Here is a 55,122-nt window from a genome sequence, read left to right on the forward strand (position 1 = left end):
CATGATGCCCTGGTAGCCCTTGGCGAAGGCCTCACCGACAACGCGGTATTTGCCGGGCTCCTGCGTCTGCGCATAAGGCAGCGTCTCGCTGCCCTGCACGGCGGCGTCGATGCGGCCCTGCTTGAGCTGGTTGCGGACGTCGATCGAGTTCTCGCCCGGCACGTACTGGATCGCCGGCTTGCCGGCCGCCTCGCAATTCTGCTTGCTCCACTTCTCGATCTCGACCGGGAAGCTGGTGCTGCGGGTGGTGCCGACCTTCTTGCCGCAGAGATCGGTCGCCGCCTTCGCCTCGCTGTCCGCCATCACGAAGAACTGCGGGCCGGTCTGGAGGTAATCGACGAAATCGGCGGTCTCGCGCCGCGAGGCGCGGTCCGAGATGCCGGAGATGATGAAATCGGCGCGCTTGGTCTGGAGCGATGGGATCAACTCGGCGAACGGCGTCTCGCTCCAGACGATCTTGAGGCCGCCGAGCCGCTTGGCGAGCTCGTTCGCAAGATCGATGTCGAGCCCGACCAGCTCGTTGGTCGCAGGGTCGCGATATTCCATCGGCGCGTAGGTGGAGTTGACCGTGAGCTTCAACGCGCCCGCCTGCTTGATCTCCGCCGGAAGCTCGGCCGCCTGCGCCGACGTCACGGCAGCCAAGGCTGCTAGGCTGAGAAAATGCGAGAGGCGTGTCATGTCAGCTCCTTTGCTAACGCCGTGCCATTTGGTCAGTCCGCATCGAGAACGGCCGGCTCGATGACGCCGGCGCGTTCGGTGATCACCCTGTATTGCTCCGGCCGCCGGTGGGCGGCGAAATTGAACATCTTGTCCTTGCCCTGGCGGCAGAGGTCGAGATCGATGTCGGCGACGACCACCTCGTCCGCCAGCGTCTGGGCCTGCGCGACGATGCGACCATTGGGATCGACGATGCAGGAGCCGCCGATCAGCCCGGAGCCGTCCTCCTCGCCCGCCTTCGCCACCGAGATCGCCCAGGTCGCGTTCATGTAGGCATTGGCCTGCGTCACCAGCGTCGAATGGAAGGTGCGCAAGGCACCGTCTTCGGTGGCGCCACCATTCGGATCGTAGGCAGCGGAATTGTAGCCGATGCAGACGAGCTCGACGCCCTGCAGGCCGAGCACGCGCCAGGATTCCGGCCAGCGGCGATCGTTGCAGATCATCATGCCCATGATGGCGTGGGCCCAGGCCGAACCGGCCCGGAAGGCGGGAAAACCGAGATCGCCATATTCGAAATAGCGCTTCTCCAGCTGCTGGTAGCGCGCACCCGGCCGCGGCTCGACCGAGCCCGGCAGATGCACCTTGCGATAGCGGCCGAGAATCTCGCCGTCACGATCGACCAGGATGGCGCAATTGTAGCGGCGGCCGTCCGGCGTCAGCTCGGCATAGCCGACATAAAAACCGACACGGAGCGCACGTGCGCGGTCGAACAGCTTGGCCACCGCCGGGTTGGGCATGCCGCGCTCGAAATATTGGTCGAGCGCCTCGCCCTCCAGCAGCCAGCGCGGAAAGAACGTGGTGAAGGCAAGCTCCGGGAACACCACGAGGCTGGCGCCGCGGCCGGCGGCCTCCTCCAGCAGCGCGAGCATGCGCGAGAGCGTATGCTCACGCGAGTCTGCTTTCTGCGTCGGGCCCATCTGGGCGGCGGCGGCGCGAAGGACACGAACCAAGATTGCCTCCAATCTGTGCGCAGTGCCGCCTCAATGGGCGAATGAACCCCTTGATGCGACGTGCAAATCCGCCGCCATTACGCGGAAGCGGGGCTGCAAAATCAATTCGTTCTGCTATGATGTTTTGGCCCTGAGTATAATCGGCAGTGATATGAACCTGCGTCAGCTCGAGATCCTGCGCGCCGTCATCCGCCACCGCACCACCGTGGCGGCGGCGGACGAGCTGGCTCTGTCGCAGCCCGCGGTCAGCAACGCGCTGAAGACCATGGAGGCGCAGGCGGGTTTCGCGCTGTTCGAGCGCGTCAACAACCGGCTGTTTCCGACCGCCGAAGCGATGGCGCTCTACAAGGAGAGCGAGGCGATCTTCGCGCTGCACGCAAAACTCGAGAACCGCGTGCGCGATCTGCGCGAGAACCGGTCCGGGCATCTCGCCATCGTGGCGACGCCGCCGCTTGCCTACAGCATCATCCCGTCCGCGCTGTCGGGCTTCCTGCGCCGCCGCCCGGAGACGCGCGTCTTCTTCGACGTGCGGCGCTACGAGGGCATCATCGAGGGCGTGCTCAGCCGTGTCGCCGAGCTCGGCTTCGCGCTCGGGCTGACGCATCATCCCGGCATCGCACACGAGGTGGTGCACACTGGCGAGATGGTCTGCGTGCTGCCGCCGCAGCATCCGCTCGCCGACAGGCCCGTGATCTCGGCCGCCGATCTGTCCGGCCTGCCCTTCATCGGGCTCGAACGCGGCACGCGCCTCGGCGAGGCCGTGCGCGACAGTTTTGCGCGGGCCGGCGCGCCATTCCGGCCGACCGTCGAGGTGCGCTACTGCAACACCGCCTGCGTGCTCGCCGCCGCCGGCGTCGGCGCCGCGGTGGTCGATCCGTTCTCGCCGCGGCAGAACGGCGGCAGTGGCCTCGTCGTCCGGCCGTTCACGCCGACCACCCATGCGGTCGCCTACATGCTCTGGTCGGAAGCCGAGCCGCTGTCACGCCTCGCCAAGGCCTTTCTGAGCGAGGTGCGGAAGCAGAGCGCGCTGCTGGAGGGCCCAGCGCCACACCAGCAACATGGGGCAGAAAGCGACTGAGTATCGCAACCTTTTGACCTTGTCCTTTTGACCTTGGGGGGCACATGGCACGCATCACCATCATCGAGACCGGGCAGGTCCCGCAAGAATATCGCGAGCAGCACGGCTCGTTTCCCGACATGTTCGCGCGCATGGTCCGCGCCGAGGATCCGACGGCCACGGTCGACGTGGTCAGCATCCCGAATGGCGATGCACTTCCCGATCCAGGCAAGCTCGAAGCCGTGCTGATCACCGGCGCGGCCGCCGGCGTCTATGACGGGCTCGACTGGATCGCGTCGCTGGAAGATTTCGTGCGTACGGCTTACGCCAACAAGACGCCGATGGTCGGCGTGTGCTTCGGCCATCAATTGATCGCGCAGGCCCTGGGCGGCACCGTGCGCAAGTCGGAGAAAGGCTGGGGCATCGGCCGGCACGTCTATCAGGTGCTGCCCGAGAACGGCGTCGTCGAAGGCGAAGCGGTCGCGATCGCCGCCTCACATCAGGACCAGGTGATCGAGCCGCCGGCCGACGCGCTGACGATCCTCTCGTCCGAGTTCACCCCGCATGCCGGCCTGCTCTACGCCAACGGCGCGACGCTGACCGTGCAGCCGCATCCGGAGTTCGACGTGGAGTTCGCGCAAGTGTGCTGCGAGCTGCGCGACGGCAAGGCGCCGGATGACGTCGTCGCCACGGCGCGCGCGTCGCTGGCGCAGCCGCTGGACAACGCGAAGCTCGGTGGGGCGATTACGCGGTTTCTGGCGAGGCGGTGAGACTTCACCTCGCCCCGCTTGCGGGGAGAGGTCGGATTGCATCGAAGATGCAATCCGGGTGAGGGGGACTCTCCGCGAGTCCGTCTGCCATCGAATTTGCTGAAGCAGCCCCTCACCCCGACCCTCTCAGCGCGAGCGAATCTCGTCGCGGCCCCGTAAGAACGGGGAGAGGAGAGGAAGCGCTTCAGAACGGATCCGTCCCCAACCCCGCCACATCCGCCGGCCGCGGCCCCGGCGCGGGCCAATGAAACCGGCGGTCCTTCTCTGCAATCATGATGTCGTTGATCGACGCCTCGCGCCGCTTCATCAGGCCGTGCTCGTCGAACTCCCATTGCTCGTTGCCGTAGGAGCGATACCACTGGCCGCTCGCGTCGTGCCATTCGTACTGGAAGCGCACCGCGATGCGGTTGCCGTCGAAGGCCCAGAGGTCCTTGATCAGGCGGTAGTCGTGCTCCTTCTCCCATTTGCGGGTGAGGAAGGCGACGATGGCCTCGCGGCCCTGGAACACCTCGGAGCGGTTACGCCAGCGGCTGTCCTCGGTATAGGCGAGCGAGACACGTACCGGATCGCGCGAATTCCAGGCGTCCTCGGCCATGCGGGCCTTTTGCGCAGCGGTCTCGCGGGTAAAGGGGGGAAGCGGCGGACGCGACATGGTGGCCTCATCGGTTGGTCGGGGCCGCAAATCTATCGCCGCAGCCGGCGGAGTCGAGTGGCCATCACCAATCGGGCGATCACGAAATCAGATCAGCCTTCATCAGCGTGCGGATCGACTTCGGGATCGGCTGGGCACGGCCGCCGCTGATGAAGGCGACGCGCACTTCGGCCTTGACCAGCACGTCCTCGCCGCGCCGGACCTCCTGTGCGAGCATGATGGAGGCGCCTTTCACCGCGATCGGCCAGGTCACGACGTCGAGCACGTCGTCCATCCGCGCGGGCTTGAGGAAATCCAGGTGCATCGAGCGCACCACGAAGGCGAAGCCGGAATCCTCCGTTTCGGGCTGCTCGAACAGCGCCTGCTGCTCGGCGCCCATCAGCCGCAGATGATTGGTGCGCCCACGCTCCATGAAGCGCAGATAATTGGCGTGATAGACGATGCCGGAAAACTCTGACTTGACGATATCGCAACAAAAGGCCAACGCATTGATTTCATTGGGTCGCTGGAGCGTTAAAGCGTGAACGAAAGGCAGATTTATCTGTGCTCTTCCATAGCAAGCCTCAGAGCCTTTGGGATGCGCTGCGCTTTTCCGCCTGAGATAAACGCGACCCGTACACGCGCCGAGACCAAGAGATCACCCCCGCGCCTGCACTCCTGCAGCAAGGCAATCGACGCGCCTCTCACCTCTTGCGGGACCGTGACAATGTCAAGCAGGTCGTCCAAGACTGCCGGTTTTAGAAAATCGATTGTCATCGAACGGACAACGAAGGCGAAGCCCGGCGCATCGTTCCGCGTTTCCTCGAGCAGCGCTTGCTGATTGGTGCCGAGCAGGCGCAAGTAATTCGTTCTGCCACGTTCCATGAAACGCAAAAAATTCGCGTGATAAACAATCTGGCCGGAATCGGTATCTTCGAAATAGACGCGGACCTGCATGTAATGCCGTCCGTCTCGAATTTCGCCGTCAAGAGAGAGTGTCACAGCGCGGTTTCCTCTTATTGCGCGTACAGGGACCCATGGTCTTGCACAGAGGCGGTTTTCTGAGCAATCGTCTTGAGCTTGGCTCCTGCTGCCGGAAGCTGAGGCAACCGCCTGAATGCGGCAGGCGTCGCGCTGCTGCCATCGACTTCGGATGAATATGTCGGAGATCTATCGTCAACGCGTACCCGGCTTGAGGACGACGTTCATGAATGCGCCTCCGGCTCATGAACCTAGGCGAGCCAGTCCTTCGCCGCAATCGCTGAACGAAAAATCGCCGAGGCCGGCGAGGCCGTAAATGGCCTTGCCCTTGGCGATGGCCTCGTGCTCGCTGCTGGCGAGCACGAGGGTTTCGTATGTCATCCAGCTTTTGAAGCCGACGTCGTAGCCCCGCGTGGCGGCTGGGCTCATTGCCCCGCCTCCGCGTCGGCCTTGGGTTCGCGAACCACGAGGCGGCCGTTCAATGGCAGGCAGCTCAACTGGATGTTGAAGCCCTTGCCGTCCTGTTGCCAGGCCGCGCGCCGATCTTGGTCCAGAAGGGTCTACAAGGCGACAAAAGCAGAAGAGCGCCTCAACTCGTCTCAAGTTCATTTCGAGCTCTGGACCAGCGGCGGCTTCACAGATGCCGCAATCGCTGTTCTTGAAGCTGCTCGATCCACGACCAAGCGTTACAACATAGGCTGGAAATCCGGCAAGGAGGTCCGCGCCGAGCTCGCTCGCACAAGCTCAAGAGTACTTTGCCGCTACGGCGATCAAGGAGGCCGATCTCACGTTGAGCGAAGTAAAGCTCGGGCCGGCCAGCTACGGGATGGGAGACCTTATCCTGAGCGGGACTGTAGCGAACGACCAACGACGCCTTGGCCACCATCTTTTTCCAAGTAATCCTCACGGACTGTCGGGAAGCCACTTGTCGCGTTGTCGGTCAGAAGGACGCCTCGGCATCAGTTTCAGTCCCGCCCAAGCAGTTACGTTCCTTCAGCTCGTATGCGATACGCTTTGAAAATCTCCCCCCTGTCTCCGCGGCGAAGCGCTCCTGGACGTATCGGATCACTGGCCTGCGGGCCGGGTAACTCCGACTCTATGTCAGGCTATCGATCGTTGCTTCAAGGAGCTCACCCAAGTCGCTGATGACGCCGAGACTCCAGCACGGGCCTCGATCCACGGCTCTTCTCGGTGTGTCATTTCCTCGAGTTGGTCGCCGGAAAGCGGGGCGTAGACCTCGAGCACGGAGTTGATAAAGGCGCGGTCAGCCTCAGTCAGGCCCATCGGATCAAAACCTTGCCGGACATCAGGAAGCCCGACCGACGAATACATCGCCTTCGTCTGAACGAACCGGTCATAGACGGCGCGGCTTAGGGGCCCATGAACCCAGGCCTGAAAACTGTTTTGAGGAAACAGCGGACCACGACCAAAGGCCAGGCTCCAAGCCTGGCAGTAGTAAAGCAATTTGTGCAACTTCAGGACGTTCAGAAATCCGCCGTCCTCCGTAAGCCTCACAATGATGTAGTCGCAAGCATCCTGAATGTTCATCTTGGCCTCTATGACGAAGACCATATCATATCGCGACTCGGCGGTCACGGAATCTAAAGTCGTGCTTTGTCAAGACGTTCAATTGGAGCTGCGGCACGGCAACGCAAAGACTGATTCGCGGCCGCCTCAAGTCGGGGGGCCGGCGCCGGGGCGCGTTAACCTTTTGGTAGATGTTTCATTTTCTGGCCTATTTGAGCGAAACTAGCTCTGACGCCAATTCCGCGCGTAGGCTTCTCAGGCATTGCCGGGGAGAGGGCATCGCTAGAAATCCGACTGACCTCGCCGGCTGCTCACGATCCGCAGGAGGTGGCTGGCGATTATCAACATCTCGGCCGCCCTTTCGGATTCGACAAGTCAACGTTCCTATGGCTTCTTGGGTTCTTAAAGACGCTGACTGCGACCCCGCTGGCCGGATTAGTCGCCCGTGAAGAATTCGGAAGCGATTGATCTGTCGCAGTGATTTGACGCGAGCAAGTATTCGATTTTGCAAGAAAGCCGTGGGTAGGTCCTGGTTTTCTTGCGTTTTTGGATTCCGGATTGGGCGGCTTCGTGATTCCTTTGACGGCGAGATTCGCTGTTGGGGAGAACCCATGAGCCATCCGCGCGACGATCGTCAGGACGATCTGTTTCGTCCATCTCTGGAGAAGATCATCAACCTTCGCCATCCGTTGGTGCGTCTGGCGGCGGAGATCGATTGGGACTTCCTGGCGGGACGCTTCAGTTCGGTCTGTCGCCTCGGTCCGGGGCAGCCACCGTTGCCGACACGATTGGTAGCCGGACTATTCATCCTCAAGCACATGCACAATCTCTCTGACGAGGCGCTGTGCGGGGGTCGAGAACCCGTATTTTCAGTATTTCTGCGGCGAGGTGGTGTTCCGGCACGACTTGCCATTCGATCGCTCGTCGCTGACCCGCTGGCGCCAGCGGCTGGGTGAGGAGCAGATCGCCGCGCTGTTGCAAGAAAGCCTCTCGGTGGCGCATCGAACTGGGGCAATCGAGACCAAAGATCTCGAGCGGCTCGTTGTGGATACCACCGTACAGGAGAAGTCGATCGCGCATCCGAGCGATGCGCGGCTCATGCACCGGGCGATCGAGAAGCTGGTCGGTTTGGCCAAACGCGAGAGCGTCGAACTGCGCCAAAGCTATCTGCGCGTGGCCAGGCGCGCCGCCATCATGGTGGGACGCTACACGCATGCCCACCAGTTCAAGCGTGCCCGGCGAGAGCTCAAATTCCTGCGCACCCGGCTTGGCCGCATCATCCGTGACATCAGACGCAAGATCGAGGGCGACCCTGCGCTTGAGGATCGCTTTGGTCCGCTGCTCGATCTCGCCCACCGGGTTCGCCATCAAGAGCAGCGTCAGCGCGGTCCCAAGGTCTACTCGTTGCACGCCCCCGAGGTGGAGTGCATCGGCAAAGGCAAGGCCCGGGCACCTTACGAATTTGGCTGCAAAGTCTCGATTGCCACGCCTGCCACCGCGCCCAAAGGCGGGCAGTTCGTACTGCATGCCAAGGCCCTGCACGGCAATCCCTATGACGGCCACACGCTCGGTCCCGTCATCGCCGACCTCGAAAAGCTCACTGGTGTTGCAGCGCGCCGCATCCACGGCGACAAGGGCTACCGCGGCCACAACTATCCTGACCGATTCAAGGTCTGGATCAGCGGCCAGGTTCGCCGTGTCACCAAAGCCATCCGCCGCGAGATGCGGCGTCGCGCCGCCGTCGAGCCTGTGATCGGCCATCTCAAGGACGACCACCGAATGCGCCGTAACCATCTCAAGGGTCGCGACGGCGACCGCACCAACGCCGTGCTCGCCGCCGCCGGCTACAACTTCAGCCTGCTCCGCCGCTGGCTCACCGAACTTTTATGCGGCCTGTTATGGATACTCTGTCGCCACCTATCGCAACCACACCTTGCGTAAAACGGTGCTCAGGGACGTTCTTCACGAACGACGGATTAGCTGTCAAAGTCACCGACGGCTTTTTCCTCGTCGGACTGTCAAACGTCGATGCCGACCGCTCCCGGAACTACAGCTGCTGAACGACCGCTCTTGGTTCGACATGCCGCTCCAATACAAGACGCAGCGCCGTGCCATTTTAGCGATCGAGAAGGGACCGTCAGGCGCGGACGTCTTTGCATCCGCCTTTTCGGCATGGGGTCAACCGGTAACCCCTGTCGAGAGCAAGCCGCCGGCCGCACCCCCGGTCAGCCCACAAACGTTCCGCTCACCGGTCGTCTTCCCAAAGGACGTTTCGCCCAGCTACTCGTCGGAGGAACCCGGACAAGCTCGAATGCTGACTTGTCGCGATCAGTATGTGGCCAACAAGGCTACCGGTTCGAATGGAGGCATGCTGTGGATCCAAGACAACGGTGGCTACTACGCGGAATGCAATAAACGCTAGAAGGGTTGCCCCCTCAGTAGCGTGGCGTGCGTGTGCCGAAGGTGCCATTGGCCATACAACCATGAGGTCAGGCCGATGTCGAATCCAAGAGTGAGTTAAAACATTGAACCTTGGTCAATATCGTCTTGGCGCACCACTCCGTTGATGAGCCATGTGTCTTGATGGAGTGAGTGGGTACCCATCGCCAAGAGCATTCCTTTCTCCGGATACTCTTTCCCGAACACTCGCTCCATGTCGGAAAGCGCTCGCTGATCACCATAGTCGCGCGACCAATTATGATACGTGGCCTCGATTTCCCAATCCTGACACGTACCTTCGCGAATACCGTCGTCAGTTCGGTAGCGATATTTGAAATTATACGGACAGGGATTGTAGTTGTTGGTCACTTGCTTCGCGAAAAGGTCATCTTGCGCGCGGATTGAATCGAATAGCTCTTTTTCCACTTTGACTTCTGCTGCATCCTTTTTTTCGATCTTGAATGCAATGATCTCGGGCCTGAGAAGCGCAAAGCTTCTGCCGGCCTCGCGTTCCCGCGCCAAGCTTGTCACGACGGCCTTTGCAAGAAACGCCGCTCGCTCCGATTTCTTCAGCTTGCCGACAATCTCGATTGACTGCTGATCCACTCGGCGGCTCTCGACCCGCCTATCATCGTTAGGCAGTCGCCAGTTGAACCTTATTCGATCCCAGCGGCCAAATTTTTTCGACTGCTCGAGCGTTCGAAAGGACACCGGATACAATCTGAGCCAATTGCCGTATAGATCGATCCCAGCACAGCAGACCGTTTCACCATGACGTCGGCCGACCTGCGGCGCCGCCTTCACCATCACTATTGCCTCGGTGCTACCCCATGTGGGCGGGTGTCCTGTCATCGGAGGAAATTCGGCCCCTCGGCACTTTGTGACCGGCTAACGGTGCTGCGCTCAAATGAACAAGCTTAAACTTACCGCGCCTCACCATCGAATCAGCGACGATGCAGCGGTGGCAATTGGTGTGATCCTGTTCAAAGCAAAGCAAACATGCAACGGATTTCGAGGCGGCCGAGAGAGCATCAGTTAAAGCTTGCTGCGCCGCAGTAGTCATCATGTGTGCCGCGAATATTCGGCGGAAATCAGAAAACCGGCCCTCCCGGGCGGCCGTCCGCCCGGGCTTCGGATCGCCAAGCCCCTTAAGGTGCAGATATTGGATACCGGCTTTATCCAATCCCTGCGCAAGGGCAGTTTTCGAGAAGCCCGGTTTGCGCGAAATCGGCACGTCTCGGACGTCGATCAGCAGCTTGACGCCATTTTTCTGAAGGCTCGCGAACAGGTCGGATGGCTTGCAACCTTCGTATCCAACGGTGAAAAGTGTCGTCATGTGCGTGCTCTCCTACAGTGCTTCCACCATGTTCGCCAAAGGTTGACAACCCGTGAGGATGATTGCCGCATGCCCATAGATGCCATGCTGGTCGACATCAATGCAGGGACGGCCCTTCGGCGGCTCGGCAGTGCTGCTCCTGCCATTCTTCGACAGTGAGAGGGTGGCGCCTCCCGCCATCGTAGAGCACCGCGTGCCCTCTAAATGCGACATGCGCGAGGCCGTCCCTCAACCAACCCTGGACGGTTTCCGCGGTCGGTGGCTGTTCGCTCCCTGGTATGGGGCAGGTGGCTACAATGACGTGGGGAGTACCGGGGCGGACGTGCTCACCCTCGAGCTGCTGGAGAGGAGCAACAGTATAGCGGCGCCGAAGGCGGGATGCGGGGCCGAGTGCCGTCCGCAAGGAACATCTCGCAATCGCAGAAAACGCTTGGGAGAGATATAGCCAGGAAAAAGATTGTTTATAGAGAGATATACAACCGGTCTCCCATAGAGCAAAATTGGCCTCACTCGCATTGATCGTCCGGGAATTCCGGGTCTCTCAAAAATCGCTTCGAGGCCATCATGATCAAGTGCCGTATTCCGGTTTTAGCCGTATTGAGTTTTTTTTACCTCGTGTGTTCACCGGCATGGCCGCAGGCGCCCGCGCCTCTGGCCCTTGCGACCCAAGGAAGTCAAAGTCCCGACTTGGGTGCAGCAGATCCTGTGCAGGTTGCAACGGATATCTTCTTGGCCTTTGGATCCAATGACTTAACTGCTTTCAGGCCGGTTCTTGAGTCAAAGATATTCGAGCATCTGTCGGTGAATGGCGACAAGCTTTCCGAACAAGTCCAAGACTTGTCCTTGCCCCGAAAAGCCTCAGTCATTGCCAGCGGGTACGTGAAACCAAGGTACTTTTTTGAAGTAGAGCTGACTCATGACCTGCTGCGCGGTGATCCGGGCGCAGTTGTCGCCGCTGGAGGCCAACGGAGCTATTATCTCATCGGCTACAATACGGAGGTCGGCCTGATAGACGCCTTCGCTTTCCGAATCGACTTTCGAATCTTCGAAAGTAACCGACCAAATCTCGCATTTGGGAGTAATCTGCGGGAAGAGCCAATGGTTAGTGCAGGTGCCGCGTTAGCGACAGGCCCAGATCCTGATCCGCGCATGATCGACTTTTTGTTTGCGACGACGAGAGCACGTGAGCAGAAGTCGTTTAGCGAAAAGCGAGGCACAACCATCACATTCGGCGGTCTTCGTGTTAGGATTCCGGACGACCACAAGATGGGGAACGTACGGGTCCCGAAAATCCGCGAGGCACTCATCGGAACTTATGAAGAGAAACTCGATCCTGGAAAGCACTTTGTAATTTCTAGGCAAGGCGTTATCGGAAAGCCTACGTGGTCTGATACGGCTAAGGCGGCGCGCACTACCGAAGCGCTCGTGTTTGTACACGGCTTCAACAACACTTTTGACGATGCCGTATATAGAGCCGCTCAGGTCTTCTGGGATCTCCAGTACAAGGGCTTGCCTGTTTTGTACTCGTGGCCTTCTTGGGGTAACGCGAGAAACCCGCTCGATTTGGCGCGGTCTTATCTCTACGATCGAGATAGCGCCCTGACTGACAGCGATAGCTTTCTAGAGCTTCTCCGATTGCTTCGTGATGAGCTTGGGATAAGGCGGGTAAATATTGTGGCCCACAGTATGGGCAACTATCTTGTGCTGAATGCGCTTCGAGGCCAAGCGTCCTCTCAGGACAGTAAGAAGTTCGGTGAATGGATTCTGGCCGCGCCGGACGTCGATAAGGACCAGTTTATGCGGTTCGTTCCAGGCGTTCAGGGGCTGCTCACTGGTGTGACGTTGTATGCATCGGCTTCAGACAAGACACTTCTGGCATCTATGAAGGCGGCAAGAAACGTGCCGCGAGCGGGATATGTGTATGGTAAGCCGCTAACGTTGCCGGGAATTGATTCAATCGACGTCACCAGAATGGGCGACGAGTTGTTTGGACTGAACCATGACACGTTCGCCACCAACAGGTCATTGATCGATGACATGGGATTGCTGCTCGATGGTGTACGGCCACCAAACAAGCGGCTTCGGCAGATCATACCGGTACCGGCCAACCCGCCGCCGCCCAAATACTGGGAGTTCGCTCCGTAGTGGGAAAGCGGCCATGCGCATATTCTCGTGGAATCTGCTTCGTGGCTTCGTTGTTGGTAGTCTGCTGATCACGTCCGCGGTGGTCAGAGCCGCGACAATAGACGTCACATTTCCGGATCGAGCGCCCGACGCAGTGGGCGCGATCACCATCTCTTTGACCGGCTTTATCGAGACGGAAGATGGAGACATCTTCCTGAAAAAACTGGCAGCGGCAAAAAAAGCCCTGTTCGAGAAAGACAATCCGGATCTTATTTACGAGATATCAGGTCCCAGCTATTTGCAGATTCGGCTCGAATTGGACAGCAAGAACGGAGGCGAACTCTCTGCGGCCTTAAAGATCGCCGCGGCTGTTAGAGAGGATGGGATAGCGACGGTGGTCAAGAAGGGAAGCTCCTGTGTGTCCGCATGCGCGTTTATCTTCCTGGCAGGCGAGAGCCGCGTTCCATATTCGGACGTGACCAACCACCGAATTCTGCAGCCTGGAGGATTTGTCTTTTTTCATTCTCCGCATCCCCAACGGCGGCGACCGGGAACGTTTGCCGAAGGCAGAAAAGCAGTTCGAGAAATGCTGCGTGTTCTTGGTCCTCGGCTTCCGCCTCACCTTGCCGTTGAGATCCTCCTGAAAGAGCCCCATGAGTTCCTATCAATCGATACCGTTGCGGACGCAATCAAATGGAACGTCGATCTCGAAAAGATTCGCGTTCCCTGGCCGCGGCGATCCGGCTTTCTTCAAGCCTGCAGAAATTATCTTGTGTTCAAGAAAGGCAGACCGATCGACGATCTGACTGTCGGGGTCAAGGAGCCAGAGAAGCCGTCAACACCAGACTTCGGCCTTCAAGATGACAGGCCGCTTCGCGCTGATGACAGAGATCCCCTGACGAAGCTGGAAGCCTCCTTGTTACCAGAGGAGAGTCCTGAGCTTCAGCAGGCCAGGATTGAATTCCGGGCTCCAATGTTGATGCGCATGGTTTATATCGGAGAAGGAGAAATGGCTTCGCAGTTTGTCTTCGACGCGGGAGATATAAGGGGCGCCATTCCATGCACCATATGGAGCGGAAACTATGATCTCCATGTGAGTGAAAGACTTGTTCCGCTAACTAAAGAAAGTCTTGAACAAGAGATGGGGGATGGTCGATCAGCTCCCATACCCTACTGGTACCAATATCCACCGGACACGGAGCTTAGCTCTATAGCGGGAGATTACTAGAACTCGGCCATCTTGAACAAGCGCCCATCGGCCCCATCGTCGTGTAAGCGGAGCACGACCTCGTCCTCTGCGAACGTCGGTGGGGATTTCTCATCAATACGCGGGAGGTCCGAAGCGATCAGCGTCATTATATACTGGATCTTCATCGTACTAGTTTGCTCGCGTACGACCTCCAACAGTGCGAGTTTTTTTCGATCATCAAGAGCTTCAAAGATACCGTCATGGTACACGAAGTGGAAGAAACCAACGTCCTCATAAACCTTTAGCAGCGCCAAGTCGAAAAGTGCGCAAACCAGCTTTTTGTAGCTGGTCCCCTCTCCCTGGCTGGACGTCTTCCCGGTTTGCCCTGGGGTCCCGAGACCGATGGTGTAATCGAAATTACCGTTTGAGTTTACATGGAAGTAGAAAATGCCCTCGTGACTAAGCACTCGCTGACAGTAAGCGTTGAAGACGCGGCTGAAGTTTTCATAGATCGGCGTCGGCCTAGCAACCATCGCCTTGATTTCATCGACTACTCTGCCCCGCTCCCGCTCGCTCTCACGCACCTGCAGCGCGGTGGCCGCCACCACTTCAAGCTTCTTGCGTTGCTCATCGAGATAGACAAGTTGCGCTTTCTGCTCGGAGAGTTCGCGCTGCAAGGTTTTGAACTTATCAAACGTGTCTGTGCTGCGCAGAACTCGAAGTTGCTGCTCGCGCCGTTGATCCAAGCTGGTCTTGCGAGACTCTAGCTCCACCCGCTCCTTGTCGAGCGTTGTCCTGCGGGTTCTCAAGGCGGCGTTTCGTTCGCGAGTGACCTTCTTATTGAAGTCCACCAGGTCTTCGTATTGCTTCTTCACCTGACCGGCGAACAAAATATTGGATTCGGAGAATATGGTTGCGACCTCGTCCAGATCGAACCGGTCCTTATGCTCCATCGCCACATCAATCTGCCTAACATCGTAGTTGATGTTGTAGAGGCGCTCGTTGATATCTGAGATTTCACCCTCAACCTCATCGACGAGGTTTTTCATGATACGGCGCTCTTCAGCGTCGAACTCAAAGGCGTCAAGCTGAGCCTCAAGTTCTTCCACCTGCTGCCGCAAGACAGAGATTTGCGCCTGGAGCTTTGGAAGGTCCTCTTCCCGGTACTGGACTTCTGCCGCCTGTTCAGCCTGGCGCTGCTTCAGCGCGCCGATGGAGTCGTCAAGCTCGTACTTGCGCTGCACCGGCGATTCACTAAAGCCGAAGAGGTGAGCAACGAACGGCTTCCAGTGTGCGTCCTTACCCATTTGGAACTTCTGTAACTGAAGCTCATCGCTGAAATCACCTTGGGCCCTCAAGAAATACGTGATGGCCATTCGGTAGTCGTATGGCTTTAGGACCTTCAAGTCGAGCCAGCCGTCCAGCAGCTTGACGGCCTCCTCGCGACTCAGCTCGGCGTGATCCCATTGGTCGTCAGGCAGGTCAACCAACCGCCTGCCGCTCTCGGCGTGCTTTGTCAGAGCAACTTTGTTGGGGTTGTCCGCACCCCGTCGAATGGTAGCAAACTCACCTGAGTTTAGGGCTACCTCGATAAAAAACTGATAGCCAGCAAAGCGGTCTTGATGCTTGACCAGAAACTGCTCCGGAGCGGTGCCCTTGAGCATTAGAAATTCGATAAGATGAAGAAGGGTGGTCTTGCCGAGGTTGTGGGAGTCGCGCTTCTTGTCCTTAGGCTTCTTAACATCGCCAAAAATGACATTGAGACGATCAGCATGCTTGCCGAAATTGAAATCTATCGGATGAAAGAGGTCATCCTTATTGGAGTAAATGCGACTGATCTGCATGTCAGTTCGCCCTGTACTCTATGACGTCGTTTTTTGCGTGATATTCAATCTTGCCCATCAGGTATAGGAAGCTTAGTGCAGGCAAAAATGTGATTTCTCCATCCCCGCCGACGCGCCTGATGACAATGCCCCGCAGACGCTCGAACTCCATCACGCCGCGCTTCTTAAGCTCACGGAGCATGATGGCCGCGATTCGCAGCACGGAGACATCCAAGTTGAGGTGTTTTCTAGGCGTGAGCATTGTCGGTCATCGGTGTTGTTGGAAGTTTTTTCGATCCGATGTCGCAGTTGGCATACATGTAGTGAAGCATCACGCTGATCATACGCCGCTTGCCCTTCAAAGCGACACGTTTCTTTTGAATCTCCTCAATTAGAAAAGCAAAGACGCTATCAAAGGTTTCAAACTGCGGGCGCGCGGCCAAAATCTTTTGCTTCAGCTCGTCAGCGCTATCGTGATAGAGAGCGGCAATCTCCGTATTCCGTGGATTGCTCAAGAAATGGTCTATCCGCGAAAAGTGCGGGAATGAGTTATTCACGATGACCTGGTTATAGTAGTCATCTGAAAGTCCGTTGATCTTGTTTTTCTCTTCTCGCAGCTTGAGCTTCTCAAAGTCGCGCGCGCTGTTGAAGGCGCTCATCACCGAGCCATCAGCATAGTCGTGAACGGCACCGATAACCTCAATGAGGTCGTCAGGCTCAAACCGGAATGGGATTGTGTCCTTCCTGTTCGGCAGCCACTCTCGGAGTTGCTGCATATCATCCAGCGCAGTATTCAAGCGTTCGATCCCGATGATATGAGCACTCTTCACGCCAAGCGCCATAAGACCAGCTATCAGCTTCTCGTCGGCGCCGCCGGTATAGCGGCGGTTGGTGAAGACCATGTAGTGGTCACACAATCCTTTCTTCCCCAGCCGTTTGATTTTGGCATGCTCCTTTTTCAGGAGCCGCTCAAAGTCCTTATCCGAGCACGACTTGTCGAATACGGCGACGTGCTTCGCCTGGAGTACGACATCCCCCTCCAAAGGCTGCGTGGTACTGGGAAAGCACTCAGCCTTGCCATTGAATTTTCCGTCACGACCTCCGTCGCGGCCTGGCGCGAACGGTGTGACGCCTTCCCCGAGCCACTTCACGCAGATCTTGACGACAAGCTCTTCAAATTCGCTCTCGCTAAGTTCGTAAAGGCGGTAATCGCGGCGCATATATAACCTTGTTCCAAATAGAATTGAGTGACCAGCAACGTGACGCGAATTTGGGCTCCAGTGCTGCCCACGCGTACCAGTAGGGAATCAATGTGGATAACGCAGTGGTTGCAATACTGACGTAATATCGCCTTCAAGATCAAGGGGAGAGCGCCTGCGCGCCAAAGGCGAACCGCTAAACGGGTTCGTAAGAAAGATCGGGCCCTTCGGCCCAGTAAGAATTTAGAGCCTCCACCAGCGGTTTCGGCGCTTCTTTATGTTGATTTAGGTTCAGACAAAATCCTGCGCCTCAGGATCAACCGGCGCTTGGTAGACCTCACTCAACTGCCTGCGAGGAGCGGGCTTGGCCTGACGCACATTGATGGCGGAAGCATCGAGCCTGTTCTTGATGTGCGCCGCATAGAACTTCTCGATCATCTCCACTGAGGTTCGGCAGTTCTTCGCTATCTAGTAGCTGTCCGCCCCTTCCATCAGGCGCATGCAGATGTAGGTATGCCGCAGGCTGTATGCGGTCCGCCGATTGCCATCCCGATCCAGCTTCAACTCGCTCCTATCAAGCAGGGCATTGAACATCTTGATGTGATTGCCCGGAAACACGTGGTCGGTCGGCTTGGGCAACTGCGGCGGCTCGTTAGAGGGCGGCAGCTTCGCCCGCACCCGCGCTCTGCCCTGCTTCACGTATTTCGCGCGGCCTAGCAGCCGCTCATAGGGTCGCACCGCGCTCGGCATGCTCTTGCAGTAGCCGACGCCCCGCTTGCCGCGCACCTCGATTTCCAGGATGCGCTCGCCGCTACGTTCGTCCTCAACAATGGTCACGTCGCGATGCTGGAGGTTCTTGGCCTCATCCGGCCGCAAGCCGGTGTTGGCCAAGAACAGGACGTAATCATGCAATTGCTCGGCACTCCAACGGTGGTGGATCTGGCTGGCCTTCGCGTGCGCCCGCGTGGTTTCGTAGAGCTGCTTGTATTCCTCGGGGCTGAACCACGGCCGATGCACCACCTTCCCCGAAGTCTTATAAGGAGGAGAGAAGTCCGGCAGGTGCGCGAGCCATTCATGGCGAATGGCAGTCTTCAACACCTGCCGCAACGTCACGACCTCGTCGTGGATAGTGCTGCGCGCGGGCGCCTTGCCGGTCTTAGACGTTGCGATCCGGTGCAGGCGATATTCCTGCACCTTGCCTGAAGAACGGCAACAGGTGCAGGCGAAGCCTGATCTCGTAACCCTGGACCCAGCGCTCGCTGCGCTGGCCCTCGGTGATCACCTCATACTCTTTCAGGAATTGGTCAGCGGCTTGGCGAAAGGTCTTCTCATTCACCAACAGCCCCGCCCGCGCCTTCCCACGAAGACCGATAAACGAGTCCTCCGCAAACTGCTTGGCGAGGGAGAGATCTTCCTCTCCGGTCGTGCTGCGGTGTTGGCGGCCGTCGATGGAGGCCGAACAGTGCCAATACCGGCCGTTTCGCCGGTATACCTGAATCAGACCACCTAGAAGCTCGTGCCTGGCCATCATGCACCTCCACGTGCATTTTAGCGCAGGCAACCAAAAAGTCGAATTTTGTGCTAGGCGCGTGCTAGGCCATTTACGAAAAATTAAAGGGTTAGGCTTTCGCCCAACCCGTTGTATTACATCAGAAATTTGGTTGCGGGGATAGATTTGAACCTATGACCTTCAGGTTATGAGGCCGAAGGTCTGCCGGGCTGGAACCGGTTCGTCCTATTTGTACGCCACAGCTACCCAGCAACCATACCTGCGCACTTGGTTTCTTTCTTGCCGGAGCAGCCTACGATCTTATTGCCCAGACCGATCATGGTTCGGGGCGGAGGCATGCGCGGCAAAGACGAAAAGATTGGGATCGAGGCATTTGGGTCGGCAGGTTCCAGCAAAATACCGCGGGCGAATCGCCGTCGCAAGAACCGTGGCATGCCGCCGCCCGCGACGTTCGATATCGATACGCTGCCGGGCAGCTCTAATTTGACGGCATTTGAGGCGGCCGCGGTCATCCGGCGTACGCCCGGCGCGTTGGAGCAGTGGCGGCGCAATCCGAGCCACCCGCTGAAATGGCGCTACGTCGATGGCCGCCCCCTCTATCGTGTCGATGCGGTACGCGACTATCTGGCCAAGTGCGATAAGACCACTAAGATGCCTCAGCCGCATAATGCTCACGGAGACGGCCGAGGAGCTCGGCCTTGATCGGGTCAAGCGGATTCGTCCGCTGCAGGCGCACGATTTTGCCGACCCGTTTCGCGCCGACCAACTCCGCAATGTAGTCGTGAGCCGCTTCGAACGCCATTTTGCGGATGATCCACTGTTCGTCGTGATTGTAGACCTGATCGATTCCGCTTGGCCTTTGCCCGACACACAGCCGCTGGATTTCGTTGTCGTAGCCGCAGCGAGACATGACGGTTCGTAAGCTGCGCCTTAGGTCATGCATGGTAAACTTGGCAACACCCGCTTCCTTGACCAGGCGGTTGACCATCTTGGTGAACCCGGACATCTGGCCGCCGGTCTTTGGTGACGGGAAGACATAGTCGGACGTTGCGCGCTGGAAGTGTTTGGCGGCCGCGAGCACCTCGTTTGCGAGGTGGGTGCGCGGCACGTCGTGGTGCAGGCCCATCTTGGTCCACGCCGCATCGAAGGTGATACGGTCATCCATGATGTGCTTTCGCCACTCGATCATGGTAGGCTCGCTGCGGCGCGGGCCACCGAGCAGGCACATGCGAGCCAGGAGACCAAAAGCCCCGAGCTTGCCGGATGCATCCCAGACTTTGATGATTTCCTCATCGGTCAGCGCGCGGCCCTTCGTTCGGCGTCCGACCCTTTGCGCGCGGGTTTCCTTGGGCGCGCGATAGCCGGCGAGCACGTTGTGCTCGACATAGCCCTCACCGACGCACCATTCGAGCAAAGTATGCACGTGCTTGCGCAAGTCCTTGGCTGCACCACGCTTGCCGGTCTTGGCAATCTTATCGACCGCAGCCATGATCTGCCGTCGCGTCAGGTCCCCCACGCCGCTCTCGGCGTGATCCTTGAGCCCGCGCCGCAGCGCCGACATTGCTGGCTTCCAGTTGACGACTTGACGTTCGGTCATAGACGTCTGGTAAGGACCATCTTCAACAATGAGGGTCGCGAGCGTGGTGCGCTGCTTCTCGGCTGCCTGTTGCCGCCTCGCCTCGCGCTTCGCGTCGTTCGGGTCCAAGCCCTTGACGACTTCGCCTGCGGCGATGGTGGCGGCCTTGCGGGCGGCCTTCTCATTATATTTGGGCCACGCGCCGAGGGTCTTGCGCTGGGTCCCCCTCACCCCCGGCTTGGTGAAGAGGTAGACCCAGGTCCGGCCGCCGGTGGCGCGCATGCGCAAGGCGAGGCCGGGCAGCTTGTCGTCGTGGAGATAATGCTGCGCCTTACCCGGCGGCAGCGTTGCGTTGCGGATCACCGCATCGGTGAGTGTCAGCTGGTTGGCCGGCTCCGTCATGATTCCTTCCCTCTCTCTGTGCCCCAGTGTGCCCCGCAAGAAGGGCGGTGAGCCTCGAACAGAACCGGGTCTCAGACCTCCCCCGTTTGTGTGCCCCAAGGGAATATCCGCGGCGGGCACAACGGGGGCATACAAAATGTAGTAAGGTCAGGTATGGGCTCTTATAGCCGCAGTAGGCCATAACTCTCATTAATTTAAGGAGTTTTTACACCTCAACTATGGCCGGATTTGGTTAGCTCGGGTCTACGGATTGTGGTTCACACGGGAGAGGTCCAAGGTTCGATCCCTTGTGCGCCCACCATCCATCCTCCTGAACCCTGCCGGTTGCTGACGATCCCCGACGCCTGGCGGCTATCGTCACCCGCCCAAATCAAAAATGTCGAAAACAACCCCATGCACAGTAGCCGACATCAGTCGGATCAATGGATTACGCCTTTTCCGAATCGACTTGCTCCGTCGGGCAAGACAGGGGCATGATGGCAGCATTCGAGGAGAGAGTTCCTGAGCCCGTCATTGCGAGCGCAGCGAAGCAATTCCAATATCCCTCCGCGGAAAGACTCTGGATTGCTTCGCTGCGCTCGCAATGACGGAGCAAGGGACGAGACCGCGCCGGTTCACGCGCACGCAAGCTTCAAGCGGCCCGAGCCGGCCGCAAGGCCGCGTAGAGGCCTACGAGGGTCCCGATGGCGACCAGCGCTGCCGCCAGCAGCAGCTGCAATTCGCCATCATCGGTGGCGCCTACCGACGATACAAGTCTGGTCACGACGACGAACAGAACGCCCACGGAGGCCGCTGCACCCACGCAAAGATGGACGATCTCTCGCGTCAGGTTACGGCCGAGCAGTCCGAGTGCCGTGAAATACATCGCGCACGCGTTGGGGTGAACGAACAAGGCAACGCGCGCGTAGGGACCGTAGGCGTCGAGCAGGGACTCACACCGGCGCAGTGCCGCTTTTGAGGCAACCCGCTGCAACAGCGGTCTGAAAAAACGAGCCTGTCCGTAACTCAGGACGGCACCCACGATGATGGCCAGCCACGCCACGATAAAGACGGAGACATCCGCAGGCTTCGGATTGAGCGCCACGGACATCAGGATGAGGGCGGTCCCGGGAAAATAGCCAAAATACGGGAAGACCGACTCCAGCAGCACGCAGACGAACATGAAGACCGGAAACCACGGTGACCCGGTCGCATCCTGGACAATGGCGTTCAAGTCGAAGAGATCAGTCTTGTACAGGACGAGGTACATGCACATGGCTAGTCCAGCCAGCGCGTAGAACGGCAACGCTCCCGACAGAAACCGTCTCATCCAACCATCGGGCTTTGTTGCGCGGGCACAGCACAGACCATCGATATCAGCACGATCCGATCGACAGAATCTCGATCTCCTGCGTGCCCGCTCCCACGACGTCTCCCACCGCCTTCCCGATCAGCGACCTCGCGACCGGCGAGACGAACGAGATCGAGCCGGCCTTCGGATCGGCTTCGTCCTCGCCGACGATGCGATAGGTCTGTACGCGGCCATCAGGGCGGCTGAAGGTGACCGTGCTGCCGAAGGCGACGGTGTCGGTCGAGGCCGGGGTGGGAATGACCTGCGCGGTGCGCAGCCGTTCCGTCAGATAGCGCGCGTCGCGCAGGGGGACCGCGGACTGCCGGCGCTTCTCGTTGACGTCGTCGATGGCTTGCGCGGCCTCATAGGCCTCGCGCGCCTCTTGAAGCTGCGTCTGCAAGGCCTGCAAGCCCGCTTCGGTCACGAGGTTCGGATGAGGCGAGATCGGCCGATCCGGCAACAGCGTCTCGGACGCGGTTTCGGCGCTTTCTTCCTTGGTAAAGGCGACGCTCAATTCGTAAATCCTGTCGTACTGCTTTGGCTAACGGCGGTGCGTTCGCGCCGCAATCCCCGGGGATCGCGCGTCCGCACCTCACGGGCGATTGCCCGGACTATATCTCAAGCTGGACGAAACGGCGCAGCTTGAAGACGAGGTCCGGCATGGCCTGGCGGAACCGCGTCGCGTTCTGGAACGTGGTCGAGAATGGCGCGAAGGTGATCATCGCGTTCCAATGCCGGTAGCCGTAGACCGTGACCGAGACGCCGGACGCGGGAAAGTCGTCCAGCTTGCGCAGCTCGCCGAGCACGAGATCGGCAATCGCTTCCGCGGGCAGCAATCGCTTGCCATCCGGCGTCGTGGCGACCTTCGCGGGCGGTTCGGCCGGCTTGGCGCCCGCAGGCTCGGCATTGGACGCATTGTCGGGCTTGGCCGGTGCCGCTTCGGGGATGGACGCCTCGACCGGCTCAAATCCATCCGTCGGCGCTGTCGGTGGACCCTCGGTGAGCGGCGGCGGTGCGACGACGTCTGCGCGCTTGTTGCCTCCCAGGATGCTGCTGATCATGGCCACAAGGCCAGCATCCTTCACGTCGTCACTCATTACGTCCCCCGGCTTTGGCCTACTCTAGCACTGCTCCGGCAGATCGCCACAACGTATGTGTGGTCCGCCTCCCGCTGGCCAGGGCCGCCTCCGTGTTGCACCGGCGGCGCGCGCGTCCAATTGCGCCGCGCTGCCGTGCGATCCGTCACTGCTTCTCGAACGGAATATATTGCTGGTACTGCCTGGGCACCGAGCTGCGATAGCGCGCGGGCACCGTGCCGGTGTCGACCGAATGATCGATCTCCTGCTGCCGCGTCATCTTCTTCTTCGCCGGCTTCTTCGATGCGCTCTTCTTGGAGTCGGACGGCTGGCCTGGCGTGTCGGTGGTCGCGCTCGGCGTTGTCGTCGACGCGGCCGGGGCGGCGGTCGTCGCCGCAGGCGCCGGGGTCCCGCCGGCGGCTGGAGCGCTCTGCGCCAGCGCGAGCGGCGTTTGCATGAGAAGCGCCAGCGCTGCTGTCGCAGCCAGCAAATATGACCTTTGCATCAGAACCTCCAAAATAACTGACCCGAATGAGGCAAAGCGTAGGCCTTCGGGAGCAACGTGGGCACGTCCGCCGACGGTAGGCCGGAACCCGGCCGCGAACTGTGGCCGAGATCACATTACTCGCCGCGGCTTGCCTCATCATAGACGCACGTCGAACGCAGCGCCCACTGCGGACACCAAGACAAGCACGACAAAGTGTCGGGCAAGTCCCGGAACACGCGGTTCGAGCTGGTGTTCCACATCCAACCGTTCCCAAAGGGAGACTGAAATGCGTCGCACCATCCTCACTCTCGCATCGTTCGCGGCCTTGATTGCCGCGACATTCCCGGCGGCCCAGGCCCACGCCGCCAACGACAGATATTGCCTGCAAGGCCGCATCTGGGGCTATCCCGGCAACTGCCAGTTCGCGACCTATCAGCAGTGCCAGGCCACCGCCTCCGGCACGTCGGCCTATTGCGGCGTCAACCCGCGCTACGCGTTCTCGCAGCAGCGCTATTACTGACGAATTTGCGGCGTGCGCGCATGACGCGCGCGCCGCCACAATTTTACGAGAAGACGGTCCACTGCGCCGATGGCCCGGCGAACCGACGCTGCGCCAAGCAGCTTGCGCCCGTCGATGACGAGAATGTTATCCGTCATCGTTTTGGGAAAAATTTGCAAAGCCCTGCCGCAGCTTGTCCGCAACGCTCCCTCCCCCCAGAAATCGTCGATGCCTGACAATTGTGATCTATCTCGCTTTCGGCGGGCGTGGTCTAGCCTAGCCTGCATATTCCAGCGCGAACAACTTCAGCTCGATCTGTTTCCATCGCGATTTTCCAGGGAGGTCATTTATGAGCAGCCGCCACAGCATCACTCCGCGCGGCCTGAACGCAACGCGTTCGTCGCTTTCGCAAGGCCGCTTCGGCCGCATGTTCCGCAAGCTCGCCCCGGCGAAATTCGGCCACAACGACGCCGACAATGTCGCGAACCTTTCGGCGCTGGCCGACAAGATGGTCGCCGATTTCGATGGGCCGAAGGACGGACCGGACGCGGAGGAGAGCGGCATTCCCGCGCTCTACACCTATTTCGGCCAGTTCATCGACCACGACATCACGTTCGATCCCGTCAGTTCGCTGACCAAGCAGCAGGATCCCGACGGGCTCGTCGACTTCCGCACGCCGGCGCTCGATCTGGACAATCTCTACGGCCGCGGTCCGAACGACCAGCCCTACATGTACGACGGCATCAAGTTCCGCCTCGGCGAGAAGCTGACCGGCGCGGGCGTGCCCGATGCCAGCGACCTGCCGCGCTTCAAGGGCCGCGCGCTGATCGGCGATCCCCGCAACGACGAGAACAGCATCGTCTCGCAGTTCCAGGCGCTGATGCTGCGCTTTCACAACCGCATGGTCGACGACAATGACAGCCTGTCGTTCGAAGAGGTGCAGCAGCGCGTCCGCTTCCACTATCAGTACGTCGTGCTGAACGACTTCCTGCCGCGCATCGTCAAGGCCGACGTGCTGGATGAGCTGAAGACCGCGGGCCAATACGACCGCAGCAAGCTCGCCCACTATCGCTGGAAGACCTATCCGTTCATGCCGGTCGAGTTCTCGGTTGCGGCCTACCGTCTCGGCCACTCCATGATCCGCCCCGGCTATCGGCTGAACGATGCGGGCAATATGCTGTTGCAGATCTTCCCCGACCCCCACAATCCCGACAAGAACGCGCTGACCGGCTTCCGCGCCATGGGCCCGGGCCGCGCCATGGACTGGGGCCGCTTCATCGATCTGGACACGCGCCCCTATGGCGTCGAGGACGACGACACCAATCCCGACAACAAGAAGCGACTTCAGTTCGCCTATCGCATCGATGCCTCGCTGGTGGATCCGCTGCGCAAATTGCCGCCGGAAGTCGCGTCCAATCCGTCGTCGCTGGCGCTGCGCAATCTCGAACGCAGCTGGCGGCTCGGCCTGCCCTCGGGCCAGGCGGTCGCCAGGGCGATGAATTTGACGCCGCTGACGGACGATCAGATCATCATCGGCAAGGCCGTGGACGAGCCCGGCGCAGGCGATCCACAAACCGGGATCGCAACCATCGCGAACGGCGTGTTCGCCGGCAACTGTCCGCTCTGGACCTACATCCTGGCCGAGGCGCGGCAGTCCCCAGCCGACGTCCCGATCCCCGTCACGGGCGGCCCCGGCACCGTCAAGACGCCACAGCTCGGTCCCGTCGGCGGCCGCATCGTCGCCGAGGTCTTCCTGGGCATGATGTTCGGCGACAATTCCTCCGTGCTGTCGCAGGACCCGCAATGGACGCCGGTGACCGGCTCCGGCTTCGCGCTGAAGGACCTCGTGGCCTACGCACTCGGCCAGGGCGATCCGCTGCACTGAGCTTGCCACGGACAATGACGCGAGGGCCGCCCGCATCACGCGAGCGGCCTTTTGTCATCGCACGCGACGGGGAGAAGCGACCGGATTCCTAACGCGCATAGAGTGAGCTGAAGATCAGTCAGCTCTCGGGCGTGTCCTCATAAACTCGTCACGTCCGGTTTGCTCTCAGAAGGCGACATCGAGACCGACACGCCACCAGTTCGGCCTTGGGCCAATTCCGGACTTATGCACCGCAGCGAGCTACGCTTTGTTTGATCACCTCGTCGGCAGTGGAAACCACCTTTCTTGGGCGGCACTTGGATGCCGAACCACGGGTACGATTGTTTCTTGCGGTTCGTCAGCGAATGGCACAGGTTTTCGCCAAGAAAGGAGCTCGCGCATGACCATGAACAGCACCGGTATCCCCGAAGGTTTCGAACCGCACTTCCGTAAGAGCCCTTTCACCGATCCTTGGGAACCGCTCTATTCGAAGCAGACGGACAAAGCCGTGATCATCGGATTACGGCTGGCCAAGCCGCACACCAATGCACGTGGCAACGTTCATGGCGGGCTGATCTCCGCGCTAGCTGACAACGCGATGGGCTATAGCTGCGCGCAGGCGATTGGCTGGGCATCGTCGCTGGCGACGATCACTCTTGTGGTCGACTTCACCGGCATCGCGCAGATCGGGCAATGGCTCACCGTGGACAGTGAGGTGATCAAAACCGGCAGAACGATCTGCTTCGCGCAAAGTCTAATCAAGGCCGACGACAGTGTAATCGCTCGGGCGAACGCCACGTTTCGCGCAGTGCCGAAGCATAAGGGTGACACTCATCCCCGTTAGCCGTTAATGCTCGCACCACACAACCGGCCTGAAAGAGCTTTCAGATCGATCTAGGTCCGCAACGGGTCAAAAGCAGCGGGGGACGCCAAGTAAGATCGGCGTCCGGTTTGCCCCCGACATCCGACATGACACGCGCTCAATCGACCTTCGGCTAAGGGCCACTTTCGGACTCATGCGCCGCAACAAAAAGCGCCTTCAATATCGCCCCTCGATCATCAATATCCGGGATATATTCGGGGGATACTGACCGCTTTGTGAGAGATGATCCAATGGAGCCCATCAGTGCAGATCTTTCCACGATACTAAACCGCATCCTTGATACGGCGGCAGATAATCTCAGGATTGCAAAGATTCTCGTTCAAATGGGGCTTGATCCCAACAACATCACCTACGACGCACTGTTTGATCGGCTGCTGGAAATTGTGTTGGCCAACATCACGCTCGCCAACATGTTTGCCTTGGTCGGCGCAATCTTCTTTGTCGCTACCTTGCTGATGCAGAGAATGGTGCCGCTGCGGGTCGCGAATATGGTCGGCTGTGCATTCTTCGCAACCTTTGGCGCGCTTTCCGGAAGCGTCGCCACCTTTCTGCTTTATCTGCTGTTGCTGCCGGTCAATGCCCTTCGTCTCCGTCAACTGCTCAGGCTCGTTAAGAAGGCACGTAACGCGACGCAAGGTGACATGTCGATGGAATGGCTCAAACCGTTCATGACCGAACGCAGATATCGCCATGGCGACCGATTATTTAGGAAGGGTGATGCGGCGGCCGAAATGTTTCTCACCGTCACCGGGAAGTTTCTCGTCAAAGAAATCGGCGTCGAGCTTCCCCCAGGGCGTCTCATGGGAGAACTTGGCTTCCTTGCGCCCGATAAGCGACGAACCGGAACGGTCGAGTGCATAGAAGACGGACAAGTCCTGACTATAACTTATGAAAGGTTGCTTGAAATCTACTTTCAAAGTAATCAGCAATTCGGCTACTACATCCTCCTCCTCACCAGTCAGCGTCTGCTGGAAAACAACCAGCGCCTCCAGGAAAACATCTCGCGGCTGGAAGCAACTCTCGCGCAGGAGAAAGCGGCGCGACAGACCCCAGCCGCGGATGGCACGGCTTAAAACTTGGCTCTTGATTGCTCCACTATTGGTGACAGAACTGTCGCGACGCGGTGCAGGTCTCGCGAGGCAACGACGTCCGCTCGGGGTCAAAAGCGGCCGTCGGGGCCGAGTGCTGCAAAGCGTCCGCTATCGGTCCAGAAGCTGACTAAAAAGCGGCGACTTGAATTGCCTCCCTGTCTTCAGTTGCAGACCGAGGACGGAGGACTGAGTTACTGAGCTTCGGCGATCTTCGGTCCGGATGACAGCATCTGCGCGTTGGCTGCCGAGGGCCGGTTCGACGGCGATGCCGGGTCCGGCGATCGGGAAGCGGCGTCGGGCGACGCTCCCTGCGATGGCCGACGGGCAGCGGTTGCCGGAAGCACGATCACTTTCGCTCCGACTTTCACCCGCTCATAGAGGTCCACGACGTCCTCGTTGGTCAGCCGGATACAGCCGGACGAAACCCGCTTCCCGATCGTATCGGGCTTGTTGGTGCCGTGAATTCGATACTCCGTCTCGCCCAGATACATCGCCCGGGCGCCGAGTGGGTTGCCGGGACCGCCGGCCATGAACCGCGGCAGATAAGGCTGACGCGAGACCATCTCCGCAGGCGGGTGCCAATCCGGCCATTCTGCTTTGCGAGCCACAGTCTGCTCACCGGACCATGCGAAACCTTCGCGGCCAACACCGATGCCGTAGCGCATCGCCTGCCTGTCGTTCAGAACGAAATAGAGGAATGTGTTTTGGGTATCGATGATCACAGTGCCCGGTGTCTGGTGGCTGGCGTAGTCAACCACCTGCCGGACAAGTGCGCCGGGACCGTCAGCGGCTTTTGGCGGTTCGACCAGAGGCGCTGGGGCCGAAATCGGAGCCGGAGCTGGCGCCGATGCATGAACCGGAGTTGCCACGTAAACCGGGGATGACGATGCCATGGCTTGGGGTGCGGACGGCTTCCCTATCGGTTGCACGCTCGCCGGGCGAGACAGCAAACCGTACCCCAACGCGGCGACGGCCACGACGCCAACTGCAACTCTCGCGGCCATCGGTAGTGCGAACGTCTTCGCCTTTCCACGTTTGGCCCGCTTGCTCATGTCTTTCCCCAGGTCACCATGCCCAAGAGAGGTACCCGGCAACATTTAAGAAACTTCGAAGCGATCCCGCTCAGACTGGAACCCGTTGACGGTGGTTAACGCGGGACTCTTGTGACGCGAAGCGGACACGCTCCGCTGTTTCGTTAACAACGGCTTCGGGTCACAAGCCGTCGCTGTTGGCCAAGCGGACCCTAGCGCGAAGCCCCGAGGCCGAGCTCCGCAAGGCGCGTCGCGAACCAGCGCGACAGCGGCTCATCGACGAGGCCGCCGACATAGACCTCCGACATCGTCACATGGTGCTTGTCCAGCACCAGTAGCACGCCGATCCAACAGGCGAACCAGACATGCGGATCGGTCAGCGCCCGCAGCTTGTGCTGGTCGTGCGTCACCGACGTGTGATTACTCGCCTTGCGGATCTCGACGCTAAGCAAATTGTTCGGGATCTCGCGCTGATGCACGACGACATCGGGATAGATCGACTTGTCCAGATGGTCGTCGGTCGAGACGATGGTGCCGTGCGGCAGATGCAGCGTGCGCTCGCCGAGCCGGTCGTAGTTGCAATCGACTGACCAGCCGGCGAACTGCTTCTCCAGATGCACGGCGAAGCGATGCGTGATCGCGCGCTCGCCGATGTCCTTTTCGAACAGGAATCCCTCGTGGGCGTAGAAGTCCCGGAGCGCCGCGATCACCTTGTTCAGCTCGGTCTGCATCGTGCCCCCCGGCCCTCGGCGCTCCGTATGATACGCCCTACATCTGAACTTCGATCAGCCGCGGCCCGGGCTCGGCGACGGCTTCGGCCAGTGCCTTGTTGAACTCGTCCGCGTTGGTGACGGCGCGGCCGGGCACGCCCATGCCCTTGGCCAGCGCCACGAAATCCAGCGTCGGACGGTCGAGCCGCAGCATATCGTTGGCGCGCTGGCCGGGCTCGCCGGCGCCGACATTGTCGAACTCGCCGCGCAGGATCTGGTAGATGCGGTTGGCGAACACGATGGTGACGATGTTGAGGTTCTCGCGCGCCTGGGTCCACAGCGACTGGATCGTGTACATCGCGCTGCCGTCGCCGACCATGGTGATCACCTTGCGGTCCGGGCAGGCGATCGCGGCGCCGATCGAGAGCGGCGTCGAGAAGCCGATCGAGCCGCCCATGTTCTGCAGCCAGTCGTGCGGCGCGGCGGCGGCCGTCGGCGGGAAGAAGGCGCGGCCGGTGGTCAGCGACTCATCGACCAGGATCGCATTCTCGGGGATCGCATAGGCGATCGACTGCGCGATCGACGCGTGGGTCAGCGCGCCGGTCGGCTTGACCAGCTCCTGCACTGCCTGCGGCTTGACGTCCTTGGCACCGGCCTTCACCGCGCCGGCGAGCGCTTCCAGCGCCGCGACCGAATTCTCGCCCCAGGAGGTCATGCGATGGACGTCGCAGCCTTCGGGCCTCAGCACGCTCGGCTTGTTCGGATAGGCGAAGAACGCCACGGGATCGTCGGACTCGACCAGCACGATATGGCGGAACTTCGCCAGCATCGGCAGCGCGTTCTCGATCACGTAGTGGATGCGATCGATCGAGAAGCGGCCGCGGCCGCGCGCCATCTTGGGACGGAAGGTCGGGCCCATCACGGTGCAGCCGGTCTTGGCCGCGATGCGCTCGGCCAGCGCGAGGCCCTGCTCGGAAAGCGCGCTGCCGGTCATCAGCAGCAGCGTGCCCTCGCCGTCGCCGTGCAGGATTTTTGCGGCCTGCTCGACCGCCTGCGGCGAATAGCTCGCGCGCTGCTGCTCGGCCGGGACCTCGGCGATGCCGTCGGCCTCGTTCCAGGCGGTGTCGGCGGGCAGGATCAGGGTCGCGATCTGCGGCGGCGCGCTTTTGGCGGCGGCAATCGCCGCGGCGCCGTCAGCGGCAACCGATTTGGAATCCGGCGAGGTGCGGACCCAGGACGACATCGGCCGGGCGAGGCCCTCGATGTCGGAGGTCAGCGGCGCGTTGTAGCCGATATGGTAGACCGCGTGCTGGCCGACGATGTTGACGATGCCGGAATTCGCCTTCTTGGCGTTGTGCAGATTGGCAAGGCCGTTGGCAAGGCCCGGGCCGAGATGCAGCAGGGTCGAGGCCGGGGTGCCCTTCATGCGGAAATAGCCGTCGGCAGCGCCCGTCACCACGCCTTCGAACAGGCCGAGCACGCAGCGCATGCCCGGCACGCGGTCGAGCGCTGCGACAAAATGCATCTCGGAGGTGCCCGGGTTGGTGAAGCAGACGTCGACCCCACCCTTGACCATCGTCCGCACCAGGCTTTCCGCACCGTTCATTCTTTTTGCTCCCACAACCGGCGATTTCGAGTGATCCATCTGACCAATCATTGTTCGCGGCATCCGTCAAAGCAATAGGGGGCATCGCGGCCCTGCCCCGCGCCGCGACGCGCTGGTTTGGCTAACGCTTTTTGGCAAACTGGCCCGGTTGCCGATTTGGTAACGCCATTCGTTAAGGTTGGCTTGTTCGGAAAGGACTTGCCTCACGGGGCCGTGGCTTGCGAAATGCCGGCAAATATGGCCTGTGGCCTTCGTTGAATCGATTTTTTTGCTGGGGGAAACAATGATCCGGTTTTTTGCCGCGCCGATTGCCGCCATTGCACTGCTGACGGCCACCGCCGGCGGTGCCTTTGCCGAAGAGTTCGACTCGCGCGACATCATGGGCGGCGGCCCGAACTTCTTCCGCGGCGGCTCGAGCCCGATCCCCCGCACCACCGTCAACTACTCCGGCAACTATGCCCCCGGCACGATCGTGGTGAACACCTCCGAGCGGCGGCTCTATCTGGTGCTCCAGAACGGCCAGGCGCTGCGCTACGGCATCGGCGTCGGCCGCGACGGCTTCCGCTGGGGCGGGGTGCACAGGATCACCGCCAAGAAGGAGTGGCCGGACTGGACGCCGCCGTCGCAGATGCTGGCCCGCCGGCCCGACCTGCCGCGCCACATGAAGGGCGGCATCGAGAACCCGCTCGGCGCGCGCGCGATGTATCTCGGCTCGACGCTGTACCGCATCCACGGCTCCAACGAGCCGGAGACGATCGGCCAGGCGGTCTCCTCGGGCTGCTTCCGCATGACCAACGACGACGTCAGCGACCTCTATAGCCGCGTCTCGGTCGGCACCACCGTGGTCGTGCTGAACAACTGAAGCGCAATTGCCTCCACGCACGTGGTGTGCTCCCTCTCCCGCTTGCGGGAGAGGGTTGGGGAGAGGGTCTCACCGCAACGGGACAATCCTCCAGAGGAGAGAGCCCTCACCCGCCGCTACGCGGCGACCTCTCCCGCAAGCGGGAGAGGTTGAGGGAGCCGCGGCTTCGGCTGAATCACACGAAGTCTGTCACGCTTTTGCTACAGATGATTGGCGGGAACCCGCAGGGCGCGTGAATTTGCGGTCTTGTGCGCGCGACGCGAATACGGCAGCGTCGGGTGACGATGAGCGCATTGAATCCGCCCTCGCTTTCCCTCCGCATCGCCCTCCTGGCGCTCGCAGCGCTCACCGGTGTGCCTGACACCGCTACCATGGCCGCCGCGGGCGAATTGCCCGCGATCGCCTCGCGCCAGCGCGCCGAGAAGAAGAGCTTTACCGACAGCGAGATCGTCGAGGGTTTTCTCAAGACGGCTTTCGGCGCCGAATACCACCTCGCCGGCCGCGTCGACCGCATCCGCAAGTTCGACGGGCCGGTGCGCGTGTTCGCCGAGAGCGACCGCGCCGATCGCAAGACCCAGCTCGCCAAGGTCGTCGCCGACATCGGCACGCGCGTGCAGCATCTCGACATCGCCATGGCCGGCAGCAGCGAGGCGGCGAACGTGCGGGTGAAGCTCGTGCGCGACCGCGATCTGTTCCGCACCATCTCGAGCTTCTACGGCGCGGAGAAGGCGCGCGAGATCCGCACCTCGCTCGATCCGCAATGCCTGTCCGGCTTCCGCAAGAACGACAATTTCGAGATCGAGCATTCCGACGTCATCCTCACCGTCGACAACGGCGACTTCACCTTCCTCGACTGCGCCTATGAGGAGCTGCTGCAGTCGCTCGGTCCGATCAACGACACCACGAGCGTGCCCTGGACCATGTTCAACGACAACGTCTCGATGGGCTATTTCGACGTCTACGACCAATACATCCTCAACCTGCTCTACGACCCCCGCATCAAGCCCGGCATGACCGTGCTGGAGGTCAAGGCGGTGCTGCCCGCCGTGCTCACCGACGTGCGCGCCTGGGTGAAGCGGGTGAACGATCTGAAGGAGTGAGGGATTCTTACCTCTCGCCGCCTCACACCTTCCTTGCCTTCGTCATCAGGAACTGCTGGCGCATCACGTTGTGGCCGGCGTCGAAATACTCCGAGATCAGCGCCTCGAACTCGGCACGGAAGCTCTTGAGCTTGTCCGGCTCGTCCTTGTACTGGGCGACGAGCTTGATCAAGGGCCCGATCGTCGATTCCATGGTGCGGCGGAAATGCTGCGGGCTGAGTGCCGACGGCGTCATCATGTCCATCTCGAAAGAGAGATCCTTCGCTTTCCCTGCGAGACGCTCGGCGACGATCTTCGGATCGCCCCACAACACCGGTGATGCCACGCCCTCGGGCGGCGGCAGATGGCGGCCGATCATCGCGAACATCCGTCCGACATACAGATGCGGCGGCCAGGTGGAGAACGCGATCGTGCCGCCAGGCTTCAGCACGCGCAGCATCTCGCCGATGGCAACGTCCGGGCGCGGCGCGAACATGTGGCCGAACTGGCTGAGCACCACGTCGAACTCGTTGTCGCCATAGGGCAGGCTTTCCGCGTCGCCGTCGACGAAGTCGACATCGAGGTTCACCAGTTGCGCATGCTCGCGGGCGCGCTCGATCAGAACCGGCGACAGGTCGAGACCCCTCACCTTTGCCCCGCGACGCGCCGCCGTGATCGCGACGACGCCGGTGCCGCATCCGACGTCGAGCAGCCTTTGACCGGCGGCAACGCCGGCAAAACCGACGAGCTTGGCGGCGGTCGGTGTCGTGAAAACCTCCATCGGCGTGAACAGCGACCAGGCTTCCTTCTGGACAGCCTTGAAACTTGCAAACGGATCCTGCGCGGTCATGGAACTCTCCCATCGCTCGAGGTCGATCTCCATGAGGCGGGCGACGGACGCGGAAGGTTCAACGCGGGCTGATGGTCGCAACGGCACTGCGTTCCGGCTGGCGGACCGCCTCACCTCGCATCGGCATACACCGTGGCGCGCGACACGCCGAGATGGGCGGCGATGATGTCGGAGGCGCGGCGCACCTGCATGCCGCCGGCATCGCGCAATTCGCGCAGCAGGGTGCGGCGGTCTTCCGTGGAAAGCGCGCGGGGCGTGGTGGCGCGGCGCGCGGCGAACCGGTCGATATGGGCGCGGATGGCGTCAGCGCCGACGGGGTTGAGGGATTCGCGCGGATTGTTTTGCGCATCGACGCTGACGAACTGGCCGATCGCGCTCTGCAAACCCTGGAACAGCGTCAGGTCGACGTTGAGGCAGAGGGCGGCGACGTATGAACCGTCCGCGCCCTTGATGCCGATCGAGGTGCTCTTGGCCTGCCGTCCGTCGGCGAAGCTGTTGGCGTAGTTCGAGATCACCTGCGCGTAGTTGGGATCGGCGATGCGGGCGAGGCCAAGCTCGGTCGCGCCCTGGCCGACCTTGCGGCCCGACAGGTTGTTGTGAATGGCGACGATCGCGTTCGTGGGATCGGTGAGATCGTGCAGCACGACCTCGCAGAACGGCGCAAAGGTCTCCCCCAGCCCCTGCGCAATCTGCTGCAGCTGGTCGAACAGCAGCTTTCGTTCGGCCGTGGCCCTGCCCGATGCGGCGGACGCGGATTTGCTGCGGCTCATCGCCCGGCCCTACTGCACGAGATCGGCGACGATTGTGGCGGCCTTCAGCCCCGTGCCGGTGAGCACCGCGACCGTGGTCTCGTTCGCCTTGATGGCGCCAGCGGCGGAGAGCTTGTCCAGCGCGGCGGCTGCGCTGGCACTGGTCGGCTCGGCGAACAGGCCTTGCCGTGCAAGTCGTCGCAGGGCGGCGACGATCTCGTCCTCGGCGAGCGCAACGGTGCCGCCGCCGCTCTCGCGCAAGGCGGCGATGATCTCGCGCAGACGCAGGGGATTCTTGATCGCGGTGCCCTCGGCGATGGTCTTGCTTACCTCGCGCGCGACCGGCGTATCGACGCCGGCCTTGAAGCTCGCATCGATCGGCGAGCAGTTCTGCGGCTGTGCCGCGAACAGGCGCGGCAGCTTCGCGATCTGGCCGGCCTTCAGCAGCTCGCGGAAGCCGAAGGCGCAACCGAGCAGGCTGCTGCCGGCGCCGACGGGGACGATGACGTTGTCGGGGGCGCGGAAGCCGAGGTCTTCCCAGATTTCATAGGCGAGCGATTTGGTGCCTTCGAGAAAGAACGGCTGCCAGTTGTGGCTGGCGTAAAAAGTCTGGCTCGACTGGCGGATCGCCTCGGCCTCCGACTCCTCGCGTGGCCCTTCGACGAGTTGCACCGCCGCGCCGTAAGCGCGCACCTGCGCGATCTTGGCCGGCGACGTCGAGGCCGGCGCCAGGATCTTCACGCGCATGCCGCCGGCGGCACCTAACCCCGCCATCGACGAGCCTCCATTGCCGGAAGAGTCCTCCAGAATGGCGTCGACGCCGATCTGCCGCAGGAAGGACAGCATCACCGCCGAGCCGCGGTCCTTGAAGCTGCCGGTCGGGTTGAACCATTCGAGCTTGAACAGCGGGCGCAGGTCGCCCCACCGCTGCTGCACCAGTGGCGTGCAGCCCTCGCCGAGCGTGATCGGATTCTTGATCTCGACCGGCAGCGCGGCCCGGTAGCGCCACAGCGACCGTGTGCGCGGCTCAACCTCCTCGCGCGAGATCCCGGCCCCCGGTGTCACCAGCAGCGGCGTGCGCTGGTCCGAGCACCAGCGCGGCTGGTCGAGCGGATAGAGCTTTCCGGTGCGGGGGTCGATGTAGCTGGCGGCGGGCATGGCAGGCTCCATGGCAGAGACGATCCATACGCTTTGTCTGATTATATACGTTCTGTCCAGTCGCGGCGCAATCGCCACAACACCTCTTGAAAACAGGAAAACTAAAACTATTTCAAATCCTTAGATCTACCGCACGGATCGAACGGCAGGGTTCGACCGGAGCGAGGGCGCGGAATTGACGCGGACCGGGCTGGTTCGCCGACGATGGAATTTGGCGATGAGCGCCTGCCGGGCGCATCAGCATTAACTTGTCTGTCGCGCTCGGTCGCTACAATATGTTGGATTGTGCTTGCGCCGCCGGTGCTCCGCATCGGCAACGCAAAGTGAGCCAGGCCCGTCCGAGCGGCGGGCCGTTGGCTTTTTGGGAGCCTGGACATGAGCCGCGCGAACCGTACCGATCACATCCGCCTGACCTCCCATCCGGAGCCGGGCAGGAAGGCCGCTTTTCCGATCCATTGGGGCGCAGCCGATGCGCGCACCCGCGGGCCGATCATCGGCACGGTGTCGCGCGCTGGGGATCGCAACGTGATCGGCAGCCATGGCGGCTCCTATGCGATGTACCGCGCGCTCGCCGTCTCCGCCGGGGCGCTCGATCCCATCAGGCGTCCCGACCTCACCAACACGTTTCCGGCAGCCACCATCGGGCCGTTTCCGCAATGGAACGATCCCGCCAAGATCGTCGCGCTCGACCCCTGGGGGCATCTCGTCGCCGAGAATTTTGGCAAGGAGATCGCCGAGGGCTCCGACATCCGGCCGAGCATTGCGGTGACGCGCGCCCGGCTCGACCTGCCCGAGATCCGCGAGGCGCTGGCCGCAAAACGGCTGCGCGCCGACGGCGAGGTCGTGCACGCCAGTGGCAGCGTCTCGGTGGTGAAGATCGCGATCGATCCGGTCTGGTATCTGCCGGGCCTCGCCGCGCGCTTCGGCACCGGCGAGACCGAGCTGCGCCGCACGCTGTTCGAGCAGACCGCCGGCATGTTCCCGGAGCTGGTGACGCGGCCGGACATGAAGGTGTTCCTGCCGCCGATCGGCGGCACCACAGTCTACATGTTCGGCGACGTCAGCAAGCTGCCCGACCATCGCACCAAGATCACCTGCCGCGTGCATGACGAGTGCAACGGCTCCGACGTGTTCGGCTCCGACATCTGCACCTGCCGGCCCTATCTCATCCACGGCATCGAGGAATCCGCGCGCGGCGCGCAGGAGGGCGGGCTCGGGCTCGTCGTCTACAATCGCAAGGAAGGCCGCGCGCTCGGCGAGGTCACGAAATTCCTGGTCTACAACGCCCGCAAGCGCCAGGAGGACGGCGATGCCGCCGCCGCCTATTTCGAGCGGACCGAATGCGTCGCCGGCGTGCAGGACGCGCGCTTCCAGCAATTGATGCCGGATACCATCCACTGGCTGGGGCTGAAGCGCATCGACCGCTTCCTGTCGATGAGCGACATGAAGCACGACGCGCTGACCTCGCAGGGCATCGACATTGTCGAGCGCGTGCCGATCCCGCCGGAGCTGATTCCAGCCGACGCCTATGTCGAGATCGCGGCCAAGAAGGCTGCCGGCTACTACTCGACCGACATCGCGCCAGAGAAGGACGTCAACGGCGTGGTCGGGCGTTCGCTGGAAAAATACTGATCGATTGATGGCGGACACCAGAGAACAACAGGCCCGCTCGCTGCTCACCGCAACAGCGGTTCGCGCGCGCGCCGGGCAGATGCTCGAGCTTGGCCTCAAGGGCGGGCTCAGCCACTTCACGATCGATCTCGACCGCATGGACGGCGTTGCGGACGCGGTGCTCGCGGTCACGCGAAAAGCCTATCCGACGCTGGACGTCCCCTTCCACGCCCGCTGGCGGCATTTTGTGCTCGGCGGCGGCGATCGCTGGGCGCGCCTTGCCGACGCCGCGTCGTGGCCGGACCGCGCCGCGCGGGCGCGCGCGGAGTTCGACCTTGCCATCGTCAGCGTGCTGCTCGATGCCGGCGCCGGCGCTGCCTGGCGCTATCGTGACGCGGTGACGGGCGAAAGCATCGGCCGGTCCGAGGGGCTTGCGATCGCGAGCCTCGACATGTTCGCAAGCGGGCTCTTCTCCAGCGATGCCCGCGCGCCGTTCAGGGCCGACGCCGACGTGCTCGCAAAACTGCCGCTTGCCGCCCTCACCTCTGCGTTTCAGGTCAGCGACGCCAATCCGCTGCTCGGCCTCGACGGACGCACGGATCTGCTGCGGCGTCTGGGCAAGCAGGTGGCGGACCGCGCCGAGGTTTTCGGCCTGCACGATACGCCGCGGCCCGGCGGCCTGTTCGACCATATCGCGGCGCAGGCTGTGGGCGGCGCCATCGCCGCGCCGGCGATCCTGTCCGCGGTGCTGAACCAGCTCGGGCCGATCTGGCCGTCGCGGCTCGAGCTTGCCGGGATTCCGCTCGGCGATTGCTGGCGCCATCCGGCGATCAAGGCGGATGATGCGACCACGGGCCTCGTGCCGCTGCACAAGCTGTCGCAATGGCTGAGCTATTCGCTGATCGAGCCGCTCCAGCGCGCCGGCTTCGCGGTCACCGATATCGACGGCCTGACCGGACTTGCGGAATACCGCAATGGCGGCCTGTTCGTCGATCACGCGGTGCTGCGCCTGCGCGATGCCGCTGATGCAGACCGCGCGCATGCGGTGGATTCCCTGCTCGTCGTGGAGTGGCGCGCGCTGACCGTCGCGTTGCTGGATCGTCTTGCCGAACTGGTTCGCACCAAGCTCGGCCGCACGCCTGAGACCTTGCCGCTCGCCAGCATCCTGGAAGGCGGCACCTGGGCCGCGGGCCGCGCCATCGCCTTCGCACGCCGCCCCGACGGTTCGCCGCCGCTCAAGGTGATCAGCGACGGCACGGTTTTCTGACCCTCTCCCCCTGTGGGAGAGGGTGGCTTCGCGAGAGCGAAGCCGGGTGAGGGGTATGTCTCTGCGGGCACATCTCTCGCCGGAGTTTGCTGAAACAGACCCCTCATCCGGCGCTTCGCGCCACCTTCTCCCACAAGGGGAGAAGGCAGAAGCGCCGGCTCGTTGCATTTCAATCAACGCGCATTTCGTTAGGAGCGTTACATGGAAGGCGTCACGATCGTCGATCATCCGCTGGTGCAGCACAAGCTGACGCTGGTGCGGGACAAATCCATCTCGACCAAGTCGTTTCGCGAGCTGATCAAGGAGATCGGCATGCTCCTGTGCTACGAGGTGACGCGCGACCTGCCGCTCGCCGATACCGTCATCGAGACGCCGCTGGCGACGATGCACTCGGCCAAGATCGCCGGCAAGAAGCTGGTGTTCGTACCGATGCTGCGCGCCGGCACCACCTTCGTCGACGGCATGATGGACCTGGTGCCGACCGCCCGCGTCGCGCATATCGGACTCTACCGCGAGCCGCACAGCTTTGCCGCGGTCGAATATTTCTTCAAATCGCCGTCCGATCTCGGCGAGCGGCTTGCGATCGTGGTGACACCGGTGGTCGCCACCGCCAACACGGCCGTGGCCGCCATCGACCGGCTCAAGGAGCGCGGCGCCAAGGACATTCGCCTCGCCTGCCTGATCGCGGCGCCGGAAGGGTTGGAGCGGCTGCGCGGATTGCATCCGGACGTGCCGATCTGGACGGCCGCGGTGGACGAAGGTCTCGACGAGAACGGCTTTATCCTGCCCGGCCTTGGCGATGCCGGCGACCGCGCCTACGGGACGAGATAAGAGCGAAGCCTAATTTAGATCTTCCCGCTGCCGCAAATGCCCTTCAGCGCCCGCCACTCCGCGTCCGTCAGTAGCGGCGGGCCGCTGACGGGACGATCTTCCCTGGTCATGCGGGCGAGACGGTCCTCGGTCAGCGGGTGGCTCGACAGGATCGTGAAGCCGCTGCCGCCTTCCTTGCCGGTGATGCGGAACATCAGCTCGGCCGAGGGCTTCGGCGAGCGGCCGAGCGCGTGCATGATGTCGATGGCGAAGGTGTCGGCGCCGGTCTCGGCCTCGCGCGAATAGGAGGCCTCGACCACGCTGCGCGAGGCGAAGATCACGGCGGATGAGCCGGTGACGTCGCCGAACAGCAGGCCGATCAGGAACGAGGTGCCGCCGTTGTAGATCAGGCCGCGCATGTTGTCGTGATGCTTGAGATGGCCGAGCTCGTGGGCGAGGATGCCGGCAAGCTCGTCGGGGCTTTCGGCCCTGTCGAGCAGGCCCTGCAGCAAGAACACCTTGCCGCCGGGCAGCGCGAACGCGTTCGGCACCGGGGTCGGCAGCACGCCCGCGGTCATGGAATCGTCATCGAGGCCGGCGGCATCGCGCAAGCGGTTGACCAGTTTTGTGAACGCGGCCTTGCCCGCGGGGTCTTCGCACGTGCGGCCGCCGAAGATGGTCTTCACCTGGACCTCGGACGCATCGCCAATGCGGCGCTCGATCGGCTTCGGCACCAGCGGCGCGAGGCGATCGGCAGCGAGCGGCACGCCGAACAGCACGACACAGACGATCGAGACGGCGGCGGCCACCGACCAGCCGACGATTTTCGCGATACCGCGGCGCGTGGTCTGGTGCTCGTCGAGACGCATGCAGCGGACGCTCACGTCTGCCGCGAGTGCAGTATCGCGAATCTCCAGCCGTGCCAGCGGCGGCGCGGACGTCGAGGCCAGACGCAGGACACCGGCCGGACTGTCGGCACGCCGAATGTCGGCATAGGCCCAGCGAACGGGCGTCGCGCCCTCTTCAACGATCTCGAGCGCATCACCGAGCGTCAGCGTCACCTGCCGCCTGCGGCTCGACACGCCGTCGAAGTAGATCGTCGGCTTTGCGGACTGCGCCGGAGCCTCGGTGGACAACTCACTCACAGATCAGAATCCCGCGACATCGAGCCCATCGGCAAAGCCTTCGCCGAGCGCGCTGGCGAGCTCGCCGCTGCCGCGCACATCCGCCGCGGCTCCGATGTTATGCACCTCGACGGTCTCCAGCACCTTGGCCCAGAGATCGCGCTGAAGATAGACCCGCATGATGATGTTGATCGCAAGCGCCAGGGCGAAATAGCCGATGACCATCATCGCCAGCATCGGAATGCTCTTGGCGGTATTGTCGGGGCCGAACACCTGCTCGACCGGAAGGCCGCTCAGCTTGACGACGAGCATGGTGGCACCGCCGAGATAGGCGGCGAAAATGATCGAGAGCAGCATCCACCAGCCGATCACCTTCCAGTACAGGCCGTAGAATGCGTTATGCGGCAGCTCCGAGGACAGGCTGACGCCGCCGATGCGGATGCCGTCCAGCCACCAGCGCCATTCGCGCGCCTTGAACTCGGCATAGAAGAACGGGGCGAGCGGGAAGATGACCAGCGCGATCGGGCTGAGCAGCCAGAGCCACCAGCCGCGCTTGAAGAACGTCCAGCCATCGCCTTCGAAATCGCCGGAGAGATCACCGTAATGGGTGTGCTGCATCTTGTAGCGTTCGAGCGAAGCCTCGCGCCAGGGCAGCGCCAGGCCGAGCGTCAGGAACACCAGCAGGCCCCACAGCATGGCCCGGAACGAATAGGCCCAGCCCGAGCCGTCCATCCAGAACCGTACGCCGCGCCAGACCGTGCGGGTCAGGCGATAGCGCCGCGCGCGAAAAATCGCGAACTGGCCGAAGGCATAAAAGCTGATGAAGAGCGGCGTCGAGGCAAAGCCCTGCCAGCGCTCGAACTCGATACCGATGAGGAAATAGGCGAGATAGATCGGCACGAGGATCGCCAGCGCGAACAGAAAGCCGATCAACAGCTCCTTGCCCCGGCCGGTATATTCGGCGGCGTCGCCGTCGATCGACGTGTTCGACCACAAGTGACGGCGGATGTCGGTGACGAGCCAGAACCGGTAGAAGCCGAAAGTGACCAGCTCCAGCATGGCACCCTTGGTGACCATTTTGCGGAACACAGAGCGGTCTCCGGCGAAGTCGACGCGCGTGGGCGGCAGTGGCGGCGGGACGGGCTCGGAGCCGATAGGGGCCCATTGCATGTCGTTCACGGCGGCAACCTCGGGATGTTGGCCTGTTGCGGTCAAACTATAGATCAGAGATTGGTCGATCCCCAAGACGGGCGGGTTCGATTTACCCCGATTCAAGTCGGTTTCTGGCACGTTTCCCGGTCTGCCGGCGTGCGGGGGATCACGTTGACACATCTACGTGACAGGCCCCGGATGCTCACGCAAAGGTTGGATGTGGCAAAACTCGCCCTTGCCCCGACGCAGACAACCGGCTGTAATTGCAAATCAAATACCGCAGCGCAGAATTCAACGAGAACGCGCGGTTCACGTCAGGGAGAGCGGTCATGCACGGGACCATCGAAAGCACGGCAAAGCTCGATGCATTGCGCGAGCGCGCCACGTCACTGCCGCTGGAGCAATTCGATCCCGGCGATCCTGAATTGTTCAGGACCGATACGTTCTGGCCCTATTTCGATCGCCTGCGCCGTGAAGACCCCGTGCACTACTGCAAGGACTCGATGTTCGGGCCGTACTGGTCGGTGACGCGCTACAACGACATCATGGAGATCGAGACCAACCATTCGGTGTTCTCCTTGGCCTCCGCGCTCGGCGGCATCACCATCCGCGACATCGATCCCGACCTGCGCCGCGAAAGCTTCATCTCGATGGACCCGCCGCGCCATGCGGCACAGCGCAAGACCGTGGCGCCGATGTTCACGCCGACGCATCTGGACAATCTCGCGCTCAACATCCGCGCCCGCTCGGCCGAGTGCCTCGACAATCTGCCGCGCGGCGAGGTGTTCGACTGGGTCGACCGCGTCTCGATCGAGCTCACCACGCAGATGCTGGCGGTGCTGTTCGACTTCCCCTGGGAGGACCGCCGCAAGCTGACGCGCTGGTCGGATATCGCCACCACCATTCCCGGCCCCGACGGCCTCGTCGCCACCGAAGACGAGCGGCAGGCCGAGCTGACCGAATGCGCCGGCTATTTCGCGCGCCTGTGGAAGGAACGCATCGAGCAGCCGCCGAAGAGCGATCTGCTCTCCATGATGGCGCATGGCGCGGCGACGCGCGACATGGACGCGAAGAACTTCCTCGGCAATCTCGTCCTTTTGATCGTCGGCGGCAACGACACCACCCGCAACACCATGTCGGGCTCGATCTACGCGCTGAGCCAGCATCCGGAGCAATATCGCAAGCTGCGCGAGAATCCGGCGCTACTCGACAGCTTCGTGCCGGAAGTGATCCGCTGGCAGACGCCGCTGGCGCATATGCGCCGCACCGCACTCTCCGACTTCGAGTTCCGCGGCAAGCAGATCAAGAAAGGTGATAAGGTCGTGATGTGGTACGTCTCGGGCAACCGCGACGAGGAGGCGATCGAGAAGCCCTACGATTTCATCATCGACCGCGCCCGCCCGCGCACGCATCTGTCCTTCGGCTTCGGCATCCACCGCTGCGTCGGCTTGCGGCTTGCCGAACTCCAGCTCAAGATTATCTGGGAAGAGATCCTCAAGCGCTTCGATCATATCGACGTGGTCGGCGAACCCAAGCGGGTCTATTCGAGTTTCGTAAAGGGACTTGAAACCTTGCCGGTGAAGATTGCGGCGTAGATTCGCAGTATGATGAGCGTGAACGACATCCACAAGGAAGCTGCGCCCCCTCTCCCGCTTGCGGGGGAGGGCTGGGGTGGGGGTGTTTCCGCGGGCGAGAGCCCCCAAGAGGAAAGAGCCCTCACCCGGCGCTACGCCATAGCCGAGGCTGCGCCTCGGCGTTCTAAGTGGACGGCCGCCGAAGGCGGCCTATGCCTCTCCCGCAAGCGGGAGAGGTTAGAAAAACAACTGGAGCCACGACCATGAACATCCAGACGCCGGTTAAAGTGGACAAGGCCGAACGCATGCGCAGGGCGCGCGAGGAAGCCTATGCGACCCCGCTCGCGCAGTTCCACCCCGGCGCCCCCAGGCTGTTCCAGGACGACATGCTGTGGCCGTGGTTCGAGCGGCTGCGCAAGGAAGAGCCGGTGCATTACTGCACCAACGCGCCGATCGAGCCGTACTGGTCGGTGGTGAAATACAACGACATCATGCATGTCGACACCAATCACGGCATCTTCTCCTCCGACTCGACGCTCGGCGGCATCTCGATCCGCGACGTGCCGGAAGGCTACGACTATCCGAGCTTCATCGCGATGGACCAGCCCCGGCATTCGGCGCAGCGCAAGACGGTGTCGCCGATGTTCACGCCGACGAATCTGGACGAGCTGGCAAAGTTGATCCGCCAGCGCTCGCAGACCGTGCTCGACAACCTGCCGCGCAACGAGACCTTCAACTTCGTCGAGCGCGTCTCGATCGAATTGACGACGCAGATGCTGGCGACGCTGTTCGACTTCCCCTGGGAGGAACGGCGCAAGCTGACCCGCTGGTCCGACGTCTCGACCGCGCTGCCCAAGAGCGGCATCGTCGCCTCGGCCGAAGAGCGCCGCCGCGAGATGGACGAATGCTACGCCTACATGTCCAAGCTGTGGAACGAGCGCGTCAACTCCGCCCCGCGCAACGATCTGTTGTCCCTGATGGCCCATAACGACGCCACGCGCTTCATGGACCCCGACAACCTCATGGGCAACATCATCCTGCTCATCGTCGGCGGCAACGACACCACGCGCAACACCATGACCGGCTCGGTGCTGGCGCTGAACGAGAACCCCGAGCAATACGACAAGCTGCGCGCCAACCCTGCGCTGATCGACTCCATGGTGCCGGAGGTGATCCGCTGGCAGACCCCGCTCGCCCATATGCGGCGCACCGCGCTGCAGGATACCGAGATTGGCGGCAAGCAGATCAAGAAGGGCGACCGCGTCGTGATGTGGTACGTCTCCGGCAACCGCGACGAGGAGGCGATCGACCGCCCGAACGAGTTCATCATCGACCGCCCGCGACCGCGCACCCACCTCTCCTTCGGCTTCGGCATCCACCGCTGCGTCGGCATGCGCCTCGCCGAACTCCAGCTCAAGATCGTCTGGGAGGAGATGCTGAAGCGCTTCGACCGCATCGAGGTGGTCGGCGAGCCCAAGCGGATCTATTCAAGCTTCATCAAGGGGTATGAGTCGCTGCCGGTGCGGATACCGGGGTAGCGATTACGCCGTCCTTGCGGCGCATTAGACTTTATCCCCTCACCCTGAGGAGCGCGCTCTTTCGCGCGCGTCTCGAAGGGCGAGGCCGAGAGCCGGGCCTGCATCCTTCGAGACGCGCGAAGACGCGCTCCTCAGGATGAGGATCGGGCCCCTGGCCCAGCTATAAAATTCCGGCATGACAGGTCGCGCCAGATGCGAAGGCAAGATGGCGCGCGGCTGTTCTACGACAAGGCATCTAACTCAACTTGATGTCCCACAGGCCTTCCTTGCGGCAGGCGGCGACCTCCTCGCGCAGGAGCGCGGTGATGGCCAGCGAGGCCGTCGAGGCCGGGCGGTCGATCGGAGAAGCGAAAATGAGCTCGCGCGTCATCGGCTTGGACACGACAGCGGTTTCCAGCCGCCCGTCCGCGACCTCGCCATGGACCGACGAGGGCGGCAGCAGCGCGAAACCGAGCCCCTCCTCCACGAGGCTCGTCAGCACGCGAAACGAATCCGCCTCGAGCTGGACGTTGAGCTTGATCTTGCGCTGGGCGGCGGCGTGCTCGATCAACGCACGGAGGCCGTGGGAATGACTGGGCAGCACCAGCCGCTGCCGGAGCAGCCAGCCGATCTCGACGCTCTTCTTGCGCGCGAGGCCGCAGCCGCGCGGGCCGACCGCGACGATGTTGTCGCGGCCGAGGCTCTGCACGTTGAGATGCAGATCGGCCGAGCGGCCGTAGAGGATGGCGAGATCCATCTCGCCGCGGTGCAGCCATTCGACCAGGTGGCCGCTGTAGCTCTCGACAATGCGCAGCGAAATGCCGGGAAATTTCTCGACGCAGCGCCGCGCGAAGCGCGCCGACAGCACGCAGCTCACGGTCGGAACCAGGCCAAGCACGACCTGGCCGGACGGCGGCCCCTTGGCCGACTGGATGTCGTCGCGGATCTGGTCGATCTGCCGCACGATGCCGGAGGTGCGCGCGAGCAGAAGCCGCCCGGCCTCGGTCAGCACCATGCCGCGGCCGTTGCGCGTGAACAGCTCGATGCGCAGCTCGTGTTCCAGAAGCTTGATCTGGCGGCTGAGCGCCGGCTGCGCCACGCGCAGCGTGTCGGACGCCTTGGAGAGGCTGCCGAGCTCCGCCACGCAACTGAAGGTCCTGAGCTGCCGGAAATCCATGCTTGCCAATCCTCGAAGGCTACTTCATACGCTATAGCAAATGAGCATAGGGGGCGGGCGTTGTTTTCACAACGCCAGAGGATCGGCCGGCGTTATCTTAACTGCCGCTACAATTGGGAAACGCCATGAGTGAAGAACACCACAGCGAAGATCACGCCGACATCCGCGAAGCCGTCGCAAAGCTCTGCGCGCAGTTTCCCGGCGAATACTGGCGCAAGCTCGATCGCGAGATGGCCTATCCGAAGGCCTTCGTCGACGCGCTGACCGAGGCCGGGTATCTCTCGGTGCTGATCCCCGAGGAATATGGCGGCGCGGGCCTGAAGCTTTCCGCGGCGGCCGCAATCCTCGAAGAGATCCAGCGCGCAGGCTGCAATGGCGGCGGCTGCCATGCCCAGATGTACACGATGGGCACGGTGCTGCGGCACGGCAATGCCGAGCAGAAGGCAAAATATCTGCCGAAGATCGCGAGCGGCGAATTGCGCCTGCAGGCCTTCGGCGTCACCGAGCCGACCAGCGGCACCGACACCTCCTCGCTGAAGACCTTTGCGCGCAAGGAAGGCAACGACAGCTACATCGTCAACGGCCAGAAGATCTGGACCAGCCGCGCCGAGCATTCCGACCTGATGGTGCTGCTGGCGCGCACCACGCCGAAGGAGCAGGTCAAGAAGCGCACCGACGGCCTTTCCGTGTTCATCGTCGACATGCGCGAGGCCAAGAACAATGGCCTCGAGATCCGCCCGATCCGCACCATGATGAACCACGCCACCACCGAAGTGTTCTTTACCGACATGAAGGTGCCGGCGGAGAATCTGATCGGCGATGAAGGCAAGGGCTTTCGCTACATCCTCTCCGGCATGAATGCCGAGCGCATCCTGATCGCGGCCGAATGCGTCGGCGACGCCAAATGGTTCATCGCCAAGGCCACGAACTATGCCAAGGAGCGCAGCGTTTTCGGCCGGCCGATCGGCCAGAACCAGGGCATCCAGTTTCCGATCGCGAAAGCCTACGCCTCGATGCGCGCGGCCGAGCTGATGGTGAAGGAAGCCACCCGCAAATACGAGGCCGGGCTCGACTGCGGCGCGGAAGCCAACATGGCGAAGATGCTGGCGGCGGATGCCTCCTGGGAAGCGGCCAATGCCTGCATCCAGACCCATGGCGGCTTCGGCTTTGCCGAGGAATACGACGTCGAGCGCAAATTCCGCGAGACGCGGCTCTACCAGGTGGCGCCGATCTCGACCAATCTGGTGCTGTCCTACGTCGCCGAGCATGTGCTCGGCATGCCCCGCTCGTACTGAGGCAGCAATCATGGGAGCACTTGACGGGATCAGGGTGATTGCGGTCGAGCAGGCGGTGGCGGCGCCGTTCTGCTCCTCGCGCCTGGCGGATGCCGGCGCGGAGGTGATCAAGATCGAGCGGCCGGAGGGCGACTTCGCCCGCGGCTATGACGCGGCAGCCAAGGGCCAGAGCAGCTATTTCGTCTGGCTCAACCGCGGCAAGCAGTCGGCGGTGGTCGATCTCGCCACCAAGGAAGGCTGCGCCGAACTGGAGAAGCTGATCGCGAGCGCCGACGTGCTGATCCAGAACCTCAAGCCGGGCTCGATGGACAAGCTCGGCTTCTCGCGCGAGCGGCTCTTGAAGGACTATCCGAAGCTGATCTCGTGCACGATCACCGGCTATGGCGACGAGGGTCCCTACGCGCACCGCAAGGCCTATGACCTCTTGATCCAGGCCGAGAGCGGGCTTGCCTCGATCACCGGCAACCCTGATGGCGCCTCGCGCGTCGGCATGTCCATTGTCGACGTCGCGACCGGCGCCACCGCGCATGCGGCGATCCTGGAGGCGCTGATCGCGCGCGGGCGCACCGGCAAGGGCGCAGACATTCGCATCTCCATGTTCGACGTCATGGCCGACTGGTGCACCGTGCCGCTGCTCAACTCGGAGGCCGGCAATCCGCCGAAGCGCATGGGGCTGCGTCATCCCTCGATCGCACCCTATGGCGTGTTCACCTCGAAGGACGGCAAGGACATCCTGATCTCGATCCAGAGCGAGCGCGAGTGGAAGACGCTCTGCGTGAAGGTGCTTGACCAGCCCGACCTGCCGGCCGATCCGCGCGTCGCCAACATGGTGGAGCGCGTGCGCAACCGCGATTTCACCGACAAGACGGTGGCCGATGCCTTCGGCAAGATGACGCGCGACGAACTGCTGAAGCGGCTGTCGGATGCCGACATCGCCTTTGCCGAGGTCAACACCATGGCCGACCTCACCAACCACCCGCATCTGCGCCGCATCGAGGTGGACACGCCGAACGGCCGCGTCAGCTATCCCGCACCGGCGCCGATCATCGTCGGCGAAACGCGCAGCTATGGTGCCGTGCCTGGCATCGGCGAACGTCCACCCAGGAAATAACAAGAGCGAGGCATCATGACCGGGAAGCTCGACATCGATCACTTGCGGCAATGGATCGGCCGCAGCACGGAGGCCACCGACATCGTCACCGCGCAGCTCGTCATGGGCTTGCGCGCGACGCTGTTCCAGGAGGTCGGCGAGCCCAAAAAGGGCGATGCCGCACCGTTCACGGTGCACTGGTGCCTGGCGCAGCCGGTGTTTCCGATGTCGATGCTCGGCCCCGACGGCCACCCCACCCGCGGCGGCTTCCTGCCGCCGGTGCCGCTGCCGCGCCGGATGTGGGCCGGCGGCGAGATCGAATTTTTGCAGCCGCTCTGCGTCGGCGATGAATCGACGCGGACCTCGCGCATCGCCGACGTCACGGTGAAGACCGGCTCGACCGGCACGCTGTGCTTCGTCGCAGTCGAGCACACCGTGACCTCGCCGCGCGGCATTGCCATCCGCGAGCGGCAGGACATCGTCTATCGCGAGATGACGAGCGGCGCGCCCGCTGGCGCCAAGGCCCCGCCTCCGCCACCGAAGGCGCAGCATCGCGAGACCCACGTCTCCGATCCCGTGCTGCTGTTCCGCTATTCCGCGCTGACCTTCAACGGCCACCGTATCCATTACGACCGCGACTACGTCACCAAGGTCGAGGGCTATCCGGGCCTGATCTTCCATGGGCCGCTGCAGGCGGCGCTCATCATCGAGATGGCGGCCAAGCTTCGCGCCGGCAAGGCGCCTCGGAAGTTTACCTATCGCGGGCTTCAGCCGCTGTTCGAGGGCACCGAGTTCTCCGTCAACGCCAATGACGGCGGCGAGAGCATGGAGCTGTGGACCGCGAACGCGGAGGGGCAGCCGACGATGAAGGGCACGGCGGTGTGGTGATAGATACACCGTCATTCCGGGGCGGTCCGCAGGACCGAACTATGGTGCGCAATTACGCACCTGAGAATCTCGTCATTCCGGGTTCGCTTCGCGCCCCGGAATGACGAGCCAAACAATAAGCATTCAGGGACGGAAACCATGGCAAAGAACGGCAAGGCCGGCAGCAAGGCCGTCACCGTCAAGCAGGCCACGATCGACCTGCTGCGCTCCTTCGGCATCGACAGGGTGTTCGGCAATCCCGGCTCGACCGAACTGCCGTTCCTCAGTGACTGGCCCGACGACATCGACTACGTGCTGGCGCTCCAGGAAGCCTCCGCGGTCGGCATGGCCGACGGCTACGCGCAGGCGACGCGCAATGCCGGCTTCGTCAATCTGCATTCGGCGGCTGGCGTCGGCAACGCGCTCGGCAACATCTATACCGCGCATCGCAACCAGACCCCGCTGGTGATCACCGCGGGCCAGCAGGCGCGCTCGATCCTCCCCTTGCAGGCGTTCCTCTATGCCGAGCGCGCGTCGGAGTTTCCGCGGCCATACGTGAAGTACAGCGTCGAGCCGGCGCGGCCCGAGGACGTGCCGGCCGCAATCGCGCGCGCCTATTACACCGCGATGCAGCCGCCCTGCGGGCCGACCTTCGTCTCGATCCCGATCGACGACTGGACGCATGCCACGGCGCCGGTCGAGGCGCGCAAGGTCAGCCGCGAGATCGGACCCGAGCCGGAGGCGATGAAGGCGCTGGTCTCGGCGTTCGGTTCAGCAAAACACCCTGCCCTCGTCGTCGGCCCCGGTGTCGACCGCGCCGGCGCGGTCGATCTGATGGTACGCGTCGCCGAGAGAGCCAAGGCGAGCGTCTGGGTCAGCCCGTTCTCGGCGCGATGCTCGTTCCCCGAGCGTCATCCGCAGTTCGCGGGCTTCCTCCATGCCTCGCCGGCGCAACTCTCCGACGCGCTGCGTGAGCACGATCTCGTCGTCGTGGTCGGCGCCCCCGTGTTCACCTTCCATGTCGAAGGGCATGCCGCAATCTTCGACGGCGGCGCGACAATCTTCCAGATCACGGACGATCCCGATGCGGCGGCGGTTACGCCGGTCGGCACCAGCATCGTCGCCACGATGAAGCCGGCGCTGAGCCTGCTGCTCGACCTGCTGCCGGAGAGCAAACGGGCGACGCCCAAAGGCCGCACGCTGCCGCCGGCGCCGCAGGCCGCCGATCCGCTGCCGGTCGAATTCCTGCTGCACTCTCTGTCGCAGGCGATGCCCGACGGCGCATCGCTGGTCGAGGAAGTACCCTCGCACCGGCCGGCGATGCAGAAGTTCATGCCGATGCGCGGCCAGGACAGTTTTTACACCATGGCGAGCGGCGGCCTCGGCTACTCGCTGCCGGCGGCGGTCGGCATGGCGCTCGGCAAGCCGAAGAGCCGCACCGTGTGCCTGATCGGCGACGGCTCGGCGATGTATTCGATCCAGGCGCTGTGGACCGCCGCGCAACGCAAGCTGCCGCTGACCGTCGTCGTCATCAACAATTCCGGCTACGGCGCGATGCGCTCGTTCAGCCAGGTGATGCAGGTGAGGAACGTGCCCGGGCTGGAATTGCCGGGGATCGATTTCGTACGGCTTGCGGAGGGCATGGGCTGCCACGCGGTGCGGGTGAGCAAGGCGGCAGAGCTCGGCGAGGCGCTGAAGCGCGGGATGGCGCACGAGGGCACATGCCTCGTCGAGGTCATCGTGGATTCGGCGGTGCCGGTGCTGTACGGGCAGAAGCATTAGGGACGCGCTGTATCTCCTCATCGTCGTCCCGGCGAAGGCCGGGACCCATAACCCCAGGGGGTAGTTGTGGCGCGAAGGTGCCCACTACCAGTCTTCGTCAAACTCCTCCCTGTGGGTATGGGTCCCGGCCTTCGCCGGGACGACACCAAATTTGTCGCGCCACCACCGCAAAGCTACGACGCCAAGAATCCTCCGTCGGCGGCCAGCACGTGCCCGACCACGTAGGACGACGCATCCGACGACAGCCACACCACGGCCTCCGCGACTTCCTCCGGGCTCCCCATCCGCCGCAACGGCAGGCCTGCGGCTACCGTCGCGACGTCGCCGACGCCGGCACGCAGCATCATGTCGGTGACGACGCGGCCGGGGGCGATGGCGTTGATGCGGATGCCGCGCGGGGCGTTCTCCATGGCGGCTGAGCGCGTCAGCGAGATCGCCGCGGCTTTCGAGGCCGAATAGAGCGAGAAGCCGGGATTGGGATTGCGCACGCCGCTGACGGAGGCATTGACGACGATGCTGCCGCGGCCTTGCGCCAGCATCGCCGGCAATTGATGGCGCAGGCACAGGAACAGCGCGCGGACATTGGTGTCGAACACGCTGTCGTAGATCTCCGTGCCCTGCTCTTCCAGCGGCGCGCGGCGCTCCTGGAAGCCGGCATTGTTGAAGGCAACATCGAGCCGGCCGCAACGCTCGACGGCGGTTCCGACGAGGCGCGCGACGTCGTCCTCGCGCGTGATGTCGGTCTTGAGCGCGATCGCGGCCGCGCCGATCTCGCGGCACGCAGCGGCGGTCGCCTCGATCTCGGCTTCGCGCCGGCCCGCAATGATGAGCGCTTCCGCGCCTTCGGACGCCATCCGTAGCGCGGTGGCGCGGCCGATGCCGCTGCCGCCGCCCGTCACCAGACAGACCTTGCCCCTCATCCGCTGACCAGCCGGCAAAATTCCGCTCATGGGCCACTCCAAAAGGCTTGCGGGCGCCGCTGCACGCATATAGTTGTATGATACAACTATATGCCGGGAGTCAAGATGGCCGGGCTTTCGCTGATCGACGACATCCGCGCCGCCTCGCGCCTGATGGTGCGCGAGCTCGGCTTCATGGATGCGACGGTGGCGGCGTCGGACTATCCGCCCTCAGCCGTGCATACCATTCTGGAGATCGGCATCCGCGGGCCGATGACCTCGGGCGAGCTCGGCGATTTCCTGCGGCTGGAAAAATCCAGCGTCAGCCGCCTGGTGCGCAAGCTGATCGATTGCGGGGAACTGAAGGAGACGCCTGACGAGCTAGACGCACGCAGCAAGCTGCTGTCGCTGACGGCCAAGGGCCGGCGCACGCTGGAGGCGCTGCATGAATTCGGACGGCAGCAGGTGCGCGGCGCACTGGCGGCATTGACGGAGGCCGAGCAGCGCACGGTGCGCGAGGGCATGATGCTCTATGCCCGGGCGTTGCGGCAGAGCCGGATGGAGGACGAGGCGGAGTCGGCGGCGTGAGGTCCGTAGCCCGGATGAAGCGGAGCGCAATCCGGGGCTTCTCACAACGCGGAAAGACTGTCCCGGATTACGCTTCGCTCCATCCGGGCTACGACACTGTCATTCCGGGGCGGTGCGAAGCATCGAACCCGGAATCTCGAGATCCCGGGTTCGGTCCTACGGACCGCCCCGGGATGACCTAACGGGTCACTTCCCGAACTCTTCCCGCATCTTCGCCTGGATCTTCGCCATGCCGCCGATCCAGCGGTCGTAGTTCTCGGTCTTCTTTCGCATGTAGCCGAGCACCTGGGGGTGTGGCAGGATCAGGAAGGTCTCCTGCGCCAGGCCCGCGAGCACGTCACTTGCGACCTGCTCGGGCGTAAGATCGCCGTCGCCGGATTGCGGGCCCTTCGGGATCGAGCGCAGCATGTTGGTGTCGACGCCCTGCGGGCAGAGGATCGAGACCTTGATGTTGTCGGCCTTGTGCGAGATCGCGAGGTTCTCGGCAAAGCCGACCGCGGCGTGCTTGGTGGTGGAATAGGCGGGGCTGCCGACCTGCGACAGCAGGCCCGCGGCCGAGATGGTGTTGAGGAAATAGCCGCCGCCCCGCGCCTTCATCCGCGGGACCAGATGCCGGGCCGCGTAGACATGCGCCATGACGTGGATCGCCCAGCTCCGCTGCCAAGGCTCGTCGGAGGCGCCGCCGGCATTGACCGACATCGGATCGAAGCCGCCGCCGATGCCGGCATTGGAGCAGAACAATTCGATCGGTCCGAACTGCCGCTCGGTCTCCTCGATGACGTGGGCGATCTCTTTTTCCTGCGCGACGTCGCATCTGAAGGCTGCGCCATCGACCATGGCAGCGACTGCCCTGGCGTTGGCGGCGTCCATGTCCGCGACGACGACCTTGGCTGCGCCCGCCTTGTGAAACGCCTCGCACAGCGCCTTGCCGATGCCATTTGCGCCGCCCGTGACGACCACGACCTTGCCGGTCACCTGCATGCGACGTCTCCTCTTTTCTTATAGCGCTTCGCTTGTCTTATACCGCTCTTATACCGCTTGGCTTATTCCGCGTCGCGGGTCCTGCTCAGCTCAACACGAGGTCGAGCACCGCGGTATAATGGCACGCCGCACCGGCCAAGACAAAGCCGTGCCAGATCGCATTCTGGAAGCGCAGCCGCCGCCAGGCATGGAAGATCACGCCGAAGCTGTAGAGCAGCCCGCCCGCAAGTATGAAGCCCAGCACCAGCGCAGGCAGCGCCTTGACCACGGCGTCGTAGAGCATCACGCCGCTCCAGCCCATCGCGAGGTAGATGCCGACCGCGACGCGGTCGAACCGGCCGGGATAGCGCAGCTTCAGCACGATACCGACGATCGCCACGCACCAGACGCAGACGAGCAGCGCCAGCGCGAAGACGCTGGCTTTCAGCTCCAGGATGAACGGCGTGTAGGTCGCGGCGATCAGGAGATAGATCGCCGAATGGTCGAAGCGCCGCAGCAGCCATTTGACCGGCGAGACCGGCCAGAGATTATAGGTCGCCGACAGCACCAGCATCGAGAGCAGGCCGGCGACATAGATCGAGACCCCGACGATGTCGGTGGCGTCGGCATAAAGCACCGCAAGCACCACCAGAACGGTCGCGGCGACGGTACCGGAGAACACACCAACCGCATGGATGATCCCGTCGGCGATCAGCTCGGCCCGGTCGTAGTTCCAGCCGATCGCGTCGGCTGCAGCATGGACGGAGGTGGATGCAAACTGTTTCAATTGGAAGACGGTCATGGCAATCCGCAAGGCAAGACAATGCCCTTGTTGTATGGGTCTTTCGGGATCGGCGCGTCGTTCAAACGGCTGATTTACCGACAAAGGCGGTGGAAGTATGAAGCTTGATTTTCCTCATGCAATTGCCACCTTTGTGAACAGCTTCACTTTTCCGCCCGCCGAGATCCCCTAACGTTCACATGGCATTCAGTTTCCAGGATATGGTCGAAGAGGCGCGCCTGTCGGCCCGGGCGCTGATCGACTATGGCGAGCACTTCTTCAATCCGACGGTGCGGCTCGGGGTCACCGGCCTGTCGCGGGCCGGCAAGACGGTGTTCATCACCGCGCTGATCCATGGGCTGACGCGCGGCGGCCGGTTTCCGGTATTCGAAGCCTATGCCTCGGGCCGGATCGCGCGGGCGCATCTCGCGCCGCAGCCGGACGATGCCGTGCCGCGCTTTGCCTATGAGACCCATCTGCGCGCGCTGGTCGAGGAACGGCACTGGCCGAATTCGACCGTCGACATCAGCGAGCTTCGCCTCGTCGTCGACTACCAGCGCCACAACGGCGCCGATCGCACCCTGACGCTCGATATCGTCGACTATCCCGGCGAGTGGCTGCTCGACCTGCCGCTGCTGCAAAAGAGCTACGAGCAATGGTCGACGGAGAGTCTTGCGCTCTCGCGCGAGGCGCCACGCGCTCATCTTGCCGCCGGCTGGCACGCGCATCTTGCCACGCTCAAGCCTGACGCGCGCGAGGACGAGCAGGCGACACTGACAGCCGCAAAGCTCTTCACCGATTATTTGCGCGCGTGCCGCGAAGAACGCTTTGCCATGAGCCTGCTGCCGCCCGGCCGCTTCCTGATGCCCGGCAATCTCGCAGGCTCCCCGGCGCTGACCTTCGCGCCGCTCGACGTGCCCGTCGGCGGCCAGGCGCCGGACGGCTCGCTGTGGGCGATGATGGTGCGCCGCTTCGAAGCCTACAAAGACGTCGTGGTGCGTCCTTTCTTCCGCGATCACTTTGCGCGCCTCGATCGCCAGATCGTGCTGGCCGATGCGCTCGCCGCGTTCAACTCCGGACCCGAGGCGCTGCACGATCTCGAAGCCGCGCTCGCCGGCATTC

Annotated in this window: 55 protein-coding genes and 1 pseudogene (2 of these 56 cut by a window edge); 23 read left to right on the plus strand and 33 right to left on the minus strand. The window is 62.5% G+C overall.

Annotated features, from left to right (window positions below; all coding sequences use genetic code 11):
* Positions 1–678, minus strand: partial view of an ABC transporter substrate-binding protein gene (locus ACE10W_RS33580; RefSeq protein ID WP_028172970.1) — the 5' portion only. It extends 150 nt beyond the left edge of the window; the window shows 678 of its 828 coding nt (coding positions 1–678); its start codon is at positions 676–678; the stop codon falls past the left edge of the window.
* Positions 679–710: 32 nt separating this feature from the next.
* Positions 711–1,634: an N-carbamoyl-D-amino-acid hydrolase gene (locus ACE10W_RS33585; RefSeq protein WP_011089942.1), complete on the minus strand. Its 924-nt coding sequence runs from the start codon at positions 1,632–1,634 to the stop codon at positions 711–713.
* 184 nt (positions 1,635–1,818) lie between these two features.
* On the opposite strand from ACE10W_RS33585, the gene ACE10W_RS33590 reads away from it, so the two are divergent.
* Both ACE10W_RS33590 and ACE10W_RS33595 read left to right on the plus strand, forming a co-directional pair.
* Positions 1,819–2,745: a LysR family transcriptional regulator gene (locus tag ACE10W_RS33590; protein ID WP_028172969.1), complete on the plus strand. Its 927-nt coding sequence runs from the start codon at positions 1,819–1,821 to the stop codon at positions 2,743–2,745.
* 44 nt (positions 2,746–2,789) lie between these two features.
* Positions 2,790–3,494 carry a type 1 glutamine amidotransferase gene (locus tag ACE10W_RS33595; protein WP_028172968.1) on the plus strand — a complete coding sequence of 235 codons (705 nt, stop codon included), beginning with the start codon at positions 2,790–2,792 and terminating at the stop codon, positions 3,492–3,494.
* A 184-nt stretch (positions 3,495–3,678) separates the two neighbouring features.
* On the opposite strand, the gene ACE10W_RS33600 is transcribed toward ACE10W_RS33595, so the two are convergent.
* The 5 genes from ACE10W_RS33600 to ACE10W_RS33620 all read right to left on the minus strand — a co-directional run bounded on the left by ACE10W_RS33600 (position 3,679) and on the right by ACE10W_RS33620 (position 6,654).
* Positions 3,679–4,146 (minus strand): nuclear transport factor 2 family protein, encoded by a 468-nt coding sequence (locus ACE10W_RS33600; protein WP_011089945.1) that lies wholly within the window; start codon positions 4,144–4,146, stop codon positions 3,679–3,681.
* A gap of 79 nt (positions 4,147–4,225) precedes the next feature.
* On the minus strand, positions 4,226–4,630 hold the full coding sequence (locus ACE10W_RS33605; RefSeq protein WP_028172967.1) for a YbgC/FadM family acyl-CoA thioesterase: 405 nt from the start codon (positions 4,628–4,630) through the stop codon (positions 4,226–4,228).
* A 53-nt stretch (positions 4,631–4,683) separates the two neighbouring features.
* Complete coding sequence (ybgC, locus tag ACE10W_RS33610; RefSeq protein WP_011089947.1) at positions 4,684–5,127, minus strand: tol-pal system-associated acyl-CoA thioesterase; 444 nt, start codon at positions 5,125–5,127, stop codon at positions 4,684–4,686.
* Between the two features lie 222 nt (positions 5,128–5,349).
* Complete coding sequence (locus tag ACE10W_RS33615; RefSeq protein ID WP_018641664.1) at positions 5,350–5,535, minus strand: hypothetical protein; 186 nt, start codon at positions 5,533–5,535, stop codon at positions 5,350–5,352.
* 672 nt (positions 5,536–6,207) lie between these two features.
* Positions 6,208–6,654, minus strand: coding sequence for a Panacea domain-containing protein (locus tag ACE10W_RS33620; RefSeq protein ID WP_035665968.1), 447 nt, complete (start codon positions 6,652–6,654; stop codon positions 6,208–6,210).
* A gap of 590 nt (positions 6,655–7,244) precedes the next feature.
* Between ACE10W_RS33620 and ACE10W_RS33625 the strand changes: the two are divergent.
* Positions 7,245–8,574, plus strand: a pseudogene (locus ACE10W_RS33625) (IS5 family transposase).
* A 576-nt stretch (positions 8,575–9,150) separates the two neighbouring features.
* Here ACE10W_RS33625 and ACE10W_RS33630 read toward each other — a convergent pair.
* Together ACE10W_RS33630 and ACE10W_RS33635 are read right to left on the minus strand one after the other, a co-directional pair.
* Positions 9,151–9,879, minus strand: a complete 729-nt coding sequence (locus ACE10W_RS33630) for a hypothetical protein (RefSeq protein ID WP_131234201.1) — start codon at positions 9,877–9,879, stop codon at positions 9,151–9,153.
* A 16-nt stretch (positions 9,880–9,895) separates the two neighbouring features.
* Positions 9,896–10,408 (minus strand): DUF488 family protein, encoded by a 513-nt coding sequence (locus ACE10W_RS33635; RefSeq protein WP_018641667.1) that lies wholly within the window; start codon positions 10,406–10,408, stop codon positions 9,896–9,898.
* A gap of 564 nt (positions 10,409–10,972) precedes the next feature.
* Between ACE10W_RS33635 and ACE10W_RS33640 the strand changes: the two genes are divergently transcribed.
* A complete protein-coding gene (locus ACE10W_RS33640) occupies positions 10,973–12,553 on the plus strand; it encodes an alpha/beta hydrolase (RefSeq protein WP_304548271.1) in 1,581 nt (526 codons plus the stop codon).
* A 13-nt stretch (positions 12,554–12,566) separates the two neighbouring features.
* The gene (locus ACE10W_RS33645; protein ID WP_028159538.1) at positions 12,567–13,760 is read left to right on the plus strand and encodes a hypothetical protein; all 1,194 of its coding nucleotides are present in this window, start codon (positions 12,567–12,569) and stop codon (positions 13,758–13,760) included.
* On the opposite strand, the gene ACE10W_RS33650 is transcribed toward ACE10W_RS33645, so the two are convergent.
* The 6 genes from ACE10W_RS33650 to ACE10W_RS33675 all read right to left on the minus strand — a co-directional run bounded on the left by ACE10W_RS33650 (position 13,757) and on the right by ACE10W_RS33675 (position 18,271).
* Positions 13,757–15,565, minus strand: a complete 1,809-nt coding sequence (locus ACE10W_RS33650; RefSeq protein ID WP_018641670.1) for a DUF2326 domain-containing protein — start codon at positions 15,563–15,565, stop codon at positions 13,757–13,759. The two genes, ACE10W_RS33645 and ACE10W_RS33650, sit on opposite strands and share 4 nt — an antisense overlap.
* 1 nt (position 15,566) lies before the next feature.
* The gene (locus ACE10W_RS33655) at positions 15,567–15,767 is read right to left on the minus strand and encodes an ABC-three component system middle component 8 (protein ID WP_131234200.1); all 201 of its coding nucleotides are present in this window, start codon (positions 15,765–15,767) and stop codon (positions 15,567–15,569) included.
* 25 nt (positions 15,768–15,792) lie between these two features.
* On the minus strand, positions 15,793–16,764 hold the full coding sequence (locus ACE10W_RS33660; RefSeq protein WP_018641672.1) for an ABC-three component system protein: 972 nt from the start codon (positions 16,762–16,764) through the stop codon (positions 15,793–15,795).
* 270 nt (positions 16,765–17,034) lie between these two features.
* Positions 17,035–17,181, minus strand: coding sequence for a hypothetical protein (locus ACE10W_RS33665; protein ID WP_018641673.1), 147 nt, complete (start codon positions 17,179–17,181; stop codon positions 17,035–17,037).
* 30 nt (positions 17,182–17,211) lie between these two features.
* The gene (locus ACE10W_RS33670; RefSeq protein WP_011089949.1) at positions 17,212–17,937 is read right to left on the minus strand and encodes an integrase; all 726 of its coding nucleotides are present in this window, start codon (positions 17,935–17,937) and stop codon (positions 17,212–17,214) included.
* Entirely contained in the window at positions 17,900–18,271 is a 372-nt protein-coding gene (locus ACE10W_RS33675; protein ID WP_074077759.1) for a hypothetical protein, read from the minus strand. The genes ACE10W_RS33670 and ACE10W_RS33675 overlap by 38 nt, the downstream gene beginning before the upstream one ends.
* 318 nt (positions 18,272–18,589) lie before the next feature.
* On the opposite strand from ACE10W_RS33675, the gene ACE10W_RS33680 reads away from it, so the two are divergent.
* Positions 18,590–18,955: a hypothetical protein gene (locus ACE10W_RS33680; protein ID WP_014492324.1), complete on the plus strand. Its 366-nt coding sequence runs from the start codon at positions 18,590–18,592 to the stop codon at positions 18,953–18,955.
* On the opposite strand, the gene ACE10W_RS33685 is transcribed toward ACE10W_RS33680, so the two are convergent.
* From ACE10W_RS33685 to ACE10W_RS33705, 5 genes are all read right to left on the minus strand, one after another.
* Positions 18,900–20,231, minus strand: coding sequence for an integrase arm-type DNA-binding domain-containing protein (locus tag ACE10W_RS33685; protein WP_014492323.1), 1,332 nt, complete (start codon positions 20,229–20,231; stop codon positions 18,900–18,902). The genes ACE10W_RS33680 and ACE10W_RS33685 overlap by 56 nt on opposite strands.
* Before the next feature lie 631 nt (positions 20,232–20,862).
* A complete protein-coding gene (locus ACE10W_RS33690; RefSeq protein ID WP_028172966.1) occupies positions 20,863–21,540 on the minus strand; it encodes a hypothetical protein in 678 nt (225 codons plus the stop codon).
* Between the two features lie 46 nt (positions 21,541–21,586).
* A complete protein-coding gene (gene greA, locus ACE10W_RS33695; protein WP_011089959.1) occupies positions 21,587–22,075 on the minus strand; it encodes a transcription elongation factor GreA in 489 nt (162 codons plus the stop codon).
* Between the two features lie 97 nt (positions 22,076–22,172).
* On the minus strand, positions 22,173–22,658 hold the full coding sequence (locus tag ACE10W_RS33700) for a hypothetical protein (protein WP_304548272.1): 486 nt from the start codon (positions 22,656–22,658) through the stop codon (positions 22,173–22,175).
* A gap of 145 nt (positions 22,659–22,803) precedes the next feature.
* On the minus strand, positions 22,804–23,142 hold the full coding sequence (locus tag ACE10W_RS33705; protein WP_304548273.1) for a hypothetical protein: 339 nt from the start codon (positions 23,140–23,142) through the stop codon (positions 22,804–22,806).
* 268 nt (positions 23,143–23,410) lie between these two features.
* Between ACE10W_RS33705 and ACE10W_RS33710 the strand changes: the two genes are divergently transcribed.
* Positions 23,411–23,644 carry a DUF3551 domain-containing protein gene (locus tag ACE10W_RS33710; protein ID WP_028172962.1) on the plus strand — a complete coding sequence of 78 codons (234 nt, stop codon included), beginning with the start codon at positions 23,411–23,413 and terminating at the stop codon, positions 23,642–23,644.
* On the opposite strand, the gene ACE10W_RS33715 is transcribed toward ACE10W_RS33710, so the two are convergent.
* A complete protein-coding gene (locus ACE10W_RS33715) occupies positions 23,638–23,862 on the minus strand; it encodes a hypothetical protein (protein ID WP_131234199.1) in 225 nt (74 codons plus the stop codon). The two genes, ACE10W_RS33710 and ACE10W_RS33715, sit on opposite strands and share 7 nt — an antisense overlap.
* A gap of 110 nt (positions 23,863–23,972) precedes the next feature.
* Between ACE10W_RS33715 and ACE10W_RS33720 the strand changes: the two genes are divergently transcribed.
* The 3 genes from ACE10W_RS33720 (at position 23,973) to ACE10W_RS33730 (ending at position 27,443) form a co-directional block, all read left to right on the plus strand.
* Positions 23,973–25,508 (plus strand): heme peroxidase family protein, encoded by a 1,536-nt coding sequence (locus ACE10W_RS33720; RefSeq protein WP_304548274.1) that lies wholly within the window; start codon positions 23,973–23,975, stop codon positions 25,506–25,508.
* Between the two features lie 385 nt (positions 25,509–25,893).
* Positions 25,894–26,331, plus strand: coding sequence for a PaaI family thioesterase (locus ACE10W_RS33725; protein WP_028172960.1), 438 nt, complete (start codon positions 25,894–25,896; stop codon positions 26,329–26,331).
* Positions 26,332–26,600: 269 nt separating this feature from the next.
* Entirely contained in the window at positions 26,601–27,443 is an 843-nt protein-coding gene (locus ACE10W_RS33730; protein WP_097532518.1) for a Crp/Fnr family transcriptional regulator, read from the plus strand.
* 209 nt (positions 27,444–27,652) lie between these two features.
* Here ACE10W_RS33730 and ACE10W_RS33735 read toward each other — a convergent pair whose 3' ends face one another.
* The 3 genes from ACE10W_RS33735 to ACE10W_RS33745 form a co-directional block, all read right to left on the minus strand.
* Positions 27,653–28,513 carry a L,D-transpeptidase gene (locus ACE10W_RS33735; RefSeq protein ID WP_304548275.1) on the minus strand — a complete coding sequence of 287 codons (861 nt, stop codon included), beginning with the start codon at positions 28,511–28,513 and terminating at the stop codon, positions 27,653–27,655.
* Positions 28,514–28,704: 191 nt separating this feature from the next.
* On the minus strand, positions 28,705–29,223 hold the full coding sequence (locus tag ACE10W_RS33740) for a hypothetical protein (RefSeq protein ID WP_011089965.1): 519 nt from the start codon (positions 29,221–29,223) through the stop codon (positions 28,705–28,707).
* Between the two features lie 37 nt (positions 29,224–29,260).
* The gene (locus ACE10W_RS33745) at positions 29,261–30,808 is read right to left on the minus strand and encodes an acetolactate synthase large subunit (RefSeq protein WP_304548276.1); all 1,548 of its coding nucleotides are present in this window, start codon (positions 30,806–30,808) and stop codon (positions 29,261–29,263) included.
* A 283-nt stretch (positions 30,809–31,091) separates the two neighbouring features.
* Between ACE10W_RS33745 and ACE10W_RS33750 the strand changes: the two genes are divergently transcribed.
* Both ACE10W_RS33750 and ACE10W_RS33755 read left to right on the plus strand, forming a co-directional pair.
* Positions 31,092–31,670, plus strand: a complete 579-nt coding sequence (locus tag ACE10W_RS33750; protein WP_028172955.1) for a L,D-transpeptidase — start codon at positions 31,092–31,094, stop codon at positions 31,668–31,670.
* Positions 31,671–31,954: 284 nt separating this feature from the next.
* Positions 31,955–32,770, plus strand: a complete 816-nt coding sequence (locus ACE10W_RS33755) for a DUF2927 domain-containing protein (protein WP_304548277.1) — start codon at positions 31,955–31,957, stop codon at positions 32,768–32,770.
* A 22-nt stretch (positions 32,771–32,792) separates the two neighbouring features.
* Here ACE10W_RS33755 and ACE10W_RS33760 read toward each other — a convergent pair whose 3' ends face one another.
* The 3 genes from ACE10W_RS33760 to ACE10W_RS33770 all read right to left on the minus strand — a co-directional run bounded on the left by ACE10W_RS33760 (position 32,793) and on the right by ACE10W_RS33770 (position 35,506).
* Positions 32,793–33,599: a class I SAM-dependent methyltransferase gene (locus tag ACE10W_RS33760; RefSeq protein WP_028172953.1), complete on the minus strand. Its 807-nt coding sequence runs from the start codon at positions 33,597–33,599 to the stop codon at positions 32,793–32,795.
* Between the two features lie 110 nt (positions 33,600–33,709).
* On the minus strand, positions 33,710–34,369 hold the full coding sequence (locus ACE10W_RS33765; protein ID WP_304548278.1) for a transcriptional regulator: 660 nt from the start codon (positions 34,367–34,369) through the stop codon (positions 33,710–33,712).
* 9 nt (positions 34,370–34,378) lie between these two features.
* On the minus strand, positions 34,379–35,506 hold the full coding sequence (locus ACE10W_RS33770) for a threonine synthase (RefSeq protein WP_304548279.1): 1,128 nt from the start codon (positions 35,504–35,506) through the stop codon (positions 34,379–34,381).
* A gap of 375 nt (positions 35,507–35,881) precedes the next feature.
* Between ACE10W_RS33770 and ACE10W_RS33775 the strand changes: the two genes are divergently transcribed.
* From ACE10W_RS33775 to upp, 3 genes are all read left to right on the plus strand, one after another.
* Complete coding sequence (locus ACE10W_RS33775) at positions 35,882–37,138, plus strand: GTP cyclohydrolase II (protein ID WP_304548280.1); 1,257 nt, start codon at positions 35,882–35,884, stop codon at positions 37,136–37,138.
* Positions 37,139–37,145: 7 nt separating this feature from the next.
* Positions 37,146–38,384 carry a URC4/urg3 family protein gene (locus ACE10W_RS33780; protein WP_304548281.1) on the plus strand — a complete coding sequence of 413 codons (1,239 nt, stop codon included), beginning with the start codon at positions 37,146–37,148 and terminating at the stop codon, positions 38,382–38,384.
* A 201-nt stretch (positions 38,385–38,585) separates the two neighbouring features.
* Complete coding sequence (upp, locus tag ACE10W_RS33785; RefSeq protein ID WP_011089974.1) at positions 38,586–39,215, plus strand: uracil phosphoribosyltransferase; 630 nt, start codon at positions 38,586–38,588, stop codon at positions 39,213–39,215.
* A gap of 14 nt (positions 39,216–39,229) precedes the next feature.
* Here upp and ACE10W_RS33790 read toward each other — a convergent pair whose 3' ends face one another.
* Positions 39,230–40,339 (minus strand): M48 family metallopeptidase, encoded by a 1,110-nt coding sequence (locus ACE10W_RS33790; RefSeq protein WP_304548282.1) that lies wholly within the window; start codon positions 40,337–40,339, stop codon positions 39,230–39,232.
* A gap of 3 nt (positions 40,340–40,342) precedes the next feature.
* A complete protein-coding gene (locus tag ACE10W_RS33795) occupies positions 40,343–41,497 on the minus strand; it encodes a YjgN family protein (RefSeq protein WP_038965475.1) in 1,155 nt (384 codons plus the stop codon).
* Positions 41,498–41,799: 302 nt separating this feature from the next.
* Between ACE10W_RS33795 and ACE10W_RS33800 the strand changes: the two genes are divergently transcribed.
* Entirely contained in the window at positions 41,800–43,065 is a 1,266-nt protein-coding gene (locus ACE10W_RS33800) for a cytochrome P450 (RefSeq protein WP_304548283.1), read from the plus strand.
* A gap of 242 nt (positions 43,066–43,307) precedes the next feature.
* Entirely contained in the window at positions 43,308–44,582 is a 1,275-nt protein-coding gene (locus tag ACE10W_RS33805; RefSeq protein ID WP_304548284.1) for a cytochrome P450, read from the plus strand.
* 235 nt (positions 44,583–44,817) lie between these two features.
* On the opposite strand, the gene ACE10W_RS33810 is transcribed toward ACE10W_RS33805, so the two are convergent.
* Positions 44,818–45,738 carry a LysR substrate-binding domain-containing protein gene (locus tag ACE10W_RS33810; RefSeq protein WP_304548285.1) on the minus strand — a complete coding sequence of 307 codons (921 nt, stop codon included), beginning with the start codon at positions 45,736–45,738 and terminating at the stop codon, positions 44,818–44,820.
* A gap of 125 nt (positions 45,739–45,863) precedes the next feature.
* Between ACE10W_RS33810 and ACE10W_RS33815 the strand changes: the two genes are divergently transcribed.
* The 4 genes from ACE10W_RS33815 to mdlC all read left to right on the plus strand — a co-directional run bounded on the left by ACE10W_RS33815 (position 45,864) and on the right by mdlC (position 50,772).
* Positions 45,864–47,033: an acyl-CoA dehydrogenase family protein gene (locus ACE10W_RS33815; RefSeq protein WP_304548286.1), complete on the plus strand. Its 1,170-nt coding sequence runs from the start codon at positions 45,864–45,866 to the stop codon at positions 47,031–47,033.
* 10 nt (positions 47,034–47,043) lie between these two features.
* Positions 47,044–48,144, plus strand: coding sequence for a CaiB/BaiF CoA-transferase family protein (locus ACE10W_RS33820; RefSeq protein WP_028172943.1), 1,101 nt, complete (start codon positions 47,044–47,046; stop codon positions 48,142–48,144).
* Between the two features lie 15 nt (positions 48,145–48,159).
* Positions 48,160–49,011, plus strand: coding sequence for a MaoC family dehydratase N-terminal domain-containing protein (locus ACE10W_RS33825; protein ID WP_028172942.1), 852 nt, complete (start codon positions 48,160–48,162; stop codon positions 49,009–49,011).
* A 138-nt stretch (positions 49,012–49,149) separates the two neighbouring features.
* Entirely contained in the window at positions 49,150–50,772 is a 1,623-nt protein-coding gene (gene mdlC, locus ACE10W_RS33830; protein WP_304548287.1) for a benzoylformate decarboxylase, read from the plus strand.
* A gap of 173 nt (positions 50,773–50,945) precedes the next feature.
* On the opposite strand, the gene ACE10W_RS33835 is transcribed toward mdlC, so the two are convergent.
* On the minus strand, positions 50,946–51,722 hold the full coding sequence (locus ACE10W_RS33835) for an SDR family NAD(P)-dependent oxidoreductase (protein WP_028172940.1): 777 nt from the start codon (positions 51,720–51,722) through the stop codon (positions 50,946–50,948).
* 75 nt (positions 51,723–51,797) lie between these two features.
* Here ACE10W_RS33835 and ACE10W_RS33840 point away from each other — a divergent pair, with 75 nt between their 5' ends.
* Positions 51,798–52,259, plus strand: coding sequence for a MarR family winged helix-turn-helix transcriptional regulator (locus ACE10W_RS33840; RefSeq protein ID WP_162185893.1), 462 nt, complete (start codon positions 51,798–51,800; stop codon positions 52,257–52,259).
* 186 nt (positions 52,260–52,445) lie between these two features.
* Here ACE10W_RS33840 and ACE10W_RS33845 read toward each other — a convergent pair whose 3' ends face one another.
* Complete coding sequence (locus tag ACE10W_RS33845; protein WP_011089986.1) at positions 52,446–53,240, minus strand: SDR family oxidoreductase; 795 nt, start codon at positions 53,238–53,240, stop codon at positions 52,446–52,448.
* Positions 53,241–53,325: 85 nt separating this feature from the next.
* Positions 53,326–54,021: a hemolysin III family protein gene (locus tag ACE10W_RS33850; protein WP_011089987.1), complete on the minus strand. Its 696-nt coding sequence runs from the start codon at positions 54,019–54,021 to the stop codon at positions 53,326–53,328.
* A gap of 179 nt (positions 54,022–54,200) precedes the next feature.
* On the opposite strand from ACE10W_RS33850, the gene ACE10W_RS33855 reads away from it, so the two are divergent.
* A protein-coding gene (locus ACE10W_RS33855; RefSeq protein WP_028172939.1) for a YcjX family protein crosses the window boundary here: on the plus strand, positions 54,201–55,122 show its 5' portion. It continues 548 nt past the right edge of the window; the window shows 922 of its 1,470 coding nt (coding positions 1–922); it begins with the start codon at positions 54,201–54,203; its stop codon lies beyond the right edge, outside the window.

Source organism: Bradyrhizobium sp. B025 (genome assembly GCF_042257955.1).
Lineage (GTDB): Bacteria > Pseudomonadota > Alphaproteobacteria > Rhizobiales > Xanthobacteraceae > Bradyrhizobium > Bradyrhizobium diazoefficiens.

What these genes read in the sequence shown, in the direction of transcription:
- ACE10W_RS33595 (WP_028172968.1), top strand. Translation starts at nt 2,790, where the DNA reads ATGGCACGCATCACCATCATCGAGACCGGGCAGGTCCCGCAAGAATAT.
- upp (WP_011089974.1), top strand. Translation starts at nt 38,586, where the DNA reads ATGGAAGGCGTCACGATCGTCGATCATCCGCTGGTGCAGCACAAGCTG.
- ACE10W_RS33620 (WP_035665968.1), bottom strand. Translation starts at nt 6,654, where the DNA reads ATGAACATTCAGGATGCTTGCGACTACATCATTGTGAGGCTTACGGAG.
- ACE10W_RS33805 (WP_304548284.1), top strand. Translation starts at nt 43,308, where the DNA reads ATGAACATCCAGACGCCGGTTAAAGTGGACAAGGCCGAACGCATGCGC.
- ACE10W_RS33700 (WP_304548272.1), bottom strand. Translation starts at nt 22,658, where the DNA reads ATGAGTGACGACGTGAAGGATGCTGGCCTTGTGGCCATGATCAGCAGC.
- ACE10W_RS33810 (WP_304548285.1), bottom strand. Translation starts at nt 45,738, where the DNA reads ATGGATTTCCGGCAGCTCAGGACCTTCAGTTGCGTGGCGGAGCTCGGC.
- ACE10W_RS33635 (WP_018641667.1), bottom strand. Translation starts at nt 10,408, where the DNA reads ATGACGACACTTTTCACCGTTGGATACGAAGGTTGCAAGCCATCCGAC.
- ACE10W_RS33590 (WP_028172969.1), top strand. Translation starts at nt 1,819, where the DNA reads ATGAACCTGCGTCAGCTCGAGATCCTGCGCGCCGTCATCCGCCACCGC.
- ACE10W_RS33850 (WP_011089987.1), bottom strand. Translation starts at nt 54,021, where the DNA reads ATGACCGTCTTCCAATTGAAACAGTTTGCATCCACCTCCGTCCATGCT.
- ACE10W_RS33645 (WP_028159538.1), top strand. Translation starts at nt 12,567, where the DNA reads ATGCGCATATTCTCGTGGAATCTGCTTCGTGGCTTCGTTGTTGGTAGT.
- ACE10W_RS33735 (WP_304548275.1), bottom strand. Translation starts at nt 28,513, where the DNA reads ATGAGCAAGCGGGCCAAACGTGGAAAGGCGAAGACGTTCGCACTACCG.
- ACE10W_RS33665 (WP_018641673.1), bottom strand. Translation starts at nt 17,181, where the DNA reads ATGATCGAGAAGTTCTATGCGGCGCACATCAAGAACAGGCTCGATGCT.
- ACE10W_RS33840 (WP_162185893.1), top strand. Translation starts at nt 51,798, where the DNA reads ATGGCCGGGCTTTCGCTGATCGACGACATCCGCGCCGCCTCGCGCCTG.
- ACE10W_RS33730 (WP_097532518.1), top strand. Translation starts at nt 26,601, where the DNA reads ATGGAGCCCATCAGTGCAGATCTTTCCACGATACTAAACCGCATCCTT.
- ACE10W_RS33680 (WP_014492324.1), top strand. Translation starts at nt 18,590, where the DNA reads ATGCGCGGCAAAGACGAAAAGATTGGGATCGAGGCATTTGGGTCGGCA.
- ACE10W_RS33630 (WP_131234201.1), bottom strand. Translation starts at nt 9,879, where the DNA reads ATGGTGAAGGCGGCGCCGCAGGTCGGCCGACGTCATGGTGAAACGGTC.
- ACE10W_RS33800 (WP_304548283.1), top strand. Translation starts at nt 41,800, where the DNA reads ATGCACGGGACCATCGAAAGCACGGCAAAGCTCGATGCATTGCGCGAG.
- ACE10W_RS33710 (WP_028172962.1), top strand. Translation starts at nt 23,411, where the DNA reads ATGCGTCGCACCATCCTCACTCTCGCATCGTTCGCGGCCTTGATTGCC.
- ACE10W_RS33705 (WP_304548273.1), bottom strand. Translation starts at nt 23,142, where the DNA reads ATGCAAAGGTCATATTTGCTGGCTGCGACAGCAGCGCTGGCGCTTCTC.
- ACE10W_RS33675 (WP_074077759.1), bottom strand. Translation starts at nt 18,271, where the DNA reads ATGGCCAGGCACGAGCTTCTAGGTGGTCTGATTCAGGTATACCGGCGA.
- ACE10W_RS33755 (WP_304548277.1), top strand. Translation starts at nt 31,955, where the DNA reads ATGAGCGCATTGAATCCGCCCTCGCTTTCCCTCCGCATCGCCCTCCTG.
- ACE10W_RS33820 (WP_028172943.1), top strand. Translation starts at nt 47,044, where the DNA reads ATGGGAGCACTTGACGGGATCAGGGTGATTGCGGTCGAGCAGGCGGTG.
- ACE10W_RS33690 (WP_028172966.1), bottom strand. Translation starts at nt 21,540, where the DNA reads ATGAGACGGTTTCTGTCGGGAGCGTTGCCGTTCTACGCGCTGGCTGGA.
- ACE10W_RS33815 (WP_304548286.1), top strand. Translation starts at nt 45,864, where the DNA reads ATGAGTGAAGAACACCACAGCGAAGATCACGCCGACATCCGCGAAGCC.
- ACE10W_RS33640 (WP_304548271.1), top strand. Translation starts at nt 10,973, where the DNA reads ATGATCAAGTGCCGTATTCCGGTTTTAGCCGTATTGAGTTTTTTTTAC.
- ACE10W_RS33685 (WP_014492323.1), bottom strand. Translation starts at nt 20,231, where the DNA reads ATGACGGAGCCGGCCAACCAGCTGACACTCACCGATGCGGTGATCCGC.
- ACE10W_RS33750 (WP_028172955.1), top strand. Translation starts at nt 31,092, where the DNA reads ATGATCCGGTTTTTTGCCGCGCCGATTGCCGCCATTGCACTGCTGACG.
- ACE10W_RS33825 (WP_028172942.1), top strand. Translation starts at nt 48,160, where the DNA reads ATGACCGGGAAGCTCGACATCGATCACTTGCGGCAATGGATCGGCCGC.
- ACE10W_RS33600 (WP_011089945.1), bottom strand. Translation starts at nt 4,146, where the DNA reads ATGTCGCGTCCGCCGCTTCCCCCCTTTACCCGCGAGACCGCTGCGCAA.
- ACE10W_RS33765 (WP_304548278.1), bottom strand. Translation starts at nt 34,369, where the DNA reads ATGAGCCGCAGCAAATCCGCGTCCGCCGCATCGGGCAGGGCCACGGCC.
- ACE10W_RS33775 (WP_304548280.1), top strand. Translation starts at nt 35,882, where the DNA reads ATGAGCCGCGCGAACCGTACCGATCACATCCGCCTGACCTCCCATCCG.
- ACE10W_RS33745 (WP_304548276.1), bottom strand. Translation starts at nt 30,808, where the DNA reads ATGAACGGTGCGGAAAGCCTGGTGCGGACGATGGTCAAGGGTGGGGTC.
- ACE10W_RS33835 (WP_028172940.1), bottom strand. Translation starts at nt 51,722, where the DNA reads ATGAGCGGAATTTTGCCGGCTGGTCAGCGGATGAGGGGCAAGGTCTGT.
- ACE10W_RS33720 (WP_304548274.1), top strand. Translation starts at nt 23,973, where the DNA reads ATGAGCAGCCGCCACAGCATCACTCCGCGCGGCCTGAACGCAACGCGT.
- ACE10W_RS33780 (WP_304548281.1), top strand. Translation starts at nt 37,146, where the DNA reads ATGGCGGACACCAGAGAACAACAGGCCCGCTCGCTGCTCACCGCAACA.
- ACE10W_RS33740 (WP_011089965.1), bottom strand. Translation starts at nt 29,223, where the DNA reads ATGCAGACCGAGCTGAACAAGGTGATCGCGGCGCTCCGGGACTTCTAC.
- ACE10W_RS33845 (WP_011089986.1), bottom strand. Translation starts at nt 53,240, where the DNA reads ATGCAGGTGACCGGCAAGGTCGTGGTCGTCACGGGCGGCGCAAATGGC.
- ACE10W_RS33725 (WP_028172960.1), top strand. Translation starts at nt 25,894, where the DNA reads ATGAACAGCACCGGTATCCCCGAAGGTTTCGAACCGCACTTCCGTAAG.
- ACE10W_RS33585 (WP_011089942.1), bottom strand. Translation starts at nt 1,634, where the DNA reads ATGGGCCCGACGCAGAAAGCAGACTCGCGTGAGCATACGCTCTCGCGC.
- ACE10W_RS33760 (WP_028172953.1), bottom strand. Translation starts at nt 33,599, where the DNA reads ATGACCGCGCAGGATCCGTTTGCAAGTTTCAAGGCTGTCCAGAAGGAA.
- ACE10W_RS33770 (WP_304548279.1), bottom strand. Translation starts at nt 35,506, where the DNA reads ATGCCCGCCGCCAGCTACATCGACCCCCGCACCGGAAAGCTCTATCCG.
- ACE10W_RS33660 (WP_018641672.1), bottom strand. Translation starts at nt 16,764, where the DNA reads ATGCGCCGCGATTACCGCCTTTACGAACTTAGCGAGAGCGAATTTGAA.
- ACE10W_RS33650 (WP_018641670.1), bottom strand. Translation starts at nt 15,565, where the DNA reads ATGCAGATCAGTCGCATTTACTCCAATAAGGATGACCTCTTTCATCCG.
- ACE10W_RS33615 (WP_018641664.1), bottom strand. Translation starts at nt 5,535, where the DNA reads ATGAGCCCAGCCGCCACGCGGGGCTACGACGTCGGCTTCAAAAGCTGG.
- mdlC (WP_304548287.1), top strand. Translation starts at nt 49,150, where the DNA reads ATGGCAAAGAACGGCAAGGCCGGCAGCAAGGCCGTCACCGTCAAGCAG.